Annotated in this window: 54 protein-coding genes, 1 tRNA gene and 1 riboswitch (2 of these 56 running past the window's edge); of the genes, 31 read left to right on the top strand and 24 right to left on the bottom strand. The window is 65.2% G+C overall.

From position 1 onward, the window contains the following. Together CEW88_RS11540 and irrA are read right to left on the bottom strand one after the other, a co-directional pair. Positions 1-665, bottom strand: partial view of an FAD-binding oxidoreductase gene (locus tag CEW88_RS11540; RefSeq protein WP_108966937.1) — the 5' portion only. It extends 22 nt beyond the left edge of the window; only the first 665 of its 687 coding nucleotides appear in the window; the start codon lies at positions 663-665; the stop codon falls past the left edge of the window. Positions 666-859: 194 nt separating this feature from the next. Then, complete coding sequence (gene irrA, locus CEW88_RS11545; RefSeq protein WP_108966938.1) at positions 860-1,276, bottom strand: iron response transcriptional regulator IrrA; 417 nt, start codon at positions 1,274-1,276, stop codon at positions 860-862. Between the two features lie 188 nt (positions 1,277-1,464). Here irrA and fabA point away from each other — a divergent pair, with 188 nt between their 5' ends. Genes fabA through CEW88_RS11560 form a run of 3 tightly spaced genes read left to right on the top strand, consistent with a single transcriptional unit; the run spans position 1,465 to position 4,026 of the window. Then, the gene (gene fabA, locus CEW88_RS11550) at positions 1,465-1,974 is read left to right on the top strand and encodes a bifunctional 3-hydroxydecanoyl-ACP dehydratase/trans-2-decenoyl-ACP isomerase (protein WP_108966940.1); all 510 of its coding nucleotides are present in this window, start codon (positions 1,465-1,467) and stop codon (positions 1,972-1,974) included. A 14-nt stretch (positions 1,975-1,988) separates the two neighbouring features. Beyond that, entirely contained in the window at positions 1,989-3,218 is a 1,230-nt protein-coding gene (gene fabB / locus CEW88_RS11555) for a beta-ketoacyl-ACP synthase I (protein ID WP_108966942.1), read from the top strand. Positions 3,219-3,234: 16 nt separating this feature from the next. Then, the gene (locus CEW88_RS11560; RefSeq protein WP_108966944.1) at positions 3,235-4,026 is read left to right on the top strand and encodes an enoyl-ACP reductase FabI; all 792 of its coding nucleotides are present in this window, start codon (positions 3,235-3,237) and stop codon (positions 4,024-4,026) included. Between the two features lie 80 nt (positions 4,027-4,106). Here the strand turns inward: CEW88_RS11560 and CEW88_RS11565 are convergent, their stop codons facing one another. After that, positions 4,107-5,621, bottom strand: a complete 1,515-nt coding sequence (locus CEW88_RS11565) for an acetyl-CoA hydrolase/transferase family protein (protein WP_108966946.1) — start codon at positions 5,619-5,621, stop codon at positions 4,107-4,109. 407 nt (positions 5,622-6,028) lie between these two features. Between CEW88_RS11565 and CEW88_RS11570 the strand changes: the two genes are divergently transcribed. From CEW88_RS11570 to CEW88_RS11655, 17 genes are all read left to right on the top strand, one after another. Next, positions 6,029-6,571 carry a hypothetical protein gene (locus tag CEW88_RS11570; RefSeq protein ID WP_159099597.1) on the top strand — a complete coding sequence of 181 codons (543 nt, stop codon included), beginning with the start codon at positions 6,029-6,031 and terminating at the stop codon, positions 6,569-6,571. A 336-nt stretch (positions 6,572-6,907) separates the two neighbouring features. Continuing rightward, on the top strand, positions 6,908-8,179 hold the full coding sequence (locus CEW88_RS11580) for an integrase arm-type DNA-binding domain-containing protein (protein WP_108966949.1): 1,272 nt from the start codon (positions 6,908-6,910) through the stop codon (positions 8,177-8,179). After that, positions 8,172-8,555 carry a hypothetical protein gene (locus CEW88_RS11585; RefSeq protein WP_159099598.1) on the top strand — a complete coding sequence of 128 codons (384 nt, stop codon included), beginning with the start codon at positions 8,172-8,174 and terminating at the stop codon, positions 8,553-8,555. The genes CEW88_RS11580 and CEW88_RS11585 overlap by 8 nt, the downstream gene beginning before the upstream one ends. A 64-nt stretch (positions 8,556-8,619) precedes the next feature. Continuing rightward, positions 8,620-8,868 carry a helix-turn-helix transcriptional regulator gene (locus CEW88_RS11590; protein WP_108966953.1) on the top strand — a complete coding sequence of 83 codons (249 nt, stop codon included), beginning with the start codon at positions 8,620-8,622 and terminating at the stop codon, positions 8,866-8,868. Positions 8,869-8,979: 111 nt separating this feature from the next. Further along, positions 8,980-9,174, top strand: coding sequence for a hypothetical protein (locus CEW88_RS11595; RefSeq protein ID WP_108966955.1), 195 nt, complete (start codon positions 8,980-8,982; stop codon positions 9,172-9,174). 2 nt (positions 9,175-9,176) lie between these two features. Beyond that, positions 9,177-10,220: a hypothetical protein gene (locus tag CEW88_RS11600; protein ID WP_108966957.1), complete on the top strand. Its 1,044-nt coding sequence runs from the start codon at positions 9,177-9,179 to the stop codon at positions 10,218-10,220. 235 nt (positions 10,221-10,455) lie between these two features. Next, positions 10,456-12,975 carry a hypothetical protein gene (locus CEW88_RS11605; RefSeq protein ID WP_108966958.1) on the top strand — a complete coding sequence of 840 codons (2,520 nt, stop codon included), beginning with the start codon at positions 10,456-10,458 and terminating at the stop codon, positions 12,973-12,975. Positions 12,976-13,915: 940 nt separating this feature from the next. After that, positions 13,916-14,476 (top strand): hypothetical protein, encoded by a 561-nt coding sequence (locus CEW88_RS11610; RefSeq protein WP_108966960.1) that lies wholly within the window; start codon positions 13,916-13,918, stop codon positions 14,474-14,476. A gap of 393 nt (positions 14,477-14,869) precedes the next feature. After that, positions 14,870-16,993, top strand: coding sequence for a site-specific DNA-methyltransferase (locus CEW88_RS11615; RefSeq protein WP_108966961.1), 2,124 nt, complete (start codon positions 14,870-14,872; stop codon positions 16,991-16,993). A 3-nt stretch (positions 16,994-16,996) separates the two neighbouring features. Then, complete coding sequence (locus tag CEW88_RS11620; protein ID WP_108966963.1) at positions 16,997-19,588, top strand: DEAD/DEAH box helicase; 2,592 nt, start codon at positions 16,997-16,999, stop codon at positions 19,586-19,588. A gap of 764 nt (positions 19,589-20,352) precedes the next feature. Then, on the top strand, positions 20,353-20,829 hold the full coding sequence (locus CEW88_RS11625; protein ID WP_159099599.1) for a hypothetical protein: 477 nt from the start codon (positions 20,353-20,355) through the stop codon (positions 20,827-20,829). Continuing rightward, complete coding sequence (locus tag CEW88_RS11630) at positions 20,820-21,215, top strand: hypothetical protein (protein ID WP_108966966.1); 396 nt, start codon at positions 20,820-20,822, stop codon at positions 21,213-21,215. The genes CEW88_RS11625 and CEW88_RS11630 overlap by 10 nt, the downstream gene beginning before the upstream one ends. Next, a complete protein-coding gene (locus tag CEW88_RS11635) occupies positions 21,212-21,910 on the top strand; it encodes a hypothetical protein (RefSeq protein ID WP_108966968.1) in 699 nt (232 codons plus the stop codon). The genes CEW88_RS11630 and CEW88_RS11635 overlap by 4 nt, the downstream gene beginning before the upstream one ends. Next, positions 21,907-22,137: a hypothetical protein gene (locus CEW88_RS11640; protein WP_108966970.1), complete on the top strand. Its 231-nt coding sequence runs from the start codon at positions 21,907-21,909 to the stop codon at positions 22,135-22,137. The genes CEW88_RS11635 and CEW88_RS11640 overlap by 4 nt, the downstream gene beginning before the upstream one ends. After that, positions 22,134-22,328 (top strand): hypothetical protein, encoded by a 195-nt coding sequence (locus tag CEW88_RS11645; RefSeq protein WP_108966971.1) that lies wholly within the window; start codon positions 22,134-22,136, stop codon positions 22,326-22,328. Before CEW88_RS11640 ends, CEW88_RS11645 begins: the two co-directional genes overlap by 4 nt. Beyond that, positions 22,321-22,569, top strand: a complete 249-nt coding sequence (locus CEW88_RS11650; RefSeq protein ID WP_108966973.1) for a hypothetical protein — start codon at positions 22,321-22,323, stop codon at positions 22,567-22,569. Before CEW88_RS11645 ends, CEW88_RS11650 begins: the two co-directional genes overlap by 8 nt. Before the next feature lie 107 nt (positions 22,570-22,676). Beyond that, the gene (locus CEW88_RS11655) at positions 22,677-22,985 is read left to right on the top strand and encodes a hypothetical protein (RefSeq protein WP_159099600.1); all 309 of its coding nucleotides are present in this window, start codon (positions 22,677-22,679) and stop codon (positions 22,983-22,985) included. 21 nt (positions 22,986-23,006) lie between these two features. Here the strand turns inward: CEW88_RS11655 and CEW88_RS25200 are convergent, their stop codons facing one another. Then, a complete protein-coding gene (locus CEW88_RS25200) occupies positions 23,007-23,447 on the bottom strand; it encodes a helix-turn-helix domain-containing protein (protein ID WP_368074594.1) in 441 nt (146 codons plus the stop codon). Here CEW88_RS25200 and CEW88_RS11665 point away from each other — a divergent pair. From CEW88_RS11665 to CEW88_RS11675, 3 genes are all read left to right on the top strand, one after another. Then, positions 23,333-24,457, top strand: a complete 1,125-nt coding sequence (locus CEW88_RS11665; protein ID WP_108966978.1) for a hypothetical protein — start codon at positions 23,333-23,335, stop codon at positions 24,455-24,457. The genes CEW88_RS25200 and CEW88_RS11665 overlap by 115 nt on opposite strands. A gap of 8 nt (positions 24,458-24,465) precedes the next feature. Then, a complete protein-coding gene (locus CEW88_RS11670; RefSeq protein ID WP_108966980.1) occupies positions 24,466-25,233 on the top strand; it encodes a hypothetical protein in 768 nt (255 codons plus the stop codon). Between the two features lie 215 nt (positions 25,234-25,448). Then, entirely contained in the window at positions 25,449-26,084 is a 636-nt protein-coding gene (locus CEW88_RS11675; RefSeq protein ID WP_108966982.1) for a helix-turn-helix domain-containing protein, read from the top strand. Between the two features lie 106 nt (positions 26,085-26,190). On the opposite strand, the gene CEW88_RS11680 is transcribed toward CEW88_RS11675, so the two are convergent. The 3 genes from CEW88_RS11680 to CEW88_RS11690 all read right to left on the bottom strand — a co-directional run bounded on the left by CEW88_RS11680 (position 26,191) and on the right by CEW88_RS11690 (position 27,499). Then, a tRNA-Leu gene (locus tag CEW88_RS11680) sits at positions 26,191-26,274 on the bottom strand. Between the two features lie 47 nt (positions 26,275-26,321). After that, positions 26,322-26,966 carry an META domain-containing protein gene (locus tag CEW88_RS11685; protein ID WP_108966983.1) on the bottom strand — a complete coding sequence of 215 codons (645 nt, stop codon included), beginning with the start codon at positions 26,964-26,966 and terminating at the stop codon, positions 26,322-26,324. Positions 26,967-27,019: 53 nt separating this feature from the next. Next, positions 27,020-27,499, bottom strand: a complete 480-nt coding sequence (locus tag CEW88_RS11690; RefSeq protein WP_108967785.1) for an Lrp/AsnC family transcriptional regulator — start codon at positions 27,497-27,499, stop codon at positions 27,020-27,022. A gap of 105 nt (positions 27,500-27,604) precedes the next feature. Between CEW88_RS11690 and putA the strand changes: the two genes are divergently transcribed. After that, positions 27,605-31,033 (top strand): bifunctional proline dehydrogenase/L-glutamate gamma-semialdehyde dehydrogenase PutA, encoded by a 3,429-nt coding sequence (gene putA, locus CEW88_RS11695; protein ID WP_108966985.1) that lies wholly within the window; start codon positions 27,605-27,607, stop codon positions 31,031-31,033. Positions 31,034-31,240: 207 nt separating this feature from the next. Continuing rightward, positions 31,241-33,118, top strand: a complete 1,878-nt coding sequence (locus CEW88_RS11700) for a methyl-accepting chemotaxis protein (RefSeq protein WP_108966987.1) — start codon at positions 31,241-31,243, stop codon at positions 33,116-33,118. 148 nt (positions 33,119-33,266) lie between these two features. On the opposite strand, the gene aroC is transcribed toward CEW88_RS11700, so the two are convergent. Then, positions 33,267-34,367, bottom strand: coding sequence for a chorismate synthase (aroC, locus tag CEW88_RS11705; protein ID WP_108966988.1), 1,101 nt, complete (start codon positions 34,365-34,367; stop codon positions 33,267-33,269). 193 nt (positions 34,368-34,560) lie between these two features. Next, a riboswitch (TPP riboswitch) is annotated at positions 34,561-34,669 on the top strand. 51 nt (positions 34,670-34,720) lie between these two features. On the opposite strand from aroC, the gene CEW88_RS11710 reads away from it, so the two are divergent. Genes CEW88_RS11710 through CEW88_RS11720 form a run of 3 tightly spaced genes read left to right on the top strand, consistent with a single transcriptional unit; the run spans position 34,721 to position 37,891 of the window. Further along, a complete protein-coding gene (locus tag CEW88_RS11710) occupies positions 34,721-35,701 on the top strand; it encodes a thiamine ABC transporter substrate-binding protein (protein WP_108966990.1) in 981 nt (326 codons plus the stop codon). Continuing rightward, positions 35,677-37,206, top strand: coding sequence for a thiamine/thiamine pyrophosphate ABC transporter permease ThiP (locus CEW88_RS11715; RefSeq protein ID WP_108966991.1), 1,530 nt, complete (start codon positions 35,677-35,679; stop codon positions 37,204-37,206). Before CEW88_RS11710 ends, CEW88_RS11715 begins: the two co-directional genes overlap by 25 nt. Then, positions 37,193-37,891 (top strand): thiamine ABC transporter ATP-binding protein, encoded by a 699-nt coding sequence (locus tag CEW88_RS11720; protein WP_108967787.1) that lies wholly within the window; start codon positions 37,193-37,195, stop codon positions 37,889-37,891. Before CEW88_RS11715 ends, CEW88_RS11720 begins: the two co-directional genes overlap by 14 nt. An 85-nt stretch (positions 37,892-37,976) precedes the next feature. Here CEW88_RS11720 and CEW88_RS11725 read toward each other — a convergent pair whose 3' ends face one another. From CEW88_RS11725 to petA, 3 genes are read right to left on the bottom strand one after another with little or no spacing between them, the layout of a single operon-like run. Then, the gene (locus tag CEW88_RS11725) at positions 37,977-38,765 is read right to left on the bottom strand and encodes a cytochrome c1 (RefSeq protein ID WP_108966993.1); all 789 of its coding nucleotides are present in this window, start codon (positions 38,763-38,765) and stop codon (positions 37,977-37,979) included. A 17-nt stretch (positions 38,766-38,782) separates the two neighbouring features. Beyond that, positions 38,783-40,126 (bottom strand): cytochrome b, encoded by a 1,344-nt coding sequence (gene petB, locus CEW88_RS11730; RefSeq protein WP_108966994.1) that lies wholly within the window; start codon positions 40,124-40,126, stop codon positions 38,783-38,785. Between the two features lie 12 nt (positions 40,127-40,138). After that, positions 40,139-40,714, bottom strand: coding sequence for a ubiquinol-cytochrome c reductase iron-sulfur subunit (gene petA, locus CEW88_RS11735; RefSeq protein ID WP_108966996.1), 576 nt, complete (start codon positions 40,712-40,714; stop codon positions 40,139-40,141). Between the two features lie 241 nt (positions 40,715-40,955). Between petA and CEW88_RS11740 the strand changes: the two genes are divergently transcribed. Then, positions 40,956-41,618, top strand: coding sequence for an outer membrane protein (locus tag CEW88_RS11740; RefSeq protein WP_108966998.1), 663 nt, complete (start codon positions 40,956-40,958; stop codon positions 41,616-41,618). Positions 41,619-41,687: 69 nt separating this feature from the next. Here the strand turns inward: CEW88_RS11740 and CEW88_RS11745 are convergent, their stop codons facing one another. The 6 genes from CEW88_RS11745 to CEW88_RS11770 form a co-directional block, all read right to left on the bottom strand. After that, positions 41,688-41,978 (bottom strand): alkylphosphonate utilization protein, encoded by a 291-nt coding sequence (locus CEW88_RS11745; protein WP_108967000.1) that lies wholly within the window; start codon positions 41,976-41,978, stop codon positions 41,688-41,690. An 11-nt stretch (positions 41,979-41,989) separates the two neighbouring features. Continuing rightward, the gene (pssA, locus tag CEW88_RS11750; RefSeq protein ID WP_108967002.1) at positions 41,990-42,748 is read right to left on the bottom strand and encodes a CDP-diacylglycerol--serine O-phosphatidyltransferase; all 759 of its coding nucleotides are present in this window, start codon (positions 42,746-42,748) and stop codon (positions 41,990-41,992) included. Continuing rightward, the gene (locus tag CEW88_RS11755) at positions 42,741-43,427 is read right to left on the bottom strand and encodes a phosphatidylserine decarboxylase (RefSeq protein WP_108967003.1); all 687 of its coding nucleotides are present in this window, start codon (positions 43,425-43,427) and stop codon (positions 42,741-42,743) included. Before CEW88_RS11755 ends, pssA begins: the two co-directional genes overlap by 8 nt. Before the next feature lie 99 nt (positions 43,428-43,526). Further along, a complete protein-coding gene (locus tag CEW88_RS11760; RefSeq protein WP_108967005.1) occupies positions 43,527-44,132 on the bottom strand; it encodes a glutathione S-transferase in 606 nt (201 codons plus the stop codon). Between the two features lie 172 nt (positions 44,133-44,304). After that, positions 44,305-45,951, bottom strand: a complete 1,647-nt coding sequence (gene groL / locus CEW88_RS11765) for a chaperonin GroEL (RefSeq protein ID WP_108967007.1) — start codon at positions 45,949-45,951, stop codon at positions 44,305-44,307. Positions 45,952-46,022: 71 nt separating this feature from the next. Continuing rightward, positions 46,023-46,316, bottom strand: coding sequence for a co-chaperone GroES (locus CEW88_RS11770; protein ID WP_108967009.1), 294 nt, complete (start codon positions 46,314-46,316; stop codon positions 46,023-46,025). A 301-nt stretch (positions 46,317-46,617) separates the two neighbouring features. On the opposite strand from CEW88_RS11770, the gene CEW88_RS11775 reads away from it, so the two are divergent. Continuing rightward, the gene (locus CEW88_RS11775; RefSeq protein ID WP_235940170.1) at positions 46,618-47,580 is read left to right on the top strand and encodes a DMT family transporter; all 963 of its coding nucleotides are present in this window, start codon (positions 46,618-46,620) and stop codon (positions 47,578-47,580) included. 16 nt (positions 47,581-47,596) lie between these two features. On the opposite strand, the gene CEW88_RS11780 is transcribed toward CEW88_RS11775, so the two are convergent. Continuing rightward, entirely contained in the window at positions 47,597-48,271 is a 675-nt protein-coding gene (locus CEW88_RS11780; protein WP_108967790.1) for a DUF2161 domain-containing phosphodiesterase, read from the bottom strand. Between the two features lie 85 nt (positions 48,272-48,356). Here CEW88_RS11780 and CEW88_RS11785 point away from each other — a divergent pair, with 85 nt between their 5' ends. Continuing rightward, entirely contained in the window at positions 48,357-49,346 is a 990-nt protein-coding gene (locus CEW88_RS11785; protein WP_108967010.1) for a TraB/GumN family protein, read from the top strand. A 17-nt stretch (positions 49,347-49,363) separates the two neighbouring features. Here the strand turns inward: CEW88_RS11785 and CEW88_RS11790 are convergent, their stop codons facing one another. The 6 genes from CEW88_RS11790 to coaBC all read right to left on the bottom strand — a co-directional run. Then, complete coding sequence (locus CEW88_RS11790; protein WP_108967012.1) at positions 49,364-51,385, bottom strand: M3 family metallopeptidase; 2,022 nt, start codon at positions 51,383-51,385, stop codon at positions 49,364-49,366. A 161-nt stretch (positions 51,386-51,546) separates the two neighbouring features. After that, on the bottom strand, positions 51,547-52,332 hold the full coding sequence (locus CEW88_RS11795) for an amino acid ABC transporter permease (RefSeq protein ID WP_108967014.1): 786 nt from the start codon (positions 52,330-52,332) through the stop codon (positions 51,547-51,549). A 28-nt stretch (positions 52,333-52,360) separates the two neighbouring features. After that, positions 52,361-53,155: a transporter substrate-binding domain-containing protein gene (locus CEW88_RS11800; protein ID WP_108967016.1), complete on the bottom strand. Its 795-nt coding sequence runs from the start codon at positions 53,153-53,155 to the stop codon at positions 52,361-52,363. A gap of 88 nt (positions 53,156-53,243) precedes the next feature. Then, positions 53,244-54,299 carry a HesA/MoeB/ThiF family protein gene (locus CEW88_RS11805; RefSeq protein WP_108967018.1) on the bottom strand — a complete coding sequence of 352 codons (1,056 nt, stop codon included), beginning with the start codon at positions 54,297-54,299 and terminating at the stop codon, positions 53,244-53,246. Further along, complete coding sequence (dut, locus tag CEW88_RS11810) at positions 54,299-54,736, bottom strand: dUTP diphosphatase (protein WP_108967792.1); 438 nt, start codon at positions 54,734-54,736, stop codon at positions 54,299-54,301. The genes CEW88_RS11805 and dut overlap by 1 nt, the downstream gene beginning before the upstream one ends. Before the next feature lie 124 nt (positions 54,737-54,860). Continuing rightward, positions 54,861-54,949 carry the 3' end of a bifunctional phosphopantothenoylcysteine decarboxylase/phosphopantothenate--cysteine ligase CoaBC gene (gene coaBC, locus CEW88_RS11815; RefSeq protein WP_108967794.1) on the bottom strand. 1,108 nt of this gene lie beyond the right edge of the window, so only the last 89 of its 1,197 coding nucleotides appear in the window; its start codon lies off the right edge, out of view; the stop codon is at positions 54,861-54,863.

Raw genomic sequence — 54,949 nt, forward strand, 5'->3', positions numbered from 1 at the left:
ATGCGACCGTCGGCGACGCCGATCCCGCGCAGCGCCGCGGACATGTCATCGAGCATCGCATCCGGTCCGCAGACATAGCAGACGTCACGCCCCGGGGTGACCACCTGGGCCAGAAGCTCACCATCGATCTGCTCACGATGCAGCGGGCTGGCTGTCTCGTCGGTGACCACAAAGACTGTCTTCAGCCCCGGCATCCCCTCGAAGCTCTCGCGCAGGATGATGTCAGCCTCGGTCTTGTTCGAAAAGACCAGCGTGTTGCCCTCGAGCGTGCCCGCCTCCTCCAACTTCTTGCGCAGCACGGCGATGAACGGCGTGACGCCTGCACCGCCGGCGATGAAGACGCCGTCGCCCTTGTCTTCGATCGCGCCCCAAGGCTCCTCGACGAGGACCGTGTCGCCGGGCTGCAGCTGGCCGATGCGCTCGGTTACCCCGTCGTGGCCCTCGGCGTCCTCGGGGTAGGACTTGATAACGAACTCCAGCCGATCCTGGCCCGGCAGCGAGGTGAAGGTGAAGGGACGCCGCTCCTCGCGCCATCCATCGCGGTCGAGCGCCAGGTCGATCGCCTGGCCGGGCACAAAGTCGAGCCCCTCGGGCCGGTCGAAGACCAAGTGGTGAACGTTATGGGTAATCGGTTCGATGGATCGCAGGGTCAGCTTGCGGCTCATGGGGACCTCCTATTCCGGTTTCCCATAAAAAACGCCACCGCCGCGCGCAGGGTTCCGGAGTATGACTCGGGTCCGCCGCAGGGGCGGCCATGTCAAAACGCACCGCGTTAAAATATGCCGGGCCCAAATACACCGGGGGAGAGCGCCGCAGAAACAGGGGCGGCGCACCCTTCACACGTCACCGGGAACGCGGATTACTTCCTGCGCAGGCGGATCACCACGTCGACCGAGGCGATCTCGGCCCCGTCCGGCGCGCTCGGCAGCTTTGAAATCACCAGCTCCTCCGAGGGGGCGTCGGTCAGATGCCCTTCGTCCTCCCAGAAGAAATGCGGGTGGTCGCGGGTGTTGGTGTCGAAATAGCTGCGACTGCCGTCAACCGTGACCTCTTGGATCAACCCGGCATCGCAGAAGGCGCGCAGCGTATTGTAGACCGTGGCCAGAGACACGCCCTCACCCTCGGCCTGGGCCGCAGCATAGAGGCTCTCGGCGGTGACGTGCCGGTGCTTGCCGTCGCCCACCAGCAGCGCCGCCAGCGCAACGCGCTGCCGCGTGGGCCGGAGCCCCGCCTGGCTCAACCAGTCGCTGCCTCTTTGAATGGGGTCGCTCGTCATAGCTCAGTCCAGTGCCCTAGCTCCATGAGACGTATATAATGGTTCGCAGGTGCCCTTTTCAAATGGAAATCCGAAGCTGGCATGGTCCGCGCCGCAAGGGGACGGCGCAATGCGCAGGCTTGCATGGCGCGGTTTCGCGATGATAGAGGGGGCGCAACCTGACACAAAGAACAAAGGGGCGCGCCTGCATGGCCGATTATCCCACCAGCTTCGGCAAGGAAGATCTTCTGAAATGCGCGCGCGGCGAGCTCTTCGGACCGGGCAATGCGCAGCTTCCGGCGCCGCCCATGCTGATGATGGATCGCATCACCGATATTTCGGGTGATGGTGGCCTGCACGGCAAGGGGCACGTGGTCGCGGAATTCGACATTACCCCGGACCTGTGGTTCTTCGACTGCCACTTCCCGGGCAACCCGATCATGCCCGGCTGCCTCGGCCTTGACGGCCTGTGGCAGCTGACCGGCTTCAACCTTGGCTGGCGCGGCTGGCTGGGCCGCGGCTACGCGCTTGGCGTGGGCGAGGTGAAGCTGACCGGCATGGTGCGCCCGGACCGCAAGATGCTGACCTACAAGGTTGATTTCACCAAGGCCGTGCAGACACGCCGGCTCACCATGGGTGTCGCGGACGGCATCGTCGAGGCGGATGGCGAGGTCATCTACCAAGTCAAAGATATGAAAGTCGCTCTTTCCGAGAGCTGAGAGGGAGGTCTCCCATGCGTCGAGTCGTCGTCACGGGACTGGGCATCGTTTCGTCCATCGGCATCAATGCCGAAGAAGTACTCGCCTCGCTGAAGGCGGGCCGCTCGGGCATCACCGCCAACGAGCAGATGAAAGAACACGGCTTCCGCAGCCAGATCGCCGGGGCCATCGATCTCGACGTGTCCGAGCACGTGGACAAGCGGACCCTGCGCTTCATGGGCCCGGGCGCGGCTTATGCCCATATCGCCATGCAACAGGCGATTGCGGACTCGGGGCTCGAGGACGGCGACGTCGTCAACCCGCGCACCGGCCTCGTCGCCGGCTCGGGTGGCCCCTCGACCTCGGCCCTGCTGACAGCGCATCAGACCGTGCTGAGCACCGGCGCCACCAAGCGCGTCGGGCCGTTCGCCGTGCCCAAGGCCATGTGCTCGACGATCTCGGCGAACCTCTCGACCGCGTTCAAGATCAAGGGCATCAACTACTCGATCACCTCGGCCTGCTCGACCTCGCTGCATTGCATCGGCAATGCTGCCGAGCAGATCATGATGGGCAAGCAGGACGTGATGTTCGCCGGCGGCGGCGAAGAACTCGACTGGACGCTGTCGTGTCTTTTCGACGCCATGGGCGCGATGAGCTCGAAGTACAACGACACCCCCGAAAAGGCCTCGCGCGCCTTTGACGCGGGCCGCGACGGCTTTGTTATCTCGGCTGGCGGCGGCATCGTCGTGCTGGAAGAACTCGAGCACGCCAAGGCGCGCGGCGCCAAGATCTACGCCGAAGTCACCGGCTATGCCGCCACCTCTGACGGGCATGACATGGTCGCCCCCTCGGGCGAGGGCGGCGAGCGCGCCATGCGCCTCGCGCTGCAGACCCTGCCCGAGCACCGCAAGGTCGGCTACATCAACGCGCATGGCACCTCGACCCCGGTCGGCGATGTCGGCGAGATCGAGGCCGTGCGCCGCGTCTTCGGCGAAGGCAGCACGCCGCCGGTCTCCTCGACCAAGTCGATGACCGGCCACAGCCAGGGCGCCACCGGCGCGCAGGAGGCGATCTACTGCCTGCTGATGCTGCAGAACGACTTCATCGCACCGTCGATCAACGTCGAGACGCTGGACCCGGCGCTGAAACCCGAAGAGATTGCCACCAGCCTCGTCGAGAACGCGGGTCTCGACACGGTGATGACAAACTCCTTCGGCTTCGGCGGCACCAACGGGTCGATGCTGCTCAGCAAATATCAAGAATAACAAGCGAGAGACGGACATGGGCGAGCTTCTCAAGGGCAAGCGCGGGCTGATCATGGGAGTGGCAAATGACCGCTCCATCGCATGGGGCATCGCCAAGGCGCTGCACGAGGCGGGGGCGGAGCTCGCCTTCACCTACCAGGGGGATGCTTTCGGCAAGCGGCTCGAGCCGCTGGCCCAGAGCGTCGGCTCGGACTTCATGGTCGACGTGGACGTCACCGACGACGCCTCGCTCGACGCGGCGTTCGAGCAGCTTGGTGCCCGTTGGCCGACCATCGACTTCGTGGTGCATGCCATCGCCTTTTCTGACAAGTCCGAACTGACCGGCCGGTTCCTCAACACCAGCCGCTCGAACTTCAAGAACTCGATGGACATCTCCTGCTACTCGTTCATCGAAGTGGCGCGTCGCGCGCACCCGCTGATGGTCGAGAACGGCGGCTCCCTGATCACTCTCACCTACGACGGATCGGTCAAGGTCGTGCCGAACTACAACGTGATGGGCGTGGCCAAGGCGGCGCTGGAATCAGCGACCCGCTATCTGGCGAACGACCTCGGCCCGGACGGCATCCGGGTCAACGCGATTTCACCCGGCCCGATGAAGACCCTTGCCGGGGCGGCCATCGGCGGCGCGCGCAAGACCTACAAGTTCACCGAGCAGAACGCCCCACTGCGCTCGAATGCGACGCTCGAGGCCGTGGGCGGCACCGCCGCCTACCTGGTCTCCGATGCGGGCGCCTATACCACCGGCGAAATCATCCACGTCGATGGCGGCTTCCACGTGCTCGGCATGCCGCAAGCCGAGAACATCTGAGTTCCCTCCCCGCGGGAGACGAAAGAGCCCGGCCTTTTGGCCGGGCTTTTTGCTTAAGCGCGGGCGCCCGGAAAGCAGCCTTAGGTCATCGAGCCGGTGTCGATATAGCGCTGGTGCCAGCTCAGCGCCTCGTTCAGCAGCACCGGGGCGTGCTTGCCAAAGGACCCCTGCAGTGCCCGAGCGTAGTAGTCGCGCAGCAGCGGCGCGTAGTCCGGGTGGGCGCAGCGATCTATGATCACCCCGGCGCGCTGGCGCGGCGCGAGCGCGCGCAGGTCGGCGAGCCCATGCTCGGTGACGATCACCTGCACATCCTGCGAGATATGATCCACATGCGCCACCTGCGGCACGATCGCCGAGATCTTGCCGCCCTTGGCGGTCGAGGGGGTCATGAAGATCGAAAGGTAGGCGTTGCGGGCGAAATCCCCCGACCCTCCGATGCCGTTCTGAATGCGCGAGCCCATGACGTGGGTCGAGTTGACGTTTCCGTAGATATCCGCCTCGATCAGCCCGTTCATCGCGATACAGCCCAGCCGGCGCACCAGTTCGGGATGGTTGGAGATCTCCTGCGGCCGCAGGATCAGCTTGTCCCGGTAGCGCAAGGCATCGCGATTGAAGCGCTCCGCCGCCTCGGGGCTGAGCGAAAAGGCCGTGGCCGAGGCCATCCGCACCTTGCCCGCGTCCAGAAGGTCCAGCATCCCGTCTTGTATCACCTCGGTGAAGGCGGTCATGCCGTGATATGGCGACTCCATCAGCCCCGACAGCACCGCGTTGGTGACGTTGCCGACACCCGACTGCAGCGGCAGCAGGCTCGGCGGCAGGCGCCCGCGCGCGACCTCGTGAGCGAGGAATTCCAGCAGGTGCCCGGCGATGGCCTCGGCCACCGCGTCGGGCTTGGCAAAGGGCAGGTTGCGATCCGGCGCCTCGGTTTCGACCACCGCGACCACCTTCGACGGGTCGATGCGGAAATGGGTCTGGCCGATCCGGTCGTCCGGGCGCACCAGCGGGATCGGCACGCGGTTCGGCGGCAGCGCCGTCCCGTAGTAGATGTCATGCATCCCGTCGAGCGCGGGGCTCTGCCAGTGGTTGACCTCGAGGATCACCTTCTCGGCCTGATCGAGCCAAGTCTTGTTGTTGCCGATCGAGGACGAGGGGACCAGCGCCCCGTCGGCCGTGATCCCCGAGACTTCAACCACCGCCATGTCGAGCTTGCCAAGGAAGCCTTCCCAGACCACCGGCGCGACTTGGCTGAGGTGCATGTCGACGTAGTTCATCTTGCCCGAGTTGATCTGCTCGCGGGCGATCGGATCAGAGTTGTAGGGCAGCCGGAACTCGATGCCATTCGCCTTGGCCAGCGCGCCGTCGAGTTCGGGGCCGGTGGACGCGCCGGTCAAGACCTTCACCCGGAACGGTTCCCCCGCCGCATGCGCCCCCTCGATCTGCGCCGCCAGCGCCACCGGCACCGATTTAGGATAGCCCGAGCCGGTGAACCCGCTCATGCCGATGGTCATGCCGTCGTGGATCTGCGCGGCCGCATCCTCGGCGCTCATCCTCTTTGGGCGAAGATCGGCGAAGCCGATGCGGGCGCGGGCGTTCATGTTCAGTGCTCCTGCGACTTGTCACGGTTGGCGTGAGGATGTTTTGCGCACTTCTACCCAAGACTCGGCAGTTGCGGCCAGACGGAGATCCGCAAGGCAGGGCAGATATGTGCCCAAGCATGACTGAAGCCGATATACTTGCGCCATATGCATATCGAGGCGCGCCTTGCTCTCGCGGGTCCGCATTGGGCAGACGTGTGATGGCTCCGGGCGCCCGACCGCCGCGTCCACCGGCGTCATCTAATGTCGCAATGACCGGCGAATGCGCGGTCTTCCGGATGCCGGGTGCCCCAGGACCTGCATCCCCAGCCCGACCGCCCCGGCACAGATTGTGAGAGCCCGGTGAGCACGTCTAGAATTGCCCGCAGCGCGCCTTACCTTACGTTAGCCACTGGGGAGTGCGCAGCATGCCTGCGCTCTGCCACGAGGGTTTGGGGCGCGTCCGCCGGTACCGTATCGAGTGCCCGCAGTCCGGCATCCGCCGGGCGGGTTGGATCATCTCATCGACTGCGCCCGAGAGCACAGTCATGCTTCTTGAAAGGAAGGTTTCCATGAAACGTCTTGTTGCAGCCCTTCTGATTTCCGGCATCACCGCCGGCGCAGCTCTCGCCGACGCGACAGCGGAACAGGCCAGCGCGATCAATCGATACGCACCGGGAGTCGATGTCTCGATGTTGAACGATGATCAGGTGGAGGCGGCCTTTGCCGCCGCCAACGGCACGGACTCCGACGCCGAAAAGCGCACCCAGATCGAGTTCATCGCCAGCGGCGAAGGGTCAGAGCCGATGACCTTCTCTGAGGAGCAGATTGCGCTGATCGAGGAATATGTATCGCCCGAAGAGGTCGCCAAGATGACCGGGCAGCAAATGGGCAACGCCCTGTCGATCATCAGCACCAGCGAAAACCACAACCAGAAGGCCGCCCGGATCAAGGCCCTGATCGGCAACTGACCCAGCCAGACCTCTGGACACGCGCGCCGCTGCAGCACGCGGCGCGCGGAGTCGTTTGAAGATGCGTGTAGAGGCCGTCGCGTCGAGACGTCGTGGCGGAGCGGTGTTTCGCCATCCAGAGTTGGTACCCGCGGCCGGACTCGAACCGGCACGCCATGCGGCTAGGGATTTTAAGTCCCCAAAGCTGCCCGAATGTCACCGCGCCAGATTGAGGAATCCCCAGCCTATACCCTGCAAATAAAGGATAAATGCCAGTTAAGCGCTAGTTGACTGTCAGTCGGATGTCAGTCAACTATCAGCTTGAATGTCACCGCAGTGTCACCGCAGGAATCGACCATGAAGACCGAAACCATTACAGCCCGCATCGGCGCCAAGACCTTCCGGGAAACCGAGCTGCCCGAGGGCTGCCGCGAGCTGGTCATCAAGGACTCGGACCTTACAGGCTATGTCCTGCGCCTGACGCGAGGCGCCGCCTCATACGTCTATCGCGGGCGTGTGGCCGGGTCCGGCCAGCGCCGCGCCGTCGTGCTCGGCGATGCCAAGCTGTTGCCCGCCTCTGAGGCCCGCAAGGCGGCAGAGCGGACCCGGGCACGGTTCCGGGCCGGTCATGATCCTGTCCTAGAGGCAGAGGCCGAGGCAGACCGCGCCGAGGCAGAGGCCGAGCTTGCCCGCATCGAGGCCGAGAGGAAGGCGGCAGAGGATGCCGCCGAGGCAGCCCGCAGGACGCCGCTCGGCGGCTTCCTCGACCTCTACCTTACCAAGTTCGAGGCAGGCCACCTGACCGACCAGAGGCGCACCCCGACGCCCGAGAGCGTGCGCTCTGAGAAGGTCACCGCCGACCGGCTCAAGCGGATGCTCGGCGCGGATCTCGGCGTTGGTGACATCGACCTTGCCGCCTGCCGGAAGCTGCGGGCCGGACTCGGCGAGTTCGCAGGCACGACCCAGAAGAAAACCTATGGCCTGCTCGGGCGGGTGCTCGACGCCGCGCTTGATGAGGGTCTGATTGACGGCAACCCGGCGCGGCTGCTCAAGACCCCCAAGACCAGCATGAAGCGCGAGCGGTACTTGAGCCGCGAAGAGCTGCGGGCGGTCTGGGATGCCTCGCACAAGCTCGCCGAGTATGGACGCGGAATCCGCATCCTGACCGCCTGCCCTGTCCGCGCCTCGCTGCTCAAGGTGATGAGCGGTTACACCGTCAAGGACGGCGCCTTTCACGTCCCTAGCGATGCCGAAGGCAACAAGAGCCGCGTTGCGTGGGTCATGCCGCTGACCGCCCTCGCGCTCGAACAGCTTGGCGATCCTGTGCAGCCGCCCCGGACCATGAATGACAGCACGTGCCAAGCCAAGCTGATGAAGCTGAGCGGCGTGACCGATTGGACGCCGCACGACCTGAGAAGAAGTTACGCAACCTTGCTCGGCGATGCCGCCCCGGACCTGAGCCGCGCCGACATCGACTCATACCTTTTGCACAAGCCGCACGGGCTCGAAGCGGTCTATTCACTGTCGCAGCGCACCGCCGCTCTGCGCACCGTGGCGGCTCGCTGGGATACCGTCCTGCGGGACATCCTGCGCGGCGCTGATGGCAATGTGGTGCCGCTGCATGGGTAAGCTGCCCGGGCCCGACAAGGACGCCCTACGGGCCGGAAATCCGGCCCTGTGGGCACGTGCCGTGGTGGCCGAGGCCTGCACCCAGCATCCCGAGTTGCGCGAGGCTCTGGCGATCCTCTACGCCGAGCAGCGCGATATCGGCGCCGAGGGCGACGGTATCGCCGCTCGGGCCGTTGCCGCCGATGCAGGCAAGACGGGCGGGCGTCCGGCCTCGCCGCTCTGGCCGCTCATCCTGCAGCTTGATGCATCTCGACCGGCGCACATCAAGGACAAGACGCACCGCGCGGTGCGGGTTCGTCGTGCCTTGCTGGCGATGGAACTTGACGGGATTCCGTCCGCCTCGACCATTCGCCAAGGGCTCGGAAAAAGTATCTGACAGAAAGGCTCCTTACTGTCGCGAGGATGGCGCTAGGGTGATTCCATCGAAAGGAGGAACACCCATGACGCACCCGCCGCACAAGCTACTGACGGAAGACGAAGCCGCCGAATATCTCGACGACTGCGGCTATCCGATGCAGCCCTCGACCCTGCGGAATTACCGCAGCTCGAACCGTGGGCCGCACTACGTCCGCGCAGGACGCTCGCCGCGCTATCGCGTGGCTGACCTGCACAAATGGCTGACCGAGTTGCCCGGGCATGAGAACACGCTCGGCGAGCTAGAGCACAAGCTCGGTATCGCGCCAACTTAACTACATCCCGACATCCTGAACTCCTTTGGGACATGTCCCAAAGGCACCGCCCCGAGCGTCCGCGCCGTTCGGGGCCGGGAAACTCATGCGCGGCAATCTGGAGGGACTGACATGCAACCCAACTTTGACGCACCCGTCATGAGCGAGGAAGACGCCGAGCGGGACGCCCTGATCGGCGATGCGCAGAGCGCGGCAGATACGCTCTGCACCACGCAAGAGGACATCGACACGCTGCACGCGCTGACCCTCGAAGCCCTGCAGAAAGCCCGCAACGGCGCTCAGATCACATCACCGGAAGAGGAATAACCATGCACGAACACCCGAAGATCAAAGCTGCCCTAGCGCAGGTAGACGCTTACCATGCCGAGCTGCGGCAGAGAGCGCCGCACGCCGTCGGTATCCCGGATTATGTCCGCTCTTTCAGCCTCAACACCAATGAGGCGCTTGTGGCTTCCTATGACCCACGGGCAGGCCGCAGGTTCAAAGCTCTGGTACATGTCCTGCCCTCAGGCGACGTCATGACGTCAGCCGGGATCAGCCTGAGCGTCAAGCGCAAGCAGGTGCAATGCTCGCGTAGGGCAACGAAGCACGGACCCAAGAAGCTCGGCAACATCGAAGTTATGACGGCGGAAGATCTGGCAAGACACATCAAGAGGGCGCTTTCGTCAGTGCTGCACATTGCTTTCAGAGGGACATCTGAGGCAAAGCCCGCCCGTCTCAGCGGCGAGGCCGTCGAAGTCATGCGCGAGGCGCTGCAACTCAGGGATGACCTTCGCGATCTCAGTTTTGTCATGTGCGCTCTGCTCGATATCGACGCGCTCGGAAAGTCGAAGTCCGCGAGTGCACGCCTTGCCATGCTCGACAAGGCCAAGGCTAATTTCAACGCGATGTTCGGCGGTTCCTTGGATAGTGCCTTGGCCCTTCTGCACGGAAGGCCGAACGATGCCGAGATTGCAGCGGGCCGCGAAAGAGAAAGGGCGAAGAATATCGAGCGCCTGAGGAAGTCGGTTGCAGATGCGGAGTCTCTGCGCCTGCCTTTCGGGAGCATCTATGACTATGCCACCTGCACCGACCTTGCGGAAAGTCTCTGGTGGGCGAGAGACACGCCAGAGGTTGAAGCGCTCTGGCAGGATTTTGGGCAGGCCATCCAAGATGTTCCGACCGGGGAATGTTCTGGTGGCCTGCACTACGAAGACCTGCAGGAAGTCGAGTATTCGGAAGAGTGGCCGGAAATGCGGGCCGCATATGACCGCCATATTCCCCGCCTGATCAATTCCGGACTCGCCGAGATCCGCGCCGTGCTCGACGAACTCGGCGCCGCGCCCGAGCTAGAGCCCGATCCGTTCTCATGAAGGCGAACGGGCGAGGCCGTCAGACCTCGCCCGCTTAGCAATGGACAGGCGAGCTGACGTCCAACCCTGCGGAAAGGATATGCCGACTAAGCGACAATTGCACCCCCCGAAACTGGCACGACCCGAGCAGGGGACTCCGCTCGGGCCGTATAGATGCAATCTGATGGACTACTGCTTGCATGAGGCCTCTACATCATGCCGCAAGCGGTGGTCCTGACGCAAGAGGAAGCCACTGATGGCCAAGGCCACGCTTCAGACAGTCGAGTTTCAAGGCACCCTGCAGACCAGCGAGAACGCCCCTAGAGGCACATGGGGCGCCGTCCGGATAAACGGCGCCGCCCACACCGCCCGACAGGACAAGGCGGGCGGTTCGGGATATTCGCCCGTCAGGTTCAAGGGCAATTACCGCCGAAACGAGAAAGGAGTCGAGCGCTCGGCGGCAGTGTTCGATGTCGAACAGCAGAAGGACGGGCGGCAGCCGCATAGCCCGGACGTGATGGCAGCACGGCTCAACTGCCGATCTGTGCTTTACACGACCTTCCGGCACACGTCCGAGGCGCCGCGTTACCGCATCGCCCTGCCGTTCGCCGAGCTGGTGCAGATCTCGGATGTCGAGACCGACAAGGAGATGATGTTGATCCTCGCCGACCGGCTCGGGATCTCCGACGTGCTCGACACCGGCAAGACCGGATGCGGATCATTCTTCTATTCCCCTGCCTGCCCGGCTGAGCGCCTGAGCGAGGCGAGGACGTTGCATGTAGACGGCCCGCACCTCGATCCCTCATCCGCCTTAGAGGAAGCACAGGACCGCGTCAGGAAGCGCAGGGAGGCCGTTGCCGCCGTCCCGAAGGGCAAGGGCAGCAACAAGGCCGCGAACGCCCTGCGCGGCAAGCTCAAGCCGATTGACGAAATCCTGCCTCTGCTCGGCTATGAATGGCGCGGCGGGGATCGCTGGCTTTCGCCCTACTCGAAGAGCGGCAGTCCCGGCGTCGTGGTGCTGACCGGCGCCGACGGCATCCCGCGCATGTGCTCGCATCACCAGAATGACCCGCTCTGCCTCGACGTCGAAGTGTTCGGCACCCGTGCTCATGACGCGCTCGACCTTGTCGTGTTCGACCTTTACGGCGCAGAGATCGACATCGCCGAGGCGATGAAGGAACTCGGCAAGGGCATCCCCGAGCGCTACGCCGCGCCGACGCCCGCGACCATCCGGCGCGAGCTGGAAAAGCGCCGCGAGACGCTGGCTCCCGAGGTGATAGAGGAGGATTACGCGGGCGAGATCTTCACCCTCACCGACAGGTTCGGCGAGGCGCACGAACTGACCGAGCACGAGTCCGCCGAGCTGCTGCAGTTCTACCCCGACGGCCCGCCCGATGATCTCGACACAATCGAGGCGCTGCTTGCGATCTTCATGGAAGAGCGCGAGAGCCAGACAGCGCAGCTCGCCGAGATCCCCGAGATCCCCGGCATGGTCGGCGAACTGGCGGCATGGGTTGCGGGACGCTCGCGGCGCATCCTGCCGCGCGAGGTATGCGTGTTCACGGCGCTGGCCGCGCTATCGGCTGGCGTGGCGAACCGCGCCGCCGTGGTCTGGCCGCAAGGACCGTCGGCGCTCAATCTCGACATCCTGCTCAGGATGGGCACCGGCACCGGCAAGGAAGAGCTGCGGGCGACCGTCTCGGCCCTCGCGACCAGAATGGGCGGCGCGACTCCGTTCGACAGGTTCGGCAGCAAGGAGGGCGGGCATCGCGAGATGCTGGAAAACCAGCATAGCGCCGTGGTGCTGATGATCGACGAATACGCGAAGATGCTGCTTGCCGTGGCCAGCGGGAAAGACCCGATCAGCAAGGCCATCCTCGATTGGGCCATGGCGGCTTTCGCGAACCCGTTCGGGACGCTGACCGCAACGCCGGTGAAGAACAAGCGCGACCAGCTCGGGCCGGTGGAGGGTCCGTGCCTTGCCGCCTTCGGCACCTGCGCGGAAGACCCTTCGGACGCGCTGGCCGTCTCGGACGTGGGCGGCGGATTCTTGAATCGCAAGATTTTCTTGTCCGGCCCCGAGGTGGCGCCGCTGAAGCCGGTACGGCAGGCGCGTATCAAGGTGATACCGAAGGACGTGGAAGAGGGAGTCGCCCGTCTGGGGAGGCTCTTTGCGCCCCTGACGCGGATGCCTGGACTCAACGTGGGAAGCGCCCTGCAGCCGGTTGAGGGATGCCCGCGCGAGGTGCTGCCGATCATCCCCGACGACGGCGCCCTCACGGCGCTGGAGCGCTGGCAGGACGTGGCCGAGGGACACACGCAAGACACGCGCGATCCCGACCGCGTCCTGTGGGCGCGAGCCATGCAGCACGTCGTTTCCGTGGCCGGGCTGATCGCGCTCGGCGAGCGGGCGACCGATCCACGGGAGACATTCGAGCCCGTCGAGATGCGGCAAGAGCACGTCGCGGCGGCAATGGCCGTGGTGCGCCGATCCATGCGCGATCTCGCCGCGCTCGCCGAAACGAAGACGACCAGACCGGCGCACGGGCAGATCGACGCCAAGCGCGAGCTTCTGAAAGTCTTCCTTCGCCTCGCTCGGGGAGAATGGCTGAGCAGGGACGCGCTGCGGCGGAAGAGCAAAATCCTGAAAGGCCCTGAGCGTGAAGCCGCGCTGCTCGACATGGAAGCGGAGGGCACGATTGAGAGCCGCGAGCGCCGCACGGGCAAGGGCGCGGGCCGTCCCGTGACTGAATACCGGAAGTCTTGGCGCGGGTGATTGCGACCATTACCGGCCATTGCCGACCGGATTCTGGCCTATGGCGCCGAGCTGGTGGCGTCAGATAGGCCGGAATCCGTGGTCGGTAATCCGGTATTAAGTCGGTAATTTGGTAGTGGTAAGTAGTAGTAATATATATATAAAACCCCCCTTACATACATTACCAACCATATAAACCAACCATCCCTGACCTATCCTGTTCTTGTGTGTGTTCTAGGGAGTCCGGTAATTGGTAGGTCGGTATTGTCTGAGACCAGCTCGGCGCCCTGTCCGGGCGTGCTCGTGTCCGAAACAGGGCACCCCGGCGAGCCGGTCGGCGCGGCTCGCTGGCATCCGAGATCCAGACACGATCAAGGGGGAACCGCCCCGGGCGTCCGAGGGGTTGAACATTTTGTTCAACCCCTTGCCCTCGACCCGACAGCACCAGCACCAGAGGCACGCACAGAGCGGCAAGCATCGCTCATTTGAGCCATGCTCTACCCTACCCTAGCCCGAACCCTAGATGGCCATCTGGCGGCGCTCTGCGGCGCTCTGGTGGCCTGCCCTGCCCTGAGGCCTAGGCCATGCCCTGCGCCTGCCTGCCTGCTCTGCCTGACCCGAGGTCATGGCTTGACTCGCCCTGAGCTGTGGCAGCGAGACCATGTCCGGCCCATGTATGGCCACCCCACCCCCCTCACGCATCACAAATGAGCGCGACTCCGATCGTCTAACCAATTGATTCGTAACAACTTTCGTGGGTCTGCGCGTAGAAAATGGGCGGGGGGAGGGTGATTCCGAGGGCCGACGGGGACCGTACCACCGCGCCGGGGGCTGCGTCTTGCGCGAATCTTCCATTCCCTGGGCCCGAATGAAAAATATTTTCTTTGCGAATGCTCCACATGTGGTAAGTTTTTATTATCAACGTCGTCCCGGCCTAGCCTGTCCGAACCGGAGTCGCATCATGGCCAAATGTCCCACCAGGCCCCAGCCGCCCACCAAGACCTCGACCGACACTCCCCCCACATCCGAATCCGAGGACAAGCCTGCCGAGGTGCTGACGATCCACGACGGGGGTAAGCCCCCGCAATGGCCAGCGCCATCGATTCCGCTTAAGGGTCCAGCGCTGGAGCACTACGGCGAGCTCTGCAATACCGTCTGGAACGCCAAGGGTGGGCTGTTGGTGACCGACCTCAAGCGAGCCGAAATCGCCGCCCGCGCCTATGGCGAAACCATCAGATGGGCCAACGTGAGCGAATTGCTTCTGAGCGAGGCCGCAAAGGCTGGCATCCGGCCGGACCTGCGCTCTTTGGCCGCCGCCTCTGATCAGCAAACTCGGGCGGCTCGCGCGTGGTCCTCTGCTACGAACCAGCTCGGACTCGAGGGGCGACATCTCGGCCTCGAACACAATAAGCGTCTACGCGCCAACGTCGGCACAGACCGTGGCGACTCGAAGTGGAAGAGCGTGTTACAGGCTGGCACCATCGCTCGATCTTGCGACGATGACGAATGGGATGACGTCTAATCTAGCCGGAAGAGCTTTACGCAACCAAGCAGACCAGGCACGAGTCCGCGATCTGGCAGGCCCAGCACCGCCTATTGCGGCAGGGTGGCAGCGCCTTAGCGACCGGCAGAACCCGACCCACAGGCCGAGACGTCGACGCTGGAAAACCGCCCCCAAAGGCGCACAGGTGCGGCGCCTGCGGCTGCCCCGCTCTGGAAGCGCCCTGACCCGGCCTCCCCGTCTTACTGATCACTTTGCGCTGGCGACGGACTGCCTCCTCTGCGATGGTAGCGCGAGGCGGGGCAAATCCCTCAATTCATTGAGCAGCACGAAAACAGCGGAATAACCGCACGGGAAATCTATGGGTCAGTTCAGTATATCGTCGCTAATCGCAAATCAAAATCAGGTGCGCCAATGTCGCGGCTAACCGATCTGATAGCGCAGGCGAAGTCCAAAGACGCCGATCTGGGGCGCGAGTTGGAACAGGAGTTCAAGGCGCTGGCCAGTCGCCGGTCCTTTGGCCTGAACTTTGAGCGGCACACGCCGGAGTCGGTGGAACTTCCGGGCAGACCCATCCGCAAGGGCGACAAGGTGCGCGTCCTGCCGCTACGCGGGAGCACCGAAAAGGGCGACAAGCGACTGTGGAAAGTAACGCGCACGATGAAAGAGCGCGGTGTTAGCGTGGCCCTGCTTGATCTGATTGGGGCAGATGAGCCGGAGACACAGACGATCCCGGTGGAAAACCTGATCGTTGTGGCCGAGTTCCGGGACTACATCTACCCCGGCCTTGTCAGCACAGGGAAGGTAGAGCGCGGCGGTGACAAGCCCTTTCACACCGTGATCAACGGAGAAAACTTTCACGCCCTGGAGGCGCTGACCTTCACCCATCGGGGAAAAGTGGACGTGATCTATATTGATCCGCCCTACAACACCGGGGCGAAAGATTGGAAATACAACAACGATTACGTTGAGGGGGATGACCTCTACAGACACTCCAAGTGGCTGGCGTTCATGGAACGGCGATTGAAGATTGCGAAGGAACTGCTAAACCCATCAAACTCAACGTTGATCGTGACGATTGACGAGAAGGAATATCTCAGGCTCGGATTGCTACTTGAACAGAGTTTCCCAGAAGCTCAGTTGCAAATGGTGAGCACCATAATCAAGCCGGAAGGAACAAACCGGTTCGGTGAATTTAGTAGAACAAATGAGTTCGTGTATGTGGTTATGTTTGGAGATGCTCGTGTTGAAGCCAACCACGACGATATGTCTGGTCGTGAAACCATCAGTGAAGAACGGCCAATAGAATGGCGAAATCTTCGCAGGCGAGAGAACACAAGCGTTCGATCTGCCCGCCCAAATCAATTCTACGCCGTATTTGTGGACCCTGAAAAGAAAGAGATTCATAGCGTAGGCGATGCGTTAGCACTGAACGTCGATAGAGAAACTGTTCCCGTCCCTGATGGGTGTTTCGCGCTATTTCCTCTCAAACCTGATGGCACAGAAATGCTGTGGGGAGTGACTCCCGAAGGTCTGCGCTACAGAATTGAAAATGGTTTTGCGAGAGTGAGAAACCCTAAAAGCGGGCCGAAAAAAGCAGGGATTCAGTACTTGGCAAGCGGAACCATAGAAGCGATCAACGCTGGCGAGGTTGTGATTACGGGGAAGGACAGCCAAGGTGCCGTAGACGGATACTTCAAGAAAAGCCGCGTAATGCCCAAAACAACTTGGAACAAGGCGTCTCATAATGCACAGACTTCGGGAACGCTTATATTAAACGCTCTTTTGGCAGGTAGGAAATTCCCCTTCCCCAAAAGTCTTTATGCGGTTGAAGACAGCTTGCGCTTCTTCGTGGGCAACAAGAGAAACGCAGTAGTTTTGGATTTTTTCTCGGGATCGGGGACGACTGCTCACGCAGTTATGAGATTGAACCGTCAAGACGCTGGCAGGCGTCAGTGTATATCCATCACCAACAACGAAGTTGGTGCAGATGAGCAAAAGGCACTATCTGATGCGGGCCTTCGGCCCGGTGATCCTGATTGGGAAAAATGGGGTATATGCGACTACATCACTAAGCCGCGCATTCGCGCTGCAATCACTGGGCAAACACCAGAAGGAGAGCCGGTCAAGGGCGATTACAAGTTCACCGACGAATTCCCTATGGCCGAAGGGTTCGAGGAAAACGCTGAGTTCTTTACGCTGACCTATGAAACCCCGGTCTCGATTAGCCACAACATGGCTTTTGCTCGCATCGCCCCCCTTCTCTGGATGCGGGCGGGTAGCGAGGGGCGGTGCATAGACACCCTGCCGGGTGCCGGGTGGGCCGTGGCCGATACCTATGGTCTACTCACCGATCTGGACACTGCCACGCCCTTCGTCGACGCGGTAGAAGCCGCAGGCGGCATTCGCATCGCCTATATCGTCACCGACGACGACAGACGCTTTCAATCCGTCACCCAACGTCTGGCAGAAGGTGTGGAGCCAGTGCGGCTCTATGAGTCCTATCTCACCAATTTCCGCTTTTCGATGGGTCGCTGAGACATGAAGTTTACGCTCAAAGATTACCAAGATGACGCTGTTGCGCAGGTTCTGGACCGGATCAAGAAGGCCCGCAAACGCTGGCACGAGGATCAAGAGAAGAACGCTTTTTCCCTGACTGCGACCACGGGTGCGGGTAAGACGGTTATGGCCGCTGCGGTGTTCGAAGCACTGTTCTTCGGTTCAGACGATTACGATTTCGAGGCCGATTCCGGCGCAGTGGTGATCTGGTTTTCGGATGATCCGTCGCTGAACGAACAATCCAAGTTCCGGCTGATGGAAGCGGCAGACAAGCTGACTGTTTCGGACCTAATCACCGTGGAGAACACCTTCTCGCGGGAAAAGTTCGAACCAGGCAAGATATATTTCCTGAATACTCAGAAACTGAGCAAGACAAGTCTTTTGGTGCGCGGTTCTGACGCAAGTGACCAAGGTGTGCTTTCCATAGATGGCGTACCTCTCAAACCAGATGCCCGTGCACATACGATTTGGGACACGATCCGCAACACCATCGAAGACCCCGACCTAACGCTCTATCTTGTGCTGGACGAAGCGCATCGGGGAATGCGCGAAACGGTGCAGGGCACTAAGACCATCGTGACGCGGTTGATCAACGGTCAGGGTGGTGTGCCGGGTGTACCGGTGGTCTGGGGAATTTCCGCTACCGTGCAACGCTTCGACGATGCCGTGAAGTCGATGCAGGACCGCACTGCGCTGCCCAACGTGGTCGTGAATTCCAAACTGGTGCAGGATTCCGGCCTTCTGAAGGATACCATCAATTTGGATGTGCCGGATGAAGTGGGAGACTTTGCGACAGTTCTACTGCGGCGCGGAACCCAGAAGCTCCGTGACATCACAAAGGCCTGGGATGCTTATTCAGCGGAACAGGGCGAAAGCGGCAAGGTGACGCCGCTGATGGTCCTTCAAGTCCCCAACACGCCCAGCGCCGACGACGTGGGCAAATGGCTAAAGACGATCTTCGACGCTTGGCCCGAGTTGCCTATTGATTGTGTCTACAACGTATTTGGCGAGAAGAAGCCCGAAAATTTCGGTGGTTACTTGGTACCCTACATCTCGCCTGAGCGGGTGCAGGAAAGCGAATATGTGCGCATTCTCTTGGCCAAGGAAGCGATAAGCACCGGCTGGGATTGTCCGCGTGCCGAGGTTATGGTGTCCTTCCGGGCGGCAACCGATCAGACGCATATCACGCAGTTGCTGGGGCGGATGGTGCGAACACCGCTTGCACGACGAATTCCTGGCAACGAAAGGCTTAACGCGGTCGATTGCCTGTTGCCGAACTTCAATCAGGCGACAGTCAAGGCGGTGGTGCAATCCCTGATGAGTGGCGGCGATTTGGGCGACACATTGCCCGGCCGCCGGGTGTTGATCAACCCAAAGGAAATGTCGCCCAATCCGGCAGTGCCACAAGATGTCTGGGACAAGCTGGTGTCGCTGCCTTCCAAGACCCTTCCCAAAAAGCAGGCGCGACCTATCAAGCGACTTACCGGGCTGGCCCACGAATTGGCTGCAGACGCAATCCTGCCCGGTGCGGGCAAAGTGGCCCACGCGCATCTGCACGAGCTTCTGGACAAGGCGCAGAGCGACTATCTCGAGGCTATCGAGAAGGCGCGGAAAGCGGTTCTGACGGTTGATGGAAAGACAGCCCGAGCAACGGTAGGCAGTACAGTCATGACATTTGACGACTTCGTTGAAAGCGCCGATCAGGCCGTGATCGAAGACGCCTACAAACGCGCCGCCCGCATGATCTCACCAGATGTGGCCAAAACCTACAGCGAATACCTGGCCGAGAAGTACGGGGACGCCGAAGACGAGGAAGAAGCCCTTACCGAAGCCCATACGGACGTTGCTGCAATCGGTCTGGTCCCAGAGATCAAGGATCATCTGGAAAAGGCTGCCGAGGCACTGGCGAACAACTGGCTTACTTGCCATGAGGCAACAATTAAGGCTCTGAGCGACGAGCGGCAGGACGTCTACCGCGAGCTGCGGGAACTAAGCGCTAATCCCCTCGACGTTTCGCTGGCCATGCCGCGCAACAGCTTGCAGCCGACGATCGAGCGCAAGGAGAATGGGCGCGAGGAAGCGCTGCCGCTCTATGACAACCATTTGCTCTGCGATCCAAATGGCAAGTTCCCGGCGCTGTTCAATTCATGGGAACTGGAAGTGCTGACAACGGAAGCCCGGCGCGACAACTTCTTGGCCTGGTATCGCAACCCGTCATCCTCCAGCCCGGAATCGCTAGGCATTACTTACCCCGAAGGCGGTCAGGAAAGTATCATGCGGCCTGATTTTATTTTCTTCACTAGGAGCGAAGAGGGCGCTGTCCAATCGAACATCATTGACCCGCATGGACAGCACCTTGCCGACTCGCTGCCCAAGCTAGTCGGCTTGGCGAACTATGCCGAAAGCCGAGGGAGTCATTACGCGCGTATCGAAGCGGTAGCCAAGGTTGGCGATATCTTCCGGTTGCTCGACTTGAAGGATGCGGGGGTGCGGGCGGCTATTCTATTAGGGCAGAGTGCCAAGGCGCTTTTTGAAGGAGCGCATGCTTTGACATACCCGAAGGTAGATGGGTAGTACGGCGTTGAGAGGCTGAAAACGGTGGAAGATGGGCTCTTGCCCATCTTTTACTTTTGGTTTTTCAAGCGCACAGACATAGCAATTTTCCATGCGTGCTAGCATAGTCTGGTCGCACATCTTTTCTGTTCCGCTTCTCTTCTGCCGACTTTCCTGAGCCGGTATCGTCGGTAGAGTGTGATGAATCCCGCCCGATCCCCTGTCAGGTTCCTGCGTCTGGATGCCGACCAGGTCACCAGCGTCCCCGTCTGCATCCTGCGTGCGCCAAGCCGACATTCAACGCCAGCATCGCCCGGATATTTCTTTGAGGACTGCTGTTCCATATGGCGTTGCGCCATAAGGCCCTGAGCCCCCGCTGGATAATTTGCAGCAGAGCCGCTCCACCAACACTAAAAGACTTCACGAATGGCACACCAACCCAACCGAAAATCTGTCAACATCTACGTTGATAATCAATGACTTATCGACTCATGCCTTAATCTGTTCTACCCTTGTTCCACGCGCCGGGATTAGCCCGCGTGGCAATCAGGATGGCGCACATGCTCCGAACCATTCCAAGTCCCTCAATCGCGATTGGAGGCGCACGGATCAGAGCTAGCCGCCGTCTTGCAAGCCAGATTGCCGCCGCTGGCCTATCCGCCGTTACAGCCCTCCGAGCTGACCAGAGCCGCCCCGATGAGCCTTTCGCCGCCATCGAAGAGGCTCACGAAATCCTCGATCATGTCCAAGACGCCATCCGGCAGACCCTCGCCCTAGCAGATGAGATGCGGGCCGTCGGCGCCTTGCTGCAGACCGGCGAATATAGCGACACCCACACGCCCGCCCTGCGGGCCGCTGAGGCTGCCCGAGGCTATTGCGAGAGCATCCGGGCCGCTCAGCCCGATGCAGCCCTAGACAGCCTCGACGATGCCGCACGGGACGCCCTAGAGCTTGCCCAAGCCCTCGCCGACGATTGCGAGGTTGCCACGGGCCGGGCCGAGAAGATTGACCAGCGAGCCCGGACCCTCGCCGCCCATGGCCTCGCCCGCGCATCCGAGCGGCAGGCCTCCGAGCTGCTGCGCCGGTTCGCCCTGCCGCCCGAGCTGGCCGAAGTTGTCGATGGCTTAGAGCCTCGCGCCGCCGTCGAAGCCGCCCGGCAGTTCCAGCACAGCAAGGCCGCGACCCTCAGCGCCAGAAAGGCCAAGCGCCGGACCGCAGAGCGGCAGCTTGTCGTCGATGAGATTGCGGAGGCATGGGCATGAGCGGCTTTGTCACCAACCCTGACGGCAGCGTGACCTTTCCGAGCGGAAAGACCCTCACGCGCAAGCAGATCGAAGAGCAGAACGAGCGCCGCGCGAATGATCGAACGCCAGTCACCCGCGCCGAACTCACCCGAAGCGAGAAAGCCCTGCTTGAGGCCATCGGCGAGGTGCTGAAAGCTGAAAGGCGTTTCACGGATGAATGCCTTGCGCCGCTCAGGGACGCCATCAAGGACTTGTCGGGCCGTGAGGTGCTGACCGGCGCCGCCCGGCTGATCAGTGACGGCAACGCCAAGGCGCTCAGCTCGGCGATAGAGCCTGCCTTGCATCGCCGGGCGGTCATCCTCGACGGCACGCCGCCCGACTGGCTGCAGGGGATGTTCCAATGACCCGAGCGATTGCATCTCATGAAGTTCTGCACGCCCTCGCCGGGCTTGTCGTCGTCGAACTGCGCTATCCGAGCCGCTGGCCCGACGTGCGGGTCACGCTCGAAATCAACCCGAGTAGCGGCTCATGCCTGATCGAAGTTGGCGACGTGATCGACGATGCCGAAGACCGGCACATAAGCCAGCAAACAGCCGCAATCGCGGCGCTCGGACCCTGCGCCGAGGCAGAGGACGCCATCAAGCTCATCCACGCCGAGGACTGGCAAGCGCTCGGCGAGGCGGGCGGCTTGTCGATTGCAGATGCCGAACTGCTGAGCCGGGCGCAGATGCCAGACCTGCCGCTTTTGGCCACAAGGACGATTGACGCCGTCCGAGCCCTCAAGCGAGGGCTAGGCGCGGCTCGCTGGCAGCGCTTGTGCCGAGCAGCTCGGGACATGTCTAACGACAAGCTCGGCAGCCTGACCGCCGAGGAACTGGCGCCCCGGCATCGCATCCAAGCGGCTATCCGGCAGGCCGGTGAAGAGCTTGCGCCCCTGCTCGGCGCCGCCTCACCCGGCAGAGTCCAGGTTGATAGGATCGTGGCCCGCACAGAGGCGCAGGCCGAGGCTCAGGCCATCAACGAAGCCAGAGCGCAACGGCAGGCCAAGACCGAGGCAGCACGGCAATCCCGACTTACCCGGAAGGAGTCCCCAAAATGACCCCGGATCACCGCATGATTATCGTCTCGCGCATGAGCGCCGGTTTCGACCTGCTCGGGCAGACGCTCAGGGCACAACAGAAGGAAGAGCCCGGCTCGGAGGCACACACGACGCTCGAAAATCAGGTGTTTGAAATCCTCTATTACATCGCCTGCGAGGGCGCCCGGGTCGGCATGGGTGTTGCCGAGATCCGCGATATGGGGATGGCGCGAGGTAGGCTGCAATGACCGATGCCGCGACCCTCGCCGAGCTGCGCCCGCGCCTCGAAGCGGTGATGTCGCGGCTGCCCGGCTATAGCGCAAAGCTGAAGATCGACCACACCGGCCTGCCCGTCGTCGAACTCTGGCGCGATGGATTCCGGGTTGCGATCCAGTCCGCCCGCCCATGGTTGACCGAGATGGAAAGAGCCCATGCCTGACCCGCTGAGCTACAACGCCCGCGCAATGCGCGAGCTGAGCGAGGCCATCGCACTCGCCCGCGAGGTCGCCCGAGATGGCGCCGCCCTTCGGCAGGGCAGCGCCCGAGAGCGCGAGCTTGCCAAGATCGCCGCCGAGCTTGGCGCGATGATCCAGACGCTAGGCCGGGATCTCGAAATCAGCGCTGCCGACCTGCAGGAGATGATCCGGGCGCCTTTCGATCAGCGCGGGCGGCTGAACTAGATGCTGACGCTTCCCGTTGCTCGCGCCTTGCTGCTTGCGCCCGATAGACGGCGCCTAGCTTGGCCAATTCTTTCTCACGCTCAGTCGAAGCACGACGGGCGGAAATCATGGGACGTCTGCGCGGCATGGCGTTTCCTTTCTGGCTGGGGATAGCCCCGACCATAGCACAAGCAGGCAACGGAGGTCCGGCCATGCGAACCGCACAAATCATCCCCATCGAACCATACTTGCCCGAGACCAAGCAGCGCGACCGGGAAGCCGCGCTGCTCTGGGAACGGTTCGAGGATCGTATTGAAGCCAGAGCTGCCGAGAGCTGGGATACGACCGGCGTCAGCGCCCGCACGCTCTGGGATATGAGTCAGCTCACGGACTGGCCGTCAATCGCCCGGCACTTCGGGTTAGACGGTTGGGCGTGAGGAGTTGGGACATGTCCCAACTCACTCGCCTACTCCCTCATCCCAGAAGATCGCCCGACCGTTCGGGCCGAAGTCGATGCCTGCCGCTCTGATCGCCTTAGCCAGAGCCCGCAACGTGCTGGCCCTCGCATCGCTGCCTTTCTCGACGAGCTGAACCGACGACCGGGCAACCCCGGCCCGCTCGGATAGGTCCGCGAGCGTCCAGCCTAGGACCGCTCGCGCTGCTCGCACCTGTGCTGCCGTCAGTATCATTTTCTGTCCTTTCGGTATTGCGTACTGATTATGCGCAACCATATACTGATTACACAGCACACACAACCGATGCAGAATCATCGAGAGGACAGAATATGACGACCACACCCCAACTGCCCGAGCAGCCTGCCGACCTCGACCGCATCCGCGCCGACATCCGGAAGGCAGCTCAGGGTGTCGAGACCGCATCGGGCGGCACCCGCAAGGCATGGCTGAGGCTGGCTGCAGAGCTTTCCGAAGCGCGGAAGCATTTCAACGAAGAGGGCGGACTCGCGAAGTGGCTGAAGGATCACAAGCTCAATGATCTGCCTGGCCTCAAGACCGCGTCGGATACCTCGAAATTGCTTTGGATGCACGATCATCCCGGCGCCGTCGGTCTGGTGAAATGCACCGATGCCGCCAAGCCTGACTCGATCTTTCGAGCTTATAGCCGCTTGGTCGCCAAGGAAGCCAAGCGCCTTCACAAGGAAGCGCCGCGCAAGGATGCCGTCGCCGAGCTGATGGCGGATCTCGACATGACCGCCGAGGAAGCAGGCGCGGCCTATGACAGCGCCGCCCGGAAGGCCAAGGACGCGAACGACAAGAAGGCACAGAAGGACGCGCGGAAGCCGCCCGAGGCTTTCGACCTCGCCGACCTCGAAACCGATGCGCTCGAACTGCTCGCCGCCGAGATCGCGGCAGAGCTGCGGACCCGCCGTGAGCAGATCGGCAAGGAGCTTGTCGCGTTCCCGGCGCCCGAGCCCGAACCTGAGGCCGAGGAAGAGTCCCCGCTGCTCGACCGCCTTTGGGATGCCGTGAATCGGCACGGGCTGAACCCTACCAGTATCAACGCGCGGACGCATATTGCCGAGGATATGGTAAACGATCACCTCATGGGGACCGCCCCTATCGGCGCGGCTCACGCGCGGCTCTACGAGAAGATGATCGCAAAGCTGCCCGAGCTTCCCGAGGAAGAGCCCGAGGCGGAGATCCAGACCGAACCCGAGATCCAGACCGAGGAGACGGCGGGCGATTTCGACAAGTTGCGGCCTGTGATCAAGACCGCCAAGCAGACGCTCAAACTGTCGAACGCCGCCCTTGGCAAGATCGTCGGAATCTCGCCTTCGCTCTGCGGGCACCACATGACCGGCGAGCGCACGCCGACTCCCGAGACACAGGCACGCTACGTGGCTTGGCTCGCCGACGTGAAGGCAGAGCTGGCGGGCGAGTTCGGCGCATGACGTCGCCCATGTCAGAAGCGACGGCCCGCGCGACGATCTCGCGCGGGACCGCCGGACGGCTGATGGCCGAGCTGCGGCACACGCCGGAACTCACACCAGATCGGCTGAAACAGCTCATCAATCCGAGGTTCTTCCCGCGCAACCAAAAGGCCCTCAAGAGGTCCGCAGAGCGGGTCCGCAGGCATCCCGGCGCCGTCCGGGTTGCCGTCACCAGCGCCCCCGGCCTTGTCGTCGTGGCGCGGCGGCACTTCGTCACCACGGGCAGCTCTTACCATGAGCCCGGCGTGGTCCGGACCATGCCCGCCGCACTCTATGAGCATGTGACGTTCGCCCCCTCATCCGCAGACCTCAGGATGCTTGACCTGCACATACAGAAGCACGCTATAGCCCGCTGGGTTGAACGCGGCGGCTCGCCCGATCCTCGCGATCTCGGCGTGAGCCTCGCCGACCTCGACGCCGCCGCGCTGCACATCCTGAGCGCCGATCTGCGCGGTTATCTGTTCGGGCCATTGGTCGGCGACAGCTCGGGACATTACGCCGCCTTCGGCGTCCCCGATGCTCGGGCGGGAACATGGGTTGTCGTGCCCGGCCTTCCTGAGGGAACTTCCCAGATCGACCAGCGCGAGCGCGACCTTATCGCCGTGACCTATCTTGGCGAATCCGAACTGTCGGAAGAGCGGCAGACCTACCGCGAGCACATGCTCGCCCATGGCATCCGCGCGACCGTCCAGCGCTGGCCTGACCTGTTCTCACCCGAGGCACAAGACCGGCATTGAAACGCCCGGTGACCTCATGCCACCGGGCGCAAGCCAAAGTACCGGGCGGACTTGGGCGGAACGCCCGGCAGCCCGATCCTAGCACGATCCTCGACCTTTAGGCCACGATCTCGACCCCCGGGCGGTCCCCGCCGGTTGACCTAACGTAAGTCCTTGCTATCGTTCCCTCGACCCCCTGCCCGTTTATCGTTTCGGGCATCCCTTCGGAGGACGTCATGAAGCGCTTGGGTGATGACGAACTGAGAGATCTTCCCACGGAAGACCTGATAGCCATCGTGCGCCAGCTAGAGCGCGAGGTGAGGCTGGCCCGAGAGGCCGAGCAGGACGCACAGGCCGAGGTCAGGAAGATGCGAGCGGCAGCACAGAGCCGGGCAGACCTCGACCAGCGCAGCGCCGAGGCCGTCAGATCGCTCGCCGATGAGGCCGAGACTTGGCGCGATAAGTTCCTGACATGGGCCAAGCTCGACGACATGCGGGCCGATGAGATCGGCATCCTGCGCGATACCCTCCGCCCGTTCTTGGAAGACGGCACCGCCGAAGAGACACGCCGGGACGCCATCAGCGCCGCCCTGATCGGCAAGAGCAACGCCGGGCGCCGCCCTGCCTTGACTGATGCCCATTGCGTCGAGCTGGCCCGCAGGCACGCTCAGGGCCAGTCTGTGAGGGCGCTTGCCAAGGCCTTCGGCGTCGGGCGTGCGACCATCGACCGTGCCCTTGCCCGAGGCCGGTCCTGCGCCCCGTCCCTGAGCGCGATGCAGAACGCCGGGCGCCTCGACAAGAAGATGGCCAAGCTGCAGCGCGAGACCCGGGCTAGTGCCAAGGTCTGGCGCAAGCGAGACGCCACGCGCTGAGTCACCGCAACCTTATGTCACCGCAGTGTCACCGCAGGACGGCTTGTCACTGCAGACCGCCCGTATCCCCATGGGGATCAAATCCCGTAAATATTTGATTTTATTGTGGTACCCGCGGCCGGACTCGAACCGGCACGCCATGCGGCTAGGGATTTTAAGTCCCCTGTGTCTACCATTCCACCACGCGGGCCCCCGTCCTGTCTGCCGCATCGAGCCGCGGTTGACCAGACCCTCTTGTCAGGGCGTCGCGACGAGGCGCGCCACGTCACCTGCGCGCAGCTCCAGCGCCCCGTCCGAGGTGAACCCGAACCCGGTCACCGCGCGCAGCGCCGCGATCAGGGAATCCCGCCGGGTCGCCTCCTCGGGTGCGCAGCTCTCGCCGTCTTCCGCCGTGACCTCCATGCGGACCACGCCGTCGTCTCCGGCGCTCCAGTTTCCCACGAGATCGCCGCAGCCGAGGGCCCCCGACAGTGCGCCATCCGCGCCGAAGCTCAGCTCGACCGGCCCGCCCTCGAGGGGCTCGTCATCCAGCAGCGCGACCCGCCACGGGCCGCCCGTGACGCGCGACACGCGGTCCACGCGGCAGGCCTCGAGAACCGCGCCGGCGATCCGCACCGTCGCCTCGTCGCCCTTGGTCCAGACATAGGTCTCGGGGTCGTCGACGGAGTCGAATTTGACCCCCGACGCGCTGCGGGACCGGGCCATGGGCATCTCGGCGCCGCTGTAGAAAAGCCGGCCGCTGTCCCCCTCGAGAACCATCGCCAGCGCCGCGCCTCCGCAATCGAGGCCGACGTGCACCGGCAAGCTGTCCAAGGAAGACTGCGCCGAGACCGGGGCGCCGGACACGACCACCAGCGCCGCGACCATCCAACGTATCATCATACCAAACTCCTCCTCCTCTCGGCGCGCCAGGGTCCGAGGCGGGGCGACCTGCGTCAGTCGGCGATCTCCGCCAGCCCGTCCTCTTTGACGGCCTGCATGGCGACATAGGTCGACGTGGTCGAGACATGCGGCAGGGTCGAGAGCTTTTCGGCCAGAACCCGCCGGTAGCTGCGCATGTCCGAGGTCCGCACCTTCAGAAGATAGTCGAAACTCCCGGCAATCAAATGCACTTGCTCAATCTCGGGGATCGCCGTAACCGCCTTGTTGAAGGCCTCGAGCGAGGTCTCCCGGGTGTCGGACATGCGCACCTCGACGAAGGCGACGTGGTCGAGCCCGAGCTGGATCGGGTCAAGGATGGCCCGGTAGCCGCGGATCACGCCAAGATCCTCGAGCCGCCGCAAACGCGCTTGGGTTGGGCTTTTGGACAGGCCAATGCGCTTGGCGAGTTCGGTGATCGACAGCCGCCCCTCCTCGGCGAGGGTGGTGAGAATCGCACGATCGAACCGGTCAAAGTCATCCGTGACGTTTTGCATCGTGACTTCCATCATCTTCGGAGAACCTGCCTTTCAGAAATACCATCTTCAGGAAAATCGACTTTCGAACCTGCTGTATCATAGGGCAAACGTCTGGAGATCACCATGCCCTACGACCCCCTGCCCGACCTGCGCGCCGAGATGGATGCCGCGACCTACGCCGATGAGGCCCGGACCATCGCGCGGCTGCGCAATCTCGCCGCGCTGACCGAAGGGGACCGTGCGAAGATCAACGCGCGCGGCGCCGATCTGGTCCGCGCCATCCGCGCCAGCGCCAAGCCCGGGCTGATGGAGGTCTTCCTCGCCGAATACGGCCTCTCGACCGACGAGGGCATCGCGCTGATGTGCCTCGCCGAGGCGCTGCTGCGGGTGCCGGATGCCGAAACCATCGACGCGCTGATCGAGGACAAGATCGCCCCCTCGGACTGGGGCAAGCACATGGGTCGCTCGACCTCGCCGCTGGTCAACGCCTCGACCTGGGCGCTGCTGCTGACCGGCAAGGTGCTCGACCCGAACCAGCGCCCCGGCCCGGTCGGCCACCTGCGCTCGGCCGTGCGCCGTCTGGGCGAGCCGGTGATCCGCAAGGCGGTCAGCCGCGCGATGAAGGAAATGGGCGCGCAGTTCGTGCTGGGAGAGACCATCCAGAGCGCGATGAAGCGCGGCGCGCAGCAGGAGGCCAAGGGCTACACCTACAGCTACGACATGCTGGGCGAAGCCGCCCGCACCGAACCCGACGCATTGCGCTACTTCAAGGCCTATGCCGACGCAATCCGAGCCATCGGCACGGCGGCCGAAACCGACGACCTGCGCGACAACCCCGGCATCTCGGTAAAGCTCTCGGCGCTCTACGCGCGCTACGAGGAAGGCCAGCATGACGACGTCATGCGCGTGCTCGTGCCGCGCCTCGTCGAGCTCTGCGAGATGGCCGCCAAGGCGAAGATCGGCCTCAATATCGACGCCGAGGAGGCCGACCGCCTCGCCATCTCGCTCGACGTGATCGAGGCGGCGCTGGCCTCCCCCTCTCTGGCCGGCTGGGACGGCTTCGGCGTAGTGGTGCAAGCCTATGGCAAGCGCGCGAGCCAGACCCTCGACTGGCTCTACGAGACCGCCAAGCGGCTCGACCGCAAGATCATGGTGCGGCTGGTGAAGGGCGCCTATTGGGACAGCGAGATCAAGCGTGCGCAGGTCATGGGCCTGACCGACTTCCCGGTCTTCACCGCCAAGCACAACACCGACATTTCCTACATCGCCAACGCCCGCAAGCTGCTGGGCATGACCGACCGCGTCTACCCGCAGTTCGCCGGGCACAACGCCCACACGGTGGCGGCGATCCTCGAGATGGCCGGCGATGACCGCGACAGCTTCGAGTTTCAGCGCCTGCACGGAATGGGCGAGCGGCTGCACGAGATCGTCCACGAGCAGGAAAAGACCCGCTGCCGCATCTATGCGCCTGTCGGTGCGCACCGCGACCTTCTGGCCTATCTCGTCCGCCGCTTGCTGGAGAACGGCGCCAACAGCTCCTTCGTCAACCAGATCGTCGACGAGAGCGTGCCACCCGAGGAGGTCGCCGCCGACCCCTTCACCGCCGAGGACTCCCGCACCCTCGCCCGCGGCCCCGAGCTGTTCCAGCCCGAGCGCGCCAACTCCGAGGGCTTCGATCTGACGGACCGTCCGACGATCGCCCGCGTCGAGGCCGCCCGTGCGCCCTTCGAGGCAATGATCTGGAAGGCCGGCCCGCTGCTCGCCGCCCCTGCGCCCTTGGGCGGGACCGAGGACGTGCTGAACCCCGCAAGCCTCACCAAGACTGGCGAGATCACCTGGTCCAGCGCCGAGACCGTGGCCGCCGCCGCCGCCGCCGGCCAGCCCTGGAGCGCCGCACCGCAAGAGCGCGCCGCGATCCTGAACAAGGCCGCGGACCTCTTTGAGCAGCACTTCGGCGAATTCTTCGCCCTGCTCGCCCGCGAGGCCGGCAAGACCCAGCTCGACGCCGTCGCCGAGCTCCGCGAGGCGGTGGACTTCCTGCGCTACTACGCCGCCCGCGCGGAGGGAGCCGCGCCGCAGGGCGTCTTCGCCTGCATCAGCCCGTGGAACTTCCCGCTGGCGATCTTCACCGGCCAGCTCTCCGCCGCGCTGGCGGCCGGCAACGCCGTGCTCGCCAAGCCCGCCGAGCAGACCTCGCTGATCGCCCACCGCGCCGTGCAGCTGCTGCATGAGGCCGGCGTGCCCGCCTCCGCCCTGCAGCTGCTGCCGGGTGCCGGAGAGGTCGGCGCCGCGCTAACCTCCAACCCGGCGGTGACGGGCGTCGCCTTCACCGGCTCGACCGAAACCGCGCAGATCATCCACAAGTCGATCGCCAGGCACCTTGCTCCCGGCACGCCCTTCATCGCCGAGACCGGCGGTCTCAACGCGATGATCGTCGACAGCACCGCCCTGCCCGAGCAAGCCGTGCGCGCCATCGTCGAGTCTGCGTTCCAGTCGGCAGGCCAGCGCTGCTCGGCCCTGCGTTGCCTCTACGTACAGGAGGACATCGCCCCGCATTTCACCGAGATGCTGATGGGCGCGATGGACGTGCTGAAACCCGGCGCGCCGTGGCATCTTTCGACCGACCTCGGCCCGGTGATCGACGCCGAGGCCAAGCAGGGCATCCTCGCCCATGTCGAGACCGCCCGGAGCGAAGGCCGCCTCCTGCACGAGATCGCCGTCCCCTCCGAGGGCCATTTCGTTGCGCCCACGCTGATCAAGGTCGGCGGCATCGACGATCTGGAGCGCGAGATCTTTGGCCCGGTCCTGCACCTCGCCACCTTCCGGGCGTTCGAGCTGGACGCGGTGATCGACGCGATCAACGACCGCGGCTATGGGCTGACATTCGGCCTGCAGACCCGCATCGATGACCGCGTGCAGCACGTCACCGAGCGCGTCCACGCCGGCAACATCTACGTCAACCGCAACCAGATCGGCGCCATCGTCGGCAGCCAGCCCTTCGGCGGCGAGGGGCTCTCGGGCACCGGGCCCAAGGCGGGCGGCCCGCTTTACGTCGACCGCTTCCGCGCCCACCCGGCGCCGCAGGCGGGCACGAGTTGGGGCACCGACGAGATCCCGGCGCGCCTCGAAGAGGCGCTGCGCAGTGCCGGCTGCGCGCCGCAGCCCGAGCGCAAGGACCTGCCCGGTCCAACCGGCGAGGCCAACCAATATATGACGCTGGCACGCGAGCCCGTGCTCTGCATGGGTCCGGGGCCAGAGGCTGCCGCGGCGCAGGCCGAGGCGATCCGCGCCCTCGGCGGCGTGGCGGTCACTGCCCATGGCAGGATCGCGCCGCAGGTGCTGGCCACGCTCAAGGGCATCTCGGCGGCGCTTTGGTGGGGGGGAGCCAGCGAAGCCGCGGCCTATCGTCAGGCGCTGGCAGGGCGCGAGGGGCCGATCCTGACGCTTATCACCGGCGCGCCGGACAAGGGGCATGCCCGCGCCGAACGCCACGTCTGCATCGACACCACCGCCTCCGGCGGCAACGCGGCCCTGCTCGGCGGCAACATGTAAGGGCTGCCCCGGCAGGCTTGCCAAGCTCCGGTCACCCTCGGCGCCTCCGCAGACCCCTGCGGGGGCGCCTGCGCTTCCCACGGGCGCCTGCGGGAAACGGATCGAATTCGCTGCAATCTGCGGCGGTACGAAGGGTTTGTTTACCCCGCGCTGCTAGCGAAGACATGTCCGGCGCGCCGAGCGCCATGTCTCAAGCAGGAATGGGTCATGAGCAGGTTCACCATCCGCGTACAATTGCTGATCCTAGGATCGGTCTTCATGCTGCTGACGCTGGCGCTCGCCCTGGCCTCGGGCTTTATCCAGATGCGCATGTCAAACAGCCTCGACTTCGGCAGTGATCTTCGGCGCCAGAACGCCGTTCTGAACACCGTGCAGTCGCAGATCGATCACTCCGGCCTGGCGATCCTGCACTACGAACACGGCGGCACCGAACCGCTCGACCAGCTCCGCGCGAACCTTCTGTCGATACAGACATTGGTGGATGATAATGCCGACGCCTTCATGAACCCCGCCTCCCCCGAGGCCCGGCGCCCGGATTTCCAGACCCGGCTCCAGGCGGTCGCCTCCCTGGCGAAGGGGCTGGTTCCGCAGATCGACACGCTGACGATCCCCGGGTTCACCATCTTCGAACGCGACACCCACATCAGCTCGGTCCTGCTGCCCACCATCGACAAAGCGCGGAAGGAAGTTTCCGCCATGCGCACCGAGCTTCACCTCCTCGCCAAACGCGCCGAGGAGCAGTCCACCGAGGCGGTGGACACAGGGCGCTTCATGCTGGTCGGCGCCAATGCTGTGGCAGTGGCCCTGTCGCTCGTGTGCATCATCGGCTTCGGCAAGCTGCTCGCCCGCCCCTTCCAGACCGCCGCCGGCGCGGTCCAGCGCATCGCCCAGGGCGACTACGCGGCCGAGATCGAGGGGCAGACGCGCGGCGACGAGGCCGGCTCTATCGCCCGCAACCTCGAAGAGTTGCGCGGCCGCCTGCTCCAGGCCGACGAGAGCAGCGCCCAGGAACGCGCGGCCAACGACCGCCGCCTCGGCTTGTTCCAGGCCCTCGGCACCGCTATGGGAAACCTCTCGCGCGGGGATGCCAGCCACCGGCTCGACGCCGAAGAGTGGCGCAGCCTCGATCACAGCGCGGTTCAGCTCTGCGAGGATTTCAACGCGCTCTCGGAGGGAATCGGCACTTTGGTCAGCTCGCTGCGGGCCTCCGCTGATACGGTGCAGCGCAACTCCAAGGAACTGTCCAACATGTCCCGCGACATGTCGCGCCGCTCCGAGGTGCAAGCCGCCACGCTCGAGGAATCCGCCGCCGCGCTGGAGCAGCTCTCCTCCAGCGTCCGCGCCGCCGCCGACCGCGCCGAGGACGCCGACCGCCGCGTCGGAGAGGGCCGCCGCCGCGCCGAAGAGGGCGGCGCGGTCATGGAGAAGGCACTCGCGGCCATGGGCTCCATCGCCGCCTCCTCCGACCAGATCACCCAGATCATCGGCGTCATCGACGACATTGCCTTCCAAACCAACCTCCTGGCGCTCAACGCCGGGGTCGAGGCGGCCCGCGCCGGCGAGTCGGGCAAGGGCTTTTCCGTGGTCGCCTCCGAGGTCCGGTCCCTGGCACAACGCGCGTCGGAATCCGCACGGGAAATCAAGGCGCTGGTGTCAAATAGCTCGCAACAGGTCAAGGATGGCGGTCAACTCGTGGAACAGACGGGCACGGCGCTCTCCGACATCGTGCGCAACGTGAGCGAGGTCTCCGAACTTGTCGCCGAGATCGCCACCGCCGCCAAGGAACAGGCCGCCGGCCTGCAAGAGATCAACGTCGGCGTGGCGGAACTCGACAAGGTCACCCAGCAGAACGCCGCCATGGTCGGCGAGACGAGCACCGCCAGCGACCAGCTCAACAGCGAAGCCGACCGTCTGCTGTCGCAACTCAACCGCTTCTCGGGCGCGGAACTCTCCGACAGCTCCGAAGTCACCCCGCTGGCGGTGCCGATCGAGAACTTCGAGCCCGCGCCGCCTAGCGTGGGCCCGGCCACGCCCGCGCCTGCAAGGGCGGCGGCCGGGGACGACGTGAGCTGGGAAGAGTTCTGAGGTGCCGCACGCCGGCCCACGGCGCCGTTCCTCAGAATGGCCGCAGCTGACGCGGGGGTGATGGCGCACCCTCGCAAGGCTGCGTCACATCCCTGGCGCGGCAGTCGCGCCCGCCGGGATGCAAAGCCAGATCGGTCGTTGCTTGGGCTCAGCCGATATGCCCGCGGTTCGCGCCGATCTGGCCGCGATGCAGCAGCAGGTGATCAAGGATCACGCAGGCCATCATTGCCTCGCCCACCGGCACCGCGCGGATACCGACGCAAGGGTCATGCCGCCCCTTGGTGACGATCTCCGTTTCCTCGCCGGTCTCGGTCACCGTCTTGCGCGGGGTCAGGATCGACGAGGTCGGCTTCACCGCGAAGCGCACCACCACGTCCTGACCCGTGGAAATCCCGCCAAGAATGCCGCCCGCGTGGTTCGAGCTGTAGACCGGCCCGTCCGGCCCCATGGTGATCTCGTCGGCGTTCAGGGTGCCGGTCAGCGTGGCCGCCGCCATGCCTTCGCCGATTTCGACCGCCTTCACCGCGTTGATCGACATCATCGCCGCCGCGAGATCGGTGTCGAGCTTGCCGTAGATCGGCGCACCCAGCCCGGCCGGCACGCCGCGCGCCGTCACCTCGATCACCGCACCGACGCTGTCCCCGGATTTACGCAGCCCGTCGAGGTAGTCCGCCCAGCCCTCGGCCGCCTCGGCATCCGGGCACCAGAACGGGTTGCGGGCGATCTCCTCCCAGTCGAAGCGCGACCGGTCGATGGCTTGCGGGCCCATCTGCACCATGTAGCCGGTGATCTGCAGCCCCGGTGCCAGTTCGGCCAGCGCCGCGCGCGCCAGACCGCCCGCCGCCACCCGCGCCGCGGTCTCGCGCGCCGAGGAGCGGCCACCGCCGCGATAGTCACGGATGCCGTATTTCTGGAAGTAGGTGATGTCGGCATGGCCCGGTCGGAACTTCGCCGCGATCTCGGAATAGTCCTTTGAACGCTGGTCGGTGTTCTCGATCATCAGCTGCACCGGCGTGCCGGTGGTCTGCCCTTCGAACACGCCCGAAAGAATCTTCACCGCGTCGGGCTCGCGCCGCTGGGTGGTGTACTTGTTCTGACCCGGCTTGCGCAGGTCGAGCCAATTCTGCAGCGCCGCCTCGTCGATCGGCACGCCCGGCGGGCAGCCGTCCACCGTGGCACCAAGTGCAGGTCCGTGGCTCTCGCCCCAGGTGGTCACGCGGAAGAGATGGCCGAAGGTGTTGAGGCTCATGGTCGGGTCTCCTGTGTCGTGCCGTCCGGGTGCAAGCTTGCGAAATCCCGCGCCGCGGGCTCGCCGTTCAGGCCAGTCTGTTAGGCCAGAGCGGCCCATGCCTCAAGGGAATTGTCTCGCCGCACCCCGAGGTCGCGCATGGCCGGGCCCGGGGCGAATGACCTTGCCAGACGCCCCCACCCCGGCTAGGTCTTGCGCTACCTCGGGGTGCCGCCCGCGCAAGCGCCGGCTGAGATGCAAATCGCGAACCCGTTGAACCTGACCCGGTTAACACCGGCGGAGGGAAGGTCACGGCCCCGGGCGCAGCGCCCCTCGGCCCATCTTGCCCTCTCGCCGCAAATTTGGAGGATGCCATGAAGGCCATCAGTTTTGCAGCGGGATGTCTCTTTGCCAGCACGGCGCTGGCGCAGGAGCCCGTTCTGACCGTCTACGCCGGCGACTACGTCGTCTCGGAGTGGGGTCCCGGCCCGAAGATCGAGGAGATGTTCGAGGCGCGCTGCGGCTGCGACCTGCAGTTCAAGCCCGGCGACCTGCTGCCGCGCCTGCTGCTCGAGGGGGAGCGGACCGAGGCCGACGTGGTCTTCGGCCTCAACACCGACGTGACCAAGAGGGCGCGCGAGAGCGGCCTCTTCGCCCCGCATGGCGTGGACCTCTCTCCGCTCACCCTGCCGATCGACTGGACCGACGACACCTTCCTTCCCTACAACTACGGCGAGACGGCCTTTGTCTACGACAGCAGCCGTTTGCCCGAGCCGCCCACGAGCTTCGACGCGCTGCTCGACGCGCCGGACGATCTGAAAATCGTCATCCAGGACCCGCGCAGCTCGATCTCGGGCCTTGCCATGGCGCTCTGGGTGCAATCCATCTACGGCGATGGGGCCGAGGACGCCTGGCGCAAGCTCGCCCCGAAGATCCTGACCGTCACCAAGGGCTGGTCGGAAAGCTACGGGCTCTTCACCGACGGCGAGGCCGACATGGTGCTGAGCTACACCACCTCGCCCGCCTATCACATCATCGCCGAGGACGATCACAGCAAGAAGGCGCTGATCTTCCCCGAGGGCAACTACTTCATGGTCGAGCTGGCCGCGAAAGTGGCCATCAGCGACCAGCCCGAGCTGGCGCAAGAGTTCATGGAGTTCCTCCTGACCCCCGAGTTCCAGCAGATGATCGCCACCGGCAACTGGTCCTTCCCCGCGGCCCTGCCTCATGATGAGTGGCCCGAAGGGTTCAAGGAGCTCGAGCTGCCGAGCAAAGTGCTGTTCTACTCCGAGGACGAGGCCGCCGCGCTGCGCGACGAGGCCATCGAGGCATGGCGTCGCGGCCTCTCGCAATAAGCGCCGCGCTGATAGCGGCAGGGCTGGTGCTGGCCCTGGTGCTCGGCCCGGTCGCCGCGGTGCTGGCCCGCGCCGGAGGCTGGGGCACGCTCGGCCCCGGCGACTGGCAGGCGCTGCGCTTCACGCTCTGGCAGTCGCTGCTCTCGGCTGCCTTCTCGGTGGCGCTGGCGATTCCGGTCGCCCGCGCGCTGGCCCGGCGGCGCTTCCCGGGACGCGGGCTGCTGATCTCCCTGCTGGGTGCGCCCTTCATTCTGCCGACCATCGTCGCGGTGCTGGGGCTGATCGCGGTCTTCGGCCAGAACGGCCTGATCAACGTCACCCTGCGGGCGCTCGGCCTGAAGGGCTTCAGCATCTACGGGCTGCACGGCGTGGTGCTGGCGCATGTCTTCTTCAACCTGCCGCTCGCGACCCGGCTGCTGCTGCAGGGCTGGCTGGCGATCCCCGCCGAGCGCTTCCGGCTTGCCGCTTCGCTGGGCCTCTCGCCCCGGGCCATGTTCCGCACGCTGGAACTGCCGATGCTGCTGCGCATCGCGCCCGGCGCCTTCGCCGTGATCTTCGTCATCTGCCTGTCGAGCTTTGCCGTGGCGCTGACGCTAGGCGGCGGGCCGCGCGCCACGACGGTGGAGCTGGCAATCTACCAGGCGGTGCGCTTCGATTTCGACCTTGGCCGGGCGGCGCTGCTCTCGGTGATCCAGCTCGGCCTCGCGCTGGCGGCAGGGCTGGTGGCCCTGCGGCTCGGCACCGGCGGCGGCTTCGGGGCGGGGCTCGACCGGATGGTCACCCGCTGGGACGGGCGCACGGGCCTGTCCCGGGTCATGGACGCCGCATGGATCGCCCTCGCCGCGCTTTTCCTGCTGACGCCGCTCGGGATGGTTGTCGCGCGCGGCCTGCCCGGGCTGGCGCAGCTTGGCACGGGTTCATGGGCGGCGGCGTGGAACTCGCTCACCGTGGCGCTTGCCTCGACGCTGCTCTGTTTGGCCTGGGCGCTGCCCCTCTCGACCCGCTGGGGCGAATGGGTGGGGCTCGTCGGCCTCGCGGTCTCGCCGCTGGTGCTGGGCACCGGGCTCTTCCTCATCGTGCGCCCCTTCGTCAACCCGCTGTCGCTGGCGCTGCCGGTCACCACGCTGGTCAACGCGCTCGTCGCCCTGCCCTTCGCCCTGCGCATCCTGCGCCCCGAGGCCGAGGCGGTGCGCGCCGACTACGCGCGGCTCGCGCAGGCTCTCGGGCTGACGCCGCTGGCCTGGATCCGGCTGGTGCTGCTGCCCCGCCTGCGCCGCCCGCTGGGCTTTGCCGCGGGTCTGACCGCGGCGCTGTCGATCGGCGATCTCGGCGTCATCGCGCTTTTTCCCGATCCCGAGCGGGCGACCCTGCCCCTGCAGGTCTACCGGCTGATGGGCTCCTACCAGATGGAGCCAGCGGCGGGGGCGGCGCTGCTCCTGCTGATCTTCAGCTTCGGGGCCTTCTGGCTCTGCGACCGGGGAGGCCGCGCCAATGCTGACGCTTGAGAATCTGCGCCACACCGAGGGCGACTACAGCCTCTCGGCAAACCTCTCTCTCGCTCCCGGCCGCCGGGTGGCGATCATCGGGCCCTCTGGCGCGGGCAAATCGACTTTGCTCGACCTGATCGCCGGGTTCCTCTCGCCAAAGGCCGGGCGCCTGCTCTGGCAGGGCCAGGACATCACCGCCACCCCGCCCGACCGGCGCCCCGTGGCGATGCTCTTCCAGGAGAACAACCTCTTCCCGCACCTGAGCCTTGCCCGGAACCTTGGTCTCGCCCTGCGCCCCGGCGGCGGGCGGCTGCCGGCGGAGGAGGCGCGTAAGCTCGAGTCGGCGCTGGAGCGCGTGGGCCTCGGCGGCCTCTCGGCACGCAAGCCGGGCGCGCTCTCGGGCGGGCAGCAGAGCCGGGCCGCGCTGGCGCGGGTTCTGCTGCAGGCCCGGCCCATCCTCGCGCTCGACGAGCCCTTTGCCGCGCTGGGACCGGCGCTGAAGGTGCAGATGCTCGATCTGGTGCAGGAGGTGGCCAGTGAGCTCGGCGCGCTGGTGCTGCTGGTAAGCCACGACCCGCAGGACGCTCGGCGCTTTGCCGAGGAGACGGTGCTGGTCGCCGAGGGTGTCGCCCATCCCCCGGTCGAGACGCAGGCGCTGTTCGACGCCCCTCCGGAGGCACTGCGGGCGTACCTGGGGCAGTAGCGCGGCGCGCCACGGCGCAGCGCTCCCTCCAGACGCAAAAGGCCCCGCCAAACGGCGGGGCCTTCTGTTTCGCGTCAGCCGAGGATCACTCCGGCTTGTGCTTGATCGGGCGCCAGATGCGCTTGTTGGTCAGGTACAGCAGCACCGACAGCAGCGTCAGGAACAGAACCCCGACGAAGCCCGCGTGCTTGCGCGCCATCATCTTCGGCTCGGCGGTCCACATCAGGAAGGCCGCCACGTCCTGTGCCTCGTGGTGCAGCTCGTTGGAGTGCCCGTCGGCAAATTCCACGTCCTCGCCCGCGAGCGGCGGGGCCATGGCGATCCAGCCGGTCGAGAAGGCATGGTTCTCGTAGAAGGTGGTGCCCGCTTCGACCTTGGTCTCGCCGGTGTAGCCGGTGAGGATCGAGGCGATGTACTCCGCGCCGCCCATACCGTTGAAGAGCTGCGACAGGCCGGTGCCGTAGGGGCCATGGAAGCCCGCACGCGCCTTGGCCATCAGCGACAGGTCGGGCGCGCCGACGCCGGTGTTCTCGGGGAAGTGGTCGGTCGGGATCGCCGGCCGGAAATCCTCGAGCTCGTCGTCGTAGACCTCGAAGTTCTGCGCCGCATAGGCACGCACCTGGTCCTCGGGCAGGCCGGGGCCGCCTTCGTCACCAAGGGTGCGCAGCGGCACGAACTTCAGACCGTGGCAGGCCGAGCAGACCTCGGTGAAGATCTGCAGGCCGCGCTGAAGCTGCGCCTGGTCGTAGGCCCCGAAGGGACCCTCGAAGGAGAAGTCGAAGTCTTCGACATGGCCCCCCTCGCCGGCAGCGAAGGCGCCGCCGGTGAAGAGACCCAGGGCCGCGACGGCGGAAAGGGTGAGTTTCTTGAACATGGTCCTCAAGTCCTTTCTTACTCGGCCGGGTGCGACGCGGTCGCGCCCTTGTCCGAGGACGTGCCGTAATGCGCCTCGAAGTCTTCCTCGATGGTCGCGGGGGTCGGCAGCGGCTTCTCAATCACGCCGAGCAGCGGCAGGATGACGAAGAAGTAGCCGAACCAGTAGGCCGCGCCGATCAGCGAGAAGCTGGCGTAGGGCTCTTCGGCCGGCATGGCACCGAGCCACATCAGCGCGATGAAGTCGATCACCAGCAGCCAGAACCACCACTTGAACTGCGGACGGTACTTGCCCGAGCGCACCGAGGAGGTGTCGAGCCAGGGCGCCAGCGCCATGGCGATGATCGCGCCGAACATCGCCAGCACGCCGAAGAACTTCGCGTCGACGATGCCGCCGGTCAGGAAGGACGCAATCTGCACCACCCAGACTTCCGAGGTAAAGGCGCGCAGGATCGCGTAGAACGGCAGGAAGTACCATTCGGGCACGATGTGCGCCGGCGTCGCCAGCGGGTTCGCCTCGATGTAGTTGTCGGGGTGGCCGAGGTAGTTCGGCATGAAGCCGACGATGGCGAAGAACACGGCCAAGATCACCGCCAGGGCGAAGAGATCCTTGATCACGTAGTAGGGCCAGAACGGAACGGTATCCTTCTCGGCGTCGGCCTTCGAGGTGCGGCGCACTTCAACACCGGTGGGGTTGTTGTTGCCCGTGGTGTGGAAGGCCCAGATGTGCACGGCAACGAGGGCCGCGATCACGAAGGGCAGCAGGTAGTGCAGCGAGAAGAAGCGGTTCAGCGTAGCATTGTCCACGGCCGGCCCGCCGAGGAGCCAGGTCTGGATCGGCTCGCCGATGAAGGGAATCGCGCCGAACAGGCCGGTGATCACCGTCGCACCCCAGAAGGACATCTGCCCCCAAGGAAGCACGTAGCCCATGAAGGCGGTGCCCATCATCGCGAGGTAGATCAGCATGCCGATGATCCAGGTGATCTCGCGCGGGGCCTTGTACGAGCCGTAGTAGAGCCCGCGGAAGATATGCGCGTAGACCGCCACGAAGAACAGCGAGGCGCCGTTGGCGTGCAGGTAGCGCAGCATGAAGCCGCCGTTCACGTCGCGCATGATGTGCTCGACCGAGGCGAAGGCCAGGTCGACATGCGGCGTGTAATGCATCACCAGGACGATGCCGGTGATGATCTGCAGCGCGAGGCAGAAAGTCAGAACGATCCCCCAGATCCACATCCAATTCAGGTTCTTGGGCGTGGGGATCATGATGGTGTCATAGAGAAGACCGACGATCGGCAGGCGCTTGTGCACCCAGCGCTCGCCGCCTGTCTTCGGTTCGTAGTGGTCGTGCGGAATACCAGCCATGGACGCCTCCCCTTATCCCAGCAGGACCGTGGTTTCTTCCACGAAGGAAGCCACGGGAACGTGAAGGTTCTGCGGCGCCGGACCCTTGCGGATGCGGCCTGCGGTGTCGTAGTGCGACCCGTGACAGGGGCAGAACCAGCCCCCCACGCCGCCCGCAGTGAAGTCACCGGCATTGCCCAGAGGCACGCAGCCCAGATGCGTACAAACGCCCATCATCACCAGCCATTCGCCGGCCTCGTCGAGGGTGCGGTTCTGGTCGGTGGCGTCGGCACCTGCCGCGACATTTTCGTTCCGGGCCTCGGTATCGACGAGCTGGTCCATGGTGACCGCGCGGGCCTCCTCGATTTCCGCTTCGGTCCGGCGGCGAATGAACACCGGCTTGCCCAGCCATTTCACCGTGAGCTGGGTGCCGGTCTCCACTCCGGACACGTCAACTCGAATGGTGCTCAGGGCCCGGACGTCGGCCGACGGGTTCATCTGGTTGACCAGCGGCCAGACGGCCGCGCCAGTGGCGACTACGCCGGCACCGCCGGTGGCGTAGAAGAGAAAATCTCTTCGGGTGCCTTCGTGATCTTCTGCTTGTGACACGGGGTCTTCTCCATTCCTCATTGGCCGGGTTCGCGGCCGGCCGACACGCAGATAAAGCCGCGCAGGAACGCAGCATTTCCGTTCGTTGTATTACCGACCCACCCTACGTCCGTAAAGCAAACATAACAGCTACATTGAAGGGAGTGCCGATGTGTCGCGGTTGAAACGCGGTGCAGACGGAAGATATTAGGCAGTTAAGACGCAAATCCTTTAACGAACTTTACCCGAGGGAGCCACGGCCATGAGAGCCCTGATTCTGCCAACCGCGCTGATTGCCACCGGGCTTGCCGCCCCCGCCTTCGCGCAGGATTTCGAAGCATCGGTCTACACCGGCTGGCAGACCGCCCCGCACAGCCGCATCTCGGGCGACATGCCCGGCACCGGCGACAGCTTTGACGAGCTGATCGGCTGGGAAGGCAAGTCCTTCGAGATGCCGCCTTACTGGGGTATCCGCGGCACATGGTGGCAGAGCGCCACCTTCGGCTGGGCGCTCGAGTTCACCCACGCCAAGGTCTACGCCAACGAGGACGACCGCGACGATGCCGGTTTCGAGACGCTGGAGTTCACCGACGGGATCAACATCCTGACCGTGAACGCCATGCAGCGCTGGCCCGAGCATTGGGGCAAGCTGACGCCCTTCGTCGGCGCCGGTCTCGGCATCGCGGTGCCGCACGTCGAGGTGGCGACCACCGATGGCTCCGATGACACCTTCGAGTACCAGTACACCGGCCCGGCAGCGCGGCTTCTGGCCGGCGTGAGCTACCCGATCAACGACACCTGGTCGGTCTACGGCGAATACCAGTTCACCTACTCGTGGAACGAGGCCGATCTCGACGAGGGCGGTACGCTGGAAACCGACATCAAGACCAACGCGCTGAACGTCGGCGTCTCGATGAAATTCTGAGCCGCGCGCCGTCCGGAACGACAAAGCGCTCCCCGAGGGGAGCGCTTTTCTTTTACCACCGCTCGGGCGTCAGCGCTTCTTGACGAACTCGGTGCGCAGCACGAGACCCTTGATGGTGTCATGCCGGCAATCGATCTCCTCGGGGTTGTCGGTCAGCCGGATCGAACGGATCACCGTGCCCTGCTTCAGCGTCTGCCCTGCGCCCTTCACCTTGAGGTCCTTGACCAGCACGACCTGGTCACCGTCGGCGAGCAGGGTCCCTGCCGCGTCGCGCACCTCGATCACGGCCTCTGCGGCGACGTCCGAGGCGGGCTTCCACTCGCCGCTTGCCTCGTCGTAAACCCATTCCTCGTCCGACATCGCGGCTCTCCTCAACTCGTGCGCCGCTTGCGCGGCAGCATGATGATCACCGCCGCCACATAGGCGACGCAGACCAGCGCAAGGCTGATCCAGGCGTAGGTCAGTACGGCGGCACCGACAAAGGCGACCCCGACCAGCACGTATTTCACGTTCTGCCGCGAGATGCGGGTGGTCTTGAACGACCATGTCGGGATGCGGCTGATCATCGCGAGCCCCGACAGCACCAGCCAGGCGGCCAGCACGAGGTCCGGGAACAGCGGCCCTGCCCCGAGCCCGAAGCTGAGGTACATCGGCAGCATCGCCAGCAGAGCGCCCGCAGGCGACGGCACGCCGGTGAAATAGGCGTTGTCATGCGCCTTGTCCTCGGATTTGCGCATGACGTTGAAGCGGGCAAGACGCACCACCGCGCAGACGGCGAAGACCAGCACCGCGATCCAGCCGAAGTTCCGGCTGTCCTCGAGCGCCCAGTTGTAGATCAGCAGTCCCGGGGCGACGCCGAAGTTCAGGAAGTCCGCGAGGCTGTCGAGTTCGGCGCCCATGCCGCTCTCGGACTTCAGCGCGCGGGCAAGGCGGCCGTCGAGCCCGTCGAGCACTGCGGCGAGCAGGATCAGCTGCACCGCCAGCTCATAAGAGCCCTGCAGGCCGAAGCGGATCGCCGTCAGTCCGGCGCAGATGGCCACAACGGTCAGCACGTTGGGCAGGAGCTGGATCAGCGTCACCTTCTCGGCGGCGCGGGCCTTCGGATCCTCGATCGGCTGCTCGTCATTCATTCAGCGGGCTCCCGAGATCAGGCGTCAGGTTGGCAATGATGCTCTCGCCCGCGACCATGGTCTGGCCGATGGCGACCAGAGGCTCCACCCCCTCGGGCAGGTAGACATCAAGACGCGACCCGAAGCGGATCAGGCCGAAGCGATCGCCGCGATTGAGCCGGTCGCCCTCCTTGACCCACCACATGATGCGCCGCGCCACGAGGCCCGCGATCTGCACCACGGCGATCTCGCGCCCGTCCTCGAGACGGATGCGCAGCGCGTTGCGCTCGTTGTCCACCGAAGCCTTGTCGAGCGAGGCGTTGAAGAACTTGCCGGGGCGATAGGCGACCGAAACGATCTCGCCGGTCACTGGGGTGCGGTTCACGTGGCAGTTGAACACCGACATGAACACCGACACGCGGGTCATCGGGACGTCCGGCATCCCCAACTCGGCCGGCGGCACGGCGGGCTCGATCAGCGAGACCACGCCGTCGGCGGGCGAGACCAGCAGGCCGGGGCGCTGCGGCACCACGCGCTCGGGGTCGCGGAAGAAGTAGTAGCACCAGATGGTCAGGCCGACGCCGATCCAGCCCAGGGGATCCCAGATCAGGAACAGCACCAGGGTGATCGCGGCGAAGATGCCGACGAACTTGCGCCCCTCGGGGTGCATCGGCTTGATGAAGGTGTCGCGCATCCGCATGGGGAAGTTCCTTCCGGGCTTGGAATTCTCGGGTGCAGGCAGCTAAGCCGAAGCGGCCCTGCGTGCAAGGGGTTTGCGGCCGCCCCGGGGCAAAGCCGCTCAGGACGTGGGGTCGGTGGCCACCATCGACTCGCGCTTGGCAAAACCGTCGTACCACGCGGTGAGCGCCGGGCGTCCAACCCGCCACTTGCGCGCGTCATGGCGGAAGTCGAGGTATCCAAGCGCGCAGGCCACGGCGATATGCCCGATGTCCCTGCGCCCGGCGAGATGGCTCATCCAGCGCGTCTCGAGCGCGTCGATCGCGCGCGCGACCTTGCCCCATTGGCCCTCGATCCATTCCATCGAGACCATCTCGCGGGCGCGGAAGCGCTCTTCGTAGACGATCAGCACGGCGGCATCCATGATCCCGTCGGCCGTGGCCTCGAGCACAAGCGTGTCCCAGATCCGGCTCTCGGGATAGAGCCCGCCGCCGGCGCGCGCGTCGAGGAAGCGGCAGATCACCCGGCTGTCGTAGAGCGTCGGCCCGTCCGGACGGACGAGCGCCGGGATCTTGCCCACCGGGTTCGCGGCGATCAGCGCCGGATCGGGGGTGACGGGCGAGGCTTCGACCATCACCTGTTCGACCTGATCGAACTGGCCCGTCTCGTGCAGGGTGACAAGCACCTTGCGGACAAAGGGGGAGGGTCCGGCCTGCAGCAATTTCATCACGTGGCTCCTTGCACGGTTGTCGCAGCAGAGCCTAGCGCGCGGAGCGGCGAAGGAAAACAGACGCGCGGTCACGGCAGCCTTACCGGCACATGCACCGCGCAAACGCAAAACGGGGGGCCGAAGCCCCCCGCCTGCTGCCCGAAGGCAGACGTCCGTATGGACCGGCAGATTACATCATGCCGCCCATGCCGCCCATGCCGCCCATGTCGGGCATGCCGCCGGCCGGCGCGTCTTTCTGCGGCTTGTCGGCCACCATCGCTTCGGTGGTGATCAGCAGGCCTGCAACCGAAGCTGCGTCTTCCAGTGCGGTACGCACGACCTTCGCGGGGTCGATCACACCGAACTTGAACATGTCGCCATATTCGTCGGTCTGCGCGTTGTAGCCGAACTTCAGGTCGTCCGATTCACGCACCTTGCCTGCGACGACCGAGCCGTCCACGCCTGCGTTCTCGGCGATCTGGCGGAGCGGAGCTTCCAGAGCCTTGCGCACGATGGCGATGCCGGCGTTCTGGTCGGAGTTCGCGCCGGTCAGACCCTCGAGGGTCTTGGCGCCCTGCACCAGAGCGGTGCCGCCGCCGACGACGATGCCTTCCTGCACGGCTGCGCGGGTTGCGTTCAGAGCGTCGTCCACACGGTCCTTGCGCTCTTTCACTTCAACCTCGGTCATGCCGCCGACGCGGATGACGGCCACGCCGCCTGCCAGCTTGGCAACACGTTCCTGCAGCTTCTCACGGTCGTAGTCCGAGGTGGTTTCCTCGATCTGCGTACGGATTTGGGCCACGCGTGCCTCGATCTCGGCCTTGTCGCCGTGACCGTCGACGATGGTGGTCTCGTCCTTGGTGATGTTGATGGTCTTGGCGGTGCCGAGCATGTCCATGGTGACATTCTCGAGCTTCATGCCCAGATCTTCCGAGATCACCTGACCGCCGGTCAGGATCGCGATGTCCTGCAGCATGGCCTTGCGGCGATCGCCGAAGCCCGGTGCCTTGACGGCTGCGATCTTCAGGCCGCCGCGCAGCTTGTTGACCACGAGGGTTGCCAGCGCTTCGCCTTCGACGTCTTCAGCGATGATCAGCAGCGGCTTCTGCGACTGGATGACCTGCTCGAGCAGCGGGACCAGCGGCTGCAGCGACGAGAGCTTCTTCTCGTGCAGCAGGACCATGCAGTCGTCGAGCTCTGCAATCATCTTGTCGGCGTTGGTCACGAAGTAGGGCGACAGGTAGCCACGGTCAAACTGCATGCCTTCGACAACGGTGGTCTCGGTCTCGAGGCCCTTGTTCTCTTCGACGGTGATGACACCCTCGTTGCCGACCTTCTGCATCGCGTCCGCGATCTGACGGCCGATTTCGGCTTCGCCGTTGGCCGAGATGGTGCCGACCTGAGCAACTTCGTTGCTGTCGTTGACCGGGCGTGCAGCTGCCTTGATCGCTTCGACGACCTTGGCGGTTGCCATGTCGATGCCGCGCTTCAGGTCCATCGGATTCATGCCGGCCGCAACGGCCTTCATGCCCTCTTTGACGATCGCCTGTGCGAGAACGGTCGCGGTGGTGGTGCCGTCACCGGCTTCGTCGTTGGTGCGGGAAGCGACTTCCTTCACCATCTGCGCGCCCATGTTCTCGAACTTGTCTTCCAGTTCGATTTCCTTGGCGACAGAGACACCGTCCTTGGTGATGCGCGGCGCGCCGAACGACTTGTCGAGCACGACGTTGCGGCCTTTCGGGCCGAGGGTCACCTTCACCGCGTCGGCGAGGATGTTGACGCCCTTGAGCATGCGGGTGCGGGCGTCGGTGTTGAATTTCACGTCCTTGGCAGCCATGTGCAAGTACTCCTGAAATTTGAATGAATGTCTGGCGTAGCGGGGCTCGAGGCCCCCGGGCGATCAGAAGATCAGGCCGCCTCGGTGATGCCGAGGATGTCCGATTCCTTCATGATCAGCAGCTCTTCGCCGTCGATCGTCACTTCGGTGCCCGACCATTTGCCGAACAGAACGCGGTCGCCAGCCTTGACGGCCATTGCGATCAGCTCGCCGCTGTCCTTGCGGGCGCCTTCGCCGCAGGCAACGATCTGGCCCTCGGCGGGCTTTTCTTTCGCGCTGTCGGGGATGATCAGACCGCCCTTGGTCTTTTCGTCGCTCTCAACGCGACGAACGAGGACGCGGTCGTGAAGCGGTTTGAATGCCATCTTCGAGTCTCCATAGCTCAAAGGTTGTCCCTGTAGGCCCCCGCTGATGCCCGAACTCCGTCGGGATCGAGGGCCGTTAGCACTCACCCTTGTGGAGTGCTAACGACGCATAGCTAGGCAGGCCCGTGTTTTGTGTCAACAGTCCGCTGAGAGAAAATTTCATGACATCCCGGCAAGGACCGCAGACCCTTGCCCGCCAGATGTGCAGTGCACCCGGCGGATACAACCCCGACCCAGAGAAGCATGGCATCTCTCCGCCGAATGTGGTGACGTGCCTGAGATCACAGACTCGGAAATACCCATGGCCATCCCCTACGCGCCGCTTTCGGCGCCTTCCGCGCGGCAGACGCCGACGCATGACAATACGCGCGGCTTTCTTTTCATGGCGCTCGGCTTCTTCGGCTTCGGCATCACCGACATGCTGGCCAAGCTGCTGACCGAGCACCTGCCGCTGATCCAGGTGATCTGGTTCCGCCAGTCGGGCCTGTTCATCGGGGTGCTGGTCCTGCTGGCACTGCGCGGCGGCCACGTGCTCCGTACACCGCATCCTCTGCTGCAGATAAGCCGCGGCGTCATCGCGCTCGCCTCGGCGGGCTGCTTCGTCATGTCGCTGCGCTACGTGGGGCTCGCGGATGCGACGGCGGTCACCTTCACCGCGCCGTTTCTCGTGACCGTCTTCGGCGCGCTCTTGCTGAAAGAGCCGGTGGGGCCGCGCCGCTGGGCCGCGGTCCTGTGCGGCTTTATCGGGATGCTGGTGGTGATCCGTCCGGGGATGGGGGTCTTCCACCCTGCCATCGCCTTCGCCTTCGTCGCCGCGCTGTGCTTCGCCGCGCGTCAGCTGCTGTCGCGCTACCTGAGCGGCGCCGACAGCATCGCCACCACGGTGACGTATACCTCGCTGACCTCGTTCCTGCTGTGCTCGGTGCCGCTGATCTTCGTCTGGGAGACGCCTCCCAGTCTCGAGGTCATGGCCATGTGCCTTGCCATCGCTGCGGCGGCGGGCATGGGCGAATTCCTGATCATCCGCGGGCTCGACGTGGGACAGGCCGTGGTCATGGCCCCGGTGCAGTACACGATGATCATCTGGAGCACGCTCTACGGCTTCCTCGTATTCTCGGACCTGCCCGATGTCTGGACCTTCGTGGGCTGCGGGATCATCATCGCCTCGGGGTTCTACACGCTCTACCGCGAGCGGGTCGCGGCAAAGCGCGCCCGGCGGGCGACAGCGCAGGCCGAGGTCAAGGCGGCGCCCCGGCAGGCTTGAAGAGCGCCCGGCACGACTATGCCACCTGCTCCTCCCAGCCGCCGGCCCAGTGCACCAATCCCGCGCGCCCTGCATCGGTCAGCGCATAGACCCCCACTCGAACGCGGACGAACCATCCGTAGTGGTTGTCCGCCATGAGCCGCGTTGCCACCTTCACCCCGGTGGCCGCCGCCACGTCCCGCCCCCTGCTCTCGCCCGCCTCCGCGAGGAAAGCGGCGCAGCGCAGGGCGTCCTGCCGATAGCCGGTGACGATGCCATGCCGGGTCGCGCCGCCATCGTTCGGATCGCCGGTGATCCGCCGGAATTCACGCAGCAGCTTGGCCTGCCCCGGCTTGCTCTTGCGCGGCGCATAGGGGCCGGGATCGCACTGCACCTCGGCCCGCCCGTCCTTGACGGTGATGAATCCGAGCCCCAGGCGCCGGCACATGACCAGGTTGTCCTTCAGCGCCCGCCGCGCCATGCGTCCGGCGGGTTTCGGCACGGCGATGTAGACAAGATCCGAGACCCGCAACCGCGCCAGCGCCTGGTGGAAGAGCGCCAGCGAAATCTTCAACTTCAGCTCGACGATGACAGGCTCTTCCTGTCCGCGCACCGCCACGAGGTCGGCCGCGCCCACCTCGCCCTTCACCTCGTAGCCCTGCGCCTGAAGAAGCGCCTTGACCGGCGCATAGAGTTCACTTTCCCGCAACATGGCCGACACCATCGCCCCGCGTCTTGTCGCTGGCAAGCCACTGCCCTAGCCTGAGGCGAATACTCCTCCCAGTCAGGTTGTCTTCATGGTCCGCCCTTTCCTCGTATCGCTTTTGCTGCTCCTGCCCGCCGCGCTGCACGCCGCCTGCGAAGGCAGCGACCTGCGCCCCGCGCTCACCCCGGCGGAACAGGCCGAGCGGAGCCGGATGCTGGCCGGGATCCCCTACCCCGAGGGCAACCGCTGGCGCGCCGAGAAGGATGGCAAGGTCCTCCACATCGTCGGCACCATGCATCTCGGCGACGCGCGGCTGGATGGACCCGTCGCCCGGCTGACACCGCTGGTGGAAAACGCCGGCCTGCTGTTGCTCGAGATGACCCGCGCCGAGGAAAAGCACCTGCAGAAGGCGCTTGCCGAGGACCCGACGATGCTCACCCTCTCGGGGCCCACCCTGCCCGAGCTGCTGCCCGAGGCCGCCTGGCAGGCGCTGGCGAGCGCGGCGCGGGACCGGGGCATTCCCGCCGTCATGGCCGCCAAGTTCCAGCCCTGGTACCTGTCGATGATGCTCGCCACCCCGCCCTGCGCCATGGCGCAACTCAAGGGCAAGAGCGGGCTCGACATGAAGCTGCAGGAGATCGCCGACGACGCGGAGGTGCCGACCCGCGCGCTCGAACCCTTCGATACGGTCTTTCGCCTGTTCAACGCCGAGCCGATCGAGGACCAGCTCGAGATGCTGCGCACCGGGGTGCTCGACACCGATACCGCCGAGGACCAGTTCGCCACGCTCTTCGACGCCTATTTCGAAGAAGCCCATGCCGACACCTGGGTGATTTCGCGGCTGATCGCCCGGCGTGCGCTGCCCGAGGCCCCCGCGGAGGTCGACGCGATGATGGAAGAAACCGAGGCGCAGCTCCTCACCGCCCGCAACAAGGCGTGGATACCGGTGCTGATGCAGGCCTCGGCAGAAACCGAGGCCCCCGTGGTCGCCGCCTTCGGCGCCGCCCATCTGAGTGGCACCGAAGGTATCCTGAAACTGCTCGCGGACGAGGGGTACACCCTCACCCGCGAAACGTTCTAAGCGGTCGGGCCGAGCGGTCAGGCCGCGAGCCCGCGCCCCTTCAGCAGCGCCTCGACGCCCGGCATGCGCCCCCGGAAGCTGGTGTAGAGCTCCTCGGCCTCGACCGAGCCGCCCTTCGAGAGGATGAATTCCTCGAGCCTTGAGGCGGTGGCCGGATCGAAGGCCCCGCCCGCCTCCTCGAAGGCGGCGAAGGCGTCGGCATCCATCACCTCGGACCACATGTAGCTGTAATACCCCGAGGAATAGCCGTCCCCCGCGAAGACATGGGCGAAATGCGGCGTGGCGTGGCGCATGGGGATCGCCGAGGGCATGCCGATCTCGGCCAGCACCTCGGCCTGTTTCGCCATGGGATCGTCGCTGGAGAGGCCGCTGTGGAACTCCAGATCGACCAGCGCCGAGGCCACGTATTCCACCGTCTGGAAGCCCATGTCGAACGTTGCCGCCGCAAGCACCTTGTCCAGCAGGTCCTTCGGCATCGCCGCGCCGGTCTCGGCATGGGTGGCGAACTCGGCCAGCACCTCGGGCACCTCGAGCCAATGCTCGTAGAGCTGGCTCGGCAGTTCCACGAAGTCGCGTGCCACCGAGGTGCCCGAGACCGAGCCGAATTCCACATCCGAGAGCATCTGGTGCAGCGCGTGGCCGAACTCGTGGAAGAGCGTGCGCGCGTCGTCGTAGGACAGCAGCGCCGGCTTGCCCTTGGGCGGCTTGGCGAAGTTGCAAACGTTGATCACGATGGGAGCCTTTGCGACCGGACGCTTGGCCTGCGATTGCATCGCCGAGCACCAGGCGCCGGAGCGCTTGGACGCGCGGGCAAAGTAGTCACCGATGAAGACTGCCACGTGTTTGCCGCCCCGCGTCACCTCCCAGGCACGGCAATCGGGGTGATAGAGCGGTTGACCCAACTCGCGGAACTCAAGGCCGAACAGCCGGTAAGAGCAGGCGAAGGCCGCCTCGATCATTCGCTCCAGCTGCAGGTAGGGCTTAAGCTCGGCCTCATCGAGATCGTGCAGCGCCTTGCGCCGCTTCTCGGCGTAGTAGCGCCAATCCCACGCGCGGAAATCGTCGTTGATCCCGTCCGCGCGCAGCATCTCCTCCATCTGAGTCTGGTCGGCCATGGCAGCGGCACGGGCGGGCGCCCAGACCTGCATCAGCAGCTCGCGCACCCGTTCTGGCGTGCCGGCCATCTCGGTCTCGAGCTTGTAGCTGGCGAAATCCGGGTAACCGAGCAGCTCGGCGCGCTCTTCGCGTAGCCCGAGGATCTCCGCCGCGATGCCGCGGTTGTCGGTCTCGCCGCCGTTCTCGCCGCGCGCCGTCCAGGCGCGCCAGGCTTTCTCTCGCAGGTCGCGCCGGGGCGAGAACTGCAGGAAGGGCACGATCAGCGAGCGCGAGAGGGTGATCACCGGACCATCGTGGCCTCCGGCCTCTCCCGCCGAGCGGGCGCCGTCGACGACAAAGTCGGGCAGCCCCTCGAGGTCCGCCTCGGCGAGCGGCATGACCCAGTCGGCCTCGTCCTTCAGCAGGTTCTGGGTGAACTGCGTCCCGAGCACCGCCAGCCGCGATTTCACCGCCTTCATGCGCTCGGCCTCTTCGCCGGTCAGCGCGGCGCCGGCCCGCACGAAACCGCGGTGGGTCAGCATCAACACGCGCGCCTCCTCGTCCGACAGACCAAGCGCATCGCGCCGCTCCCAAAGGTCGCGCACCCGGGCAAAGAGCGTCTCGTTGGAGTAGACCGCCGAACTGTGCGCCGCGAGCTTGGGCGAGAACTCGCGCTGCAGTGCCTGCCGCGCCTCGTTGCTGTCCGCGCCCGCCACCGAGAAGAACACCGAGAGAACCTTGTCGAGCGCCTCGCCCGCGCCCTCCATCGCCTCGATGGTATTGGCAAAGCTCGGCGCTTCGGGATTGTCTGCGATCGCCTCGATCTCGGCAAGATGCGCCGCCAACGCCTGCGCGAAGGCTGGGGCGAAATCAGCGTCGGAAATGCGGTCGAACGGCGCGAGGCCGAAGGGGGTATCCCAATCGGCGAGAAGCGGGTTGGTCATATGCGGACTCCTTTTGCAGGCAAGGTAGGTCGCCCCCGCGGCGCCCGCAATCCCACCGGCAACCCTTCTTCGGGCCCCGCGCAAGCCGCGCCGCGCCCGGCCCCCTTTCCAGGCCCAAATGTCCCCCGCGGAGGCTCCCGCCCCGGCCACGCGGGCCGCTGTCAGGGCTTGTCGCGAAGCCGCGCTTCGAGCCGCCGCAAGAGCAGCGAGAGGGTGATTGTCATCGTCAGATATATGAGCGCCACGACGTTGTAGGTCTCGAAGTAGCGGAAGTTCCCTGCCGCTGTGACCTTGCCGAGCTGGGTGACATCGAGCACGCCGAGCACCGAGACCAACGAGCTGTCCTTCACCATGGCGACGAAGTCGTTGCCGAGCGGCGGCAGGATGGTGCGGATCGCCTGCGGCAGGACAACCAGCCGGAACACCTGCGCGCGGCTGAGCCCCAGCGCCTCGGCGGCCTCGATCTGCCCCTCATCGACCGACAGCAGCCCGGCACGGAAGACCTCGGCGATGAAGGCCGAGTAGCCGATGGTCAGCGCCAGTATCGCACGCCAGAGCAGCGAAAAATCCCGCACCCGCAAGGGGTCGATCCCGAGGTACCCGGCCAGCCAGTTCCAGCCAGCCACCATGCCCGGCGCCAGCACGAAGGCGACGTAGAGCAGCAGCACGAGGATCGGGATGCCGCGCAGGATCTCGGTATAGAACCGCGCGATCTGCCGCAGGATCAGGCTGCGCGAGAGCGACATGAGCGCCACTCCCATGCCGATCACCGAGGCCAACACGAAGCCCACCAGCGTCACGAAGACGGTGATCTGCACGCCCTTGAGCAGCGTGCGCAGCACCTGCGCCTGCACCTCGTCGGTGAGCACCGCGCCATAGGCCATGAGCCCAAGCACCCCGGTGGCAACGAGCCACCAGGGGAAGTCTTTCTTGCTCTGCGGTTTCATGCGGTCCCGGCAGAAGGTTTCGGAAGGCTCATTCGCCCATCTTGTAGTCGAGGAACCATGTCTTGTTCAGCGCGTCCAGCGTGCCGTCCGCGGACATTGCCGCGATCGCCGCGTTGATCGGCGCCACGAGGTCCGAGCCCTTGGGGAAGATGAAACCGAAGTCTTCCGAGCCCAGCTTCTCGCCGACGATCTTCAGCGCGCCCTCCGAGGAGGCCACGTAGCCCTCACCCGCGGTGCCATCGGTCAGCACGAGGTCGACGTCTCCCGTGCGCAGCGCCTGCACGCTGGCTCCGAAGGTCTCGAAAAGGGTGATGCGCGGTGTCTGCTCGTTGCCATCCAGCACGTCGTAAACGCCCACGTAAAAGGGCGTGGTGCCCGGCTGGGCGCCCATCAGTAGGTCTTCGTTGGCGGCGAAAGAGGCGGCATCGTCGAAACGCTCCTCGTCGCCCCGCACCAGCATGACCATTTCCGAGCGCATGTAGGGTTCGGAAAAATCGACGACCTCGGCGCGGTCCTCGCGGATCGTGATGCCGGTCATGCCCATGTCGAACTGCCCCTCGCTCACCGCCGGGATCATCGCGTCCCAGGAGATGTTCTCGTAGGAGACGGTCATGTTCAGGCGCTCGGCAATCTCGGCCATGGCGTCATACTCCCAGCCGATCGCCTCGCCGCTCTTGGGATCGACGAACTGCAGCGGCGGGTAGGCGTTCTCGGTGGCGACCACCACCTCGCGCCCCTGCAGATCGGGCAGATCCTGCGCCAGAAGCGGGGTGGCGGCGAGCAGCGCGGCGGCGACCGCCGGGGCAGCTAGGGGCTTGAACATCAGGGAACCTCTCCGGAATCTTGTTGTGGCGCCAGTATGGCGAGCAGCGGTGACTTGGCAAGATCGCGACTCGCGACGCGCCGCGGGGTCAGGCGGCAGCGCTGCAGACCGGGCAGTCTTCCTTGCGCTTGAGGGTGATCTTGCGGGTCTCGCCCCAGAGCGCGTCGTAGATCAGCATCTCGCCGAGCAGCGGCTGGCCGGCCCCGGCGATCACCTTCACCGCCTCCACCGCCATCATCGCGCCGACGACGCCGGGCAGCGGGCCAAGCACCCCCGCCTGTGCGCAGCTCGGCGCCATGCCCGGCGCGGCGGCCACGGGAAAGAGGCATTGGTAGCAAGGCGTGCCCCGCGCCGGATCGAAGACCGAGACCTGCCCCTCCCACTGGCTCAGCGCGCCCGAGACCAGCGGCTTGCCCTGCGCCACTGCCACGCGGTTGACGAGGTAGCGGGTGTCGGTGTCGTCAGTGCCGTCGAGGATCACGTCATACTCGGCGATGAGCTCTTCGGCGATCTCGGGCGCCATGCGGCGGTGATAGGGTTTGACCGTCACATAGGGGTTCTGCGCCTCCATGGCGGTCTGCGCCGAAAAGACCTTGGGCATGCCGATGCGGGCGTCGGTGTGGATCACCTGCCGCTGCAGGTTGGCGTTCTCGACCACGTCGTCGTCGATCACCCCGAGGGTGCCGACCCCCGCCGCCGCGAGATACTGCAACGCCGGCGCGCCGAGCCCGCCCGCGCCGACCACCAGCACCTTCGCGCCCCGCAACTTCTTCTGCCCCGGCCCGCCCAGCTCGCGCAGGACAATGTGCCGGGCGTAGCGCTCGAGCTCACTGTCGGACATGCGACCAGGCCCCGCGGGCACCTCGGCGGCCCGCGCCGCCTCGCCCGCCTGCGCCCGCGCCTTCACCCGGCGCAGCACCAGCGCATAGACCAGCCCCAGCGCCACGAAGCCGCCAAGAATCAGCCACAGCGCCGGGCTGCCGCCGGTGACCTGCCGCAGCCCGTGCCCTTCTGGCAGCGCCACCTGGATCATCAGCACGATCACGTAGAGCAGCCCCAGCATGTAAAGCCGCGCCACCTTCGAGGCGCCGAGCAGATGCCCGAGCCCCCAGATCGCCGCGCCGAGACCCAGCACCAGCAGCATCAGCGCGTGCCCGTCGAACCAAAGCCCCCCGCGCCGCGCACCGTCTCGGGCAGGCTCTCGACCAGCTCGAAGGCGCTCTGCACGACCGGGGCGACGATCATCTGCGCGATGCGCTCGCCATGGGCGACGGTAAAGCTCTCCTGCCCGGCATTCATCACGATCACCCCGAGCGGGCCGCGGTAGTCGGAATCGATGGTGCCGGGCGTGTTCGGCAGGGTGATGCCGTGCTTGAGCGCCAGCCCCGAGCGCGGCCGGACCTGCACCTCGTACCCCTCGGGGATCGCCATGCGCAGGCCAGTGGGGATCAGCGCCCGCGCGCCCGGCGCCAGCTCGACCGAGCCCCGGTCGGGAAAATTCGCCCGCAGGTCCGCCCCCGCCGCCCCGGCGCTTGCGTAATGCGGCAGCCCCAGTTCCCGGTCCGCCCCTTCGTCCCACATCATCGCCACAGAAACCACGGCTCGTCCTTTCCTTGTCGCGGCGCGGCGGCCCTACGCGGCCCCGCCCCTTTCGTAATTCTACAAAAACTCTTGTCCGGCCCGCGCTTGCGCTTCCGCGCCCGGTTCAGCTGCCAAGTGCCGCGGCGATCCGCTCTGCAAGCCGCGCGGCGACCGCCCGTTTGCCCATGCGAGGCCACTCTTCAGAGCCGCCCT

The organism is Alloyangia pacifica, assembly GCF_003111685.1.
Taxonomy (GTDB): Bacteria; Pseudomonadota; Alphaproteobacteria; order Rhodobacterales; family Rhodobacteraceae; genus Salipiger; species Salipiger pacificus_A.

What these genes read in the sequence shown, in the direction of transcription:
- irrA (WP_108966938.1), bottom strand. Translation starts at nt 1,276, where the DNA reads ATGACGAGCGACCCCATTCAAAGAGGCAGCGACTGGTTGAGCCAGGCG.
- fabA (WP_108966940.1), top strand. Translation starts at nt 1,465, where the DNA reads ATGGCCGATTATCCCACCAGCTTCGGCAAGGAAGATCTTCTGAAATGC.
- fabB (WP_108966942.1), top strand. Translation starts at nt 1,989, where the DNA reads ATGCGTCGAGTCGTCGTCACGGGACTGGGCATCGTTTCGTCCATCGGC.
- CEW88_RS11560 (WP_108966944.1), top strand. Translation starts at nt 3,235, where the DNA reads ATGGGCGAGCTTCTCAAGGGCAAGCGCGGGCTGATCATGGGAGTGGCA.
- CEW88_RS11565 (WP_108966946.1), bottom strand. Translation starts at nt 5,621, where the DNA reads ATGAACGCCCGCGCCCGCATCGGCTTCGCCGATCTTCGCCCAAAGAGG.
- CEW88_RS11570 (WP_159099597.1), top strand. Translation starts at nt 6,029, where the DNA reads ATGCCTGCGCTCTGCCACGAGGGTTTGGGGCGCGTCCGCCGGTACCGT.
- CEW88_RS11580 (WP_108966949.1), top strand. Translation starts at nt 6,908, where the DNA reads ATGAAGACCGAAACCATTACAGCCCGCATCGGCGCCAAGACCTTCCGG.
- CEW88_RS11585 (WP_159099598.1), top strand. Translation starts at nt 8,172, where the DNA reads ATGGGTAAGCTGCCCGGGCCCGACAAGGACGCCCTACGGGCCGGAAAT.
- CEW88_RS11590 (WP_108966953.1), top strand. Translation starts at nt 8,620, where the DNA reads ATGACGCACCCGCCGCACAAGCTACTGACGGAAGACGAAGCCGCCGAA.
- CEW88_RS11595 (WP_108966955.1), top strand. Translation starts at nt 8,980, where the DNA reads ATGCAACCCAACTTTGACGCACCCGTCATGAGCGAGGAAGACGCCGAG.
- CEW88_RS11600 (WP_108966957.1), top strand. Translation starts at nt 9,177, where the DNA reads ATGCACGAACACCCGAAGATCAAAGCTGCCCTAGCGCAGGTAGACGCT.
- CEW88_RS11605 (WP_108966958.1), top strand. Translation starts at nt 10,456, where the DNA reads ATGGCCAAGGCCACGCTTCAGACAGTCGAGTTTCAAGGCACCCTGCAG.
- CEW88_RS11610 (WP_108966960.1), top strand. Translation starts at nt 13,916, where the DNA reads ATGGCCAAATGTCCCACCAGGCCCCAGCCGCCCACCAAGACCTCGACC.
- CEW88_RS11615 (WP_108966961.1), top strand. Translation starts at nt 14,870, where the DNA reads ATGTCGCGGCTAACCGATCTGATAGCGCAGGCGAAGTCCAAAGACGCC.
- CEW88_RS11620 (WP_108966963.1), top strand. Translation starts at nt 16,997, where the DNA reads ATGAAGTTTACGCTCAAAGATTACCAAGATGACGCTGTTGCGCAGGTT.
- CEW88_RS11625 (WP_159099599.1), top strand. Translation starts at nt 20,353, where the DNA reads ATGCGGGCCGTCGGCGCCTTGCTGCAGACCGGCGAATATAGCGACACC.
- CEW88_RS11630 (WP_108966966.1), top strand. Translation starts at nt 20,820, where the DNA reads ATGGGCATGAGCGGCTTTGTCACCAACCCTGACGGCAGCGTGACCTTT.
- CEW88_RS11635 (WP_108966968.1), top strand. Translation starts at nt 21,212, where the DNA reads ATGACCCGAGCGATTGCATCTCATGAAGTTCTGCACGCCCTCGCCGGG.
- CEW88_RS11640 (WP_108966970.1), top strand. Translation starts at nt 21,907, where the DNA reads ATGACCCCGGATCACCGCATGATTATCGTCTCGCGCATGAGCGCCGGT.
- CEW88_RS11645 (WP_108966971.1), top strand. Translation starts at nt 22,134, where the DNA reads ATGACCGATGCCGCGACCCTCGCCGAGCTGCGCCCGCGCCTCGAAGCG.
- CEW88_RS11650 (WP_108966973.1), top strand. Translation starts at nt 22,321, where the DNA reads ATGCCTGACCCGCTGAGCTACAACGCCCGCGCAATGCGCGAGCTGAGC.
- CEW88_RS11655 (WP_159099600.1), top strand. Translation starts at nt 22,677, where the DNA reads ATGGGACGTCTGCGCGGCATGGCGTTTCCTTTCTGGCTGGGGATAGCC.
- CEW88_RS11665 (WP_108966978.1), top strand. Translation starts at nt 23,333, where the DNA reads ATGACGACCACACCCCAACTGCCCGAGCAGCCTGCCGACCTCGACCGC.
- CEW88_RS25200 (WP_368074594.1), bottom strand. Translation starts at nt 23,447, where the DNA reads ATGCCTTGCGGGTGCCGCCCGATGCGGTCTCGACACCCTGAGCTGCCT.
- CEW88_RS11670 (WP_108966980.1), top strand. Translation starts at nt 24,466, where the DNA reads ATGTCAGAAGCGACGGCCCGCGCGACGATCTCGCGCGGGACCGCCGGA.
- CEW88_RS11675 (WP_108966982.1), top strand. Translation starts at nt 25,449, where the DNA reads ATGAAGCGCTTGGGTGATGACGAACTGAGAGATCTTCCCACGGAAGAC.
- CEW88_RS11685 (WP_108966983.1), bottom strand. Translation starts at nt 26,966, where the DNA reads ATGATGATACGTTGGATGGTCGCGGCGCTGGTGGTCGTGTCCGGCGCC.
- CEW88_RS11690 (WP_108967785.1), bottom strand. Translation starts at nt 27,499, where the DNA reads ATGCAAAACGTCACGGATGACTTTGACCGGTTCGATCGTGCGATTCTC.
- putA (WP_108966985.1), top strand. Translation starts at nt 27,605, where the DNA reads ATGCCCTACGACCCCCTGCCCGACCTGCGCGCCGAGATGGATGCCGCG.
- CEW88_RS11700 (WP_108966987.1), top strand. Translation starts at nt 31,241, where the DNA reads ATGAGCAGGTTCACCATCCGCGTACAATTGCTGATCCTAGGATCGGTC.
- aroC (WP_108966988.1), bottom strand. Translation starts at nt 34,367, where the DNA reads ATGAGCCTCAACACCTTCGGCCATCTCTTCCGCGTGACCACCTGGGGC.
- CEW88_RS11710 (WP_108966990.1), top strand. Translation starts at nt 34,721, where the DNA reads ATGAAGGCCATCAGTTTTGCAGCGGGATGTCTCTTTGCCAGCACGGCG.
- CEW88_RS11715 (WP_108966991.1), top strand. Translation starts at nt 35,677, where the DNA reads ATGGCGTCGCGGCCTCTCGCAATAAGCGCCGCGCTGATAGCGGCAGGG.
- CEW88_RS11720 (WP_108967787.1), top strand. Translation starts at nt 37,193, where the DNA reads ATGCTGACGCTTGAGAATCTGCGCCACACCGAGGGCGACTACAGCCTC.
- CEW88_RS11725 (WP_108966993.1), bottom strand. Translation starts at nt 38,765, where the DNA reads ATGTTCAAGAAACTCACCCTTTCCGCCGTCGCGGCCCTGGGTCTCTTC.
- petB (WP_108966994.1), bottom strand. Translation starts at nt 40,126, where the DNA reads ATGGCTGGTATTCCGCACGACCACTACGAACCGAAGACAGGCGGCGAG.
- CEW88_RS11740 (WP_108966998.1), top strand. Translation starts at nt 40,956, where the DNA reads ATGAGAGCCCTGATTCTGCCAACCGCGCTGATTGCCACCGGGCTTGCC.
- CEW88_RS11745 (WP_108967000.1), bottom strand. Translation starts at nt 41,978, where the DNA reads ATGTCGGACGAGGAATGGGTTTACGACGAGGCAAGCGGCGAGTGGAAG.
- pssA (WP_108967002.1), bottom strand. Translation starts at nt 42,748, where the DNA reads ATGAATGACGAGCAGCCGATCGAGGATCCGAAGGCCCGCGCCGCCGAG.
- CEW88_RS11755 (WP_108967003.1), bottom strand. Translation starts at nt 43,427, where the DNA reads ATGCGGATGCGCGACACCTTCATCAAGCCGATGCACCCCGAGGGGCGC.
- CEW88_RS11760 (WP_108967005.1), bottom strand. Translation starts at nt 44,132, where the DNA reads ATGAAATTGCTGCAGGCCGGACCCTCCCCCTTTGTCCGCAAGGTGCTT.
- groL (WP_108967007.1), bottom strand. Translation starts at nt 45,951, where the DNA reads ATGGCTGCCAAGGACGTGAAATTCAACACCGACGCCCGCACCCGCATG.
- CEW88_RS11770 (WP_108967009.1), bottom strand. Translation starts at nt 46,316, where the DNA reads ATGGCATTCAAACCGCTTCACGACCGCGTCCTCGTTCGTCGCGTTGAG.
- CEW88_RS11775 (WP_235940170.1), top strand. Translation starts at nt 46,618, where the DNA reads ATGGCCATCCCCTACGCGCCGCTTTCGGCGCCTTCCGCGCGGCAGACG.
- CEW88_RS11780 (WP_108967790.1), bottom strand. Translation starts at nt 48,271, where the DNA reads ATGTTGCGGGAAAGTGAACTCTATGCGCCGGTCAAGGCGCTTCTTCAG.
- CEW88_RS11785 (WP_108967010.1), top strand. Translation starts at nt 48,357, where the DNA reads ATGGTCCGCCCTTTCCTCGTATCGCTTTTGCTGCTCCTGCCCGCCGCG.
- CEW88_RS11790 (WP_108967012.1), bottom strand. Translation starts at nt 51,385, where the DNA reads ATGACCAACCCGCTTCTCGCCGATTGGGATACCCCCTTCGGCCTCGCG.
- CEW88_RS11795 (WP_108967014.1), bottom strand. Translation starts at nt 52,332, where the DNA reads ATGAAACCGCAGAGCAAGAAAGACTTCCCCTGGTGGCTCGTTGCCACC.
- CEW88_RS11800 (WP_108967016.1), bottom strand. Translation starts at nt 53,155, where the DNA reads ATGTTCAAGCCCCTAGCTGCCCCGGCGGTCGCCGCCGCGCTGCTCGCC.
- CEW88_RS11805 (WP_108967018.1), bottom strand. Translation starts at nt 54,299, where the DNA reads ATGCTGCTGGTGCTGGGTCTCGGCGCGGCGATCTGGGGGCTCGGGCAT.
- dut (WP_108967792.1), bottom strand. Translation starts at nt 54,736, where the DNA reads ATGTGGGACGAAGGGGCGGACCGGGAACTGGGGCTGCCGCATTACGCA.